Origin of the sequence: Microcoleus sp. AR_TQ3_B6 (assembly GCF_036702785.1) — a bacterium.
GTDB lineage: Bacteria > Cyanobacteriota > Cyanobacteriia > Cyanobacteriales > Microcoleaceae > Microcoleus.
In genome coordinates this window covers 1-57,671 of sequence record NZ_JAUBVJ010000033.1, presented here as the reverse complement: position 1 = coordinate 57,671, position 57,671 = coordinate 1, and the positions used below count along the sequence as shown (strand labels likewise).

42 protein-coding genes and 2 pseudogenes (1 of these 44 running past the window's edge) are annotated in these 57,671 nt (G+C 46.6%); 30 read left to right on the top strand and 14 right to left on the bottom strand.

The features are described from left to right. The 3 genes from topA to QUB56_RS17245 form a co-directional block, all read left to right on the top strand. A protein-coding gene (gene topA / locus QUB56_RS17255; protein ID WP_332956751.1) for a type I DNA topoisomerase crosses the window boundary here: on the top strand, positions 1-412 show its 3' end. 2,321 nt of this gene lie to the left of the window's left edge; 412 of the gene's 2,733 nt are visible here — the last part of the coding sequence; its start codon lies off the left edge, out of view; the stop codon is at positions 410-412. Positions 413-606: 194 nt separating this feature from the next. Further along, complete coding sequence (locus QUB56_RS17250) at positions 607-852, top strand: hypothetical protein (protein WP_332956749.1); 246 nt, start codon at positions 607-609, stop codon at positions 850-852. Continuing rightward, entirely contained in the window at positions 843-1,142 is a 300-nt protein-coding gene (locus tag QUB56_RS17245) for an HNH endonuclease signature motif containing protein (protein WP_332956746.1), read from the top strand. The genes QUB56_RS17250 and QUB56_RS17245 overlap by 10 nt, the downstream gene beginning before the upstream one ends. 448 nt (positions 1,143-1,590) lie before the next feature. On the opposite strand, the gene QUB56_RS17240 is transcribed toward QUB56_RS17245, so the two are convergent. The 4 genes and pseudogenes from QUB56_RS17240 to QUB56_RS17225 form a co-directional block, all read right to left on the bottom strand. Then, positions 1,591-2,235, bottom strand: a complete 645-nt coding sequence (locus QUB56_RS17240) for a hypothetical protein (RefSeq protein ID WP_332956745.1) — start codon at positions 2,233-2,235, stop codon at positions 1,591-1,593. A 161-nt stretch (positions 2,236-2,396) separates the two neighbouring features. Beyond that, the gene (locus QUB56_RS17235; protein ID WP_332956744.1) at positions 2,397-3,203 is read right to left on the bottom strand and encodes a DUF1838 domain-containing protein; all 807 of its coding nucleotides are present in this window, start codon (positions 3,201-3,203) and stop codon (positions 2,397-2,399) included. A gap of 147 nt (positions 3,204-3,350) precedes the next feature. After that, a complete protein-coding gene (locus tag QUB56_RS17230) occupies positions 3,351-3,638 on the bottom strand; it encodes an RNA-binding protein (RefSeq protein ID WP_332956742.1) in 288 nt (95 codons plus the stop codon). Between the two features lie 246 nt (positions 3,639-3,884). Further along, positions 3,885-4,141: pseudogene (locus tag QUB56_RS17225) on the bottom strand (hypothetical protein); the annotation flags it as partial. A gap of 950 nt (positions 4,142-5,091) precedes the next feature. On the opposite strand from QUB56_RS17225, the gene QUB56_RS37275 reads away from it, so the two are divergent. After that, the gene (locus QUB56_RS37275; protein WP_445243363.1) at positions 5,092-5,424 is read left to right on the top strand and encodes a helix-turn-helix domain-containing protein; all 333 of its coding nucleotides are present in this window, start codon (positions 5,092-5,094) and stop codon (positions 5,422-5,424) included. A gap of 64 nt (positions 5,425-5,488) precedes the next feature. After that, the gene (locus QUB56_RS37270; RefSeq protein ID WP_445243362.1) at positions 5,489-5,719 is read left to right on the top strand and encodes a hypothetical protein; all 231 of its coding nucleotides are present in this window, start codon (positions 5,489-5,491) and stop codon (positions 5,717-5,719) included. Positions 5,720-6,571: 852 nt separating this feature from the next. Here the strand turns inward: QUB56_RS37270 and QUB56_RS17215 are convergent. Then, complete coding sequence (locus QUB56_RS17215; RefSeq protein WP_332956738.1) at positions 6,572-8,194, bottom strand: methyl-accepting chemotaxis protein; 1,623 nt, start codon at positions 8,192-8,194, stop codon at positions 6,572-6,574. Between the two features lie 330 nt (positions 8,195-8,524). Between QUB56_RS17215 and QUB56_RS17210 the strand changes: the two genes are divergently transcribed. Beyond that, positions 8,525-8,827 carry a hypothetical protein gene (locus tag QUB56_RS17210; protein WP_332956737.1) on the top strand — a complete coding sequence of 101 codons (303 nt, stop codon included), beginning with the start codon at positions 8,525-8,527 and terminating at the stop codon, positions 8,825-8,827. A 502-nt stretch (positions 8,828-9,329) separates the two neighbouring features. Beyond that, positions 9,330-9,620, top strand: a complete 291-nt coding sequence (locus QUB56_RS17205) for a transposase (RefSeq protein ID WP_332956735.1) — start codon at positions 9,330-9,332, stop codon at positions 9,618-9,620. 144 nt (positions 9,621-9,764) lie between these two features. Here the strand turns inward: QUB56_RS17205 and QUB56_RS17200 are convergent, their stop codons facing one another. Then, positions 9,765-9,983 carry a hypothetical protein gene (locus tag QUB56_RS17200; RefSeq protein ID WP_332956733.1) on the bottom strand — a complete coding sequence of 73 codons (219 nt, stop codon included), beginning with the start codon at positions 9,981-9,983 and terminating at the stop codon, positions 9,765-9,767. 161 nt (positions 9,984-10,144) lie between these two features. Between QUB56_RS17200 and egtC the strand changes: the two genes are divergently transcribed. The 3 genes from egtC to egtD all read left to right on the top strand — a co-directional run bounded on the left by egtC (position 10,145) and on the right by egtD (position 13,637). Beyond that, positions 10,145-10,933, top strand: a complete 789-nt coding sequence (gene egtC / locus QUB56_RS17195) for an ergothioneine biosynthesis protein EgtC (RefSeq protein WP_332956732.1) — start codon at positions 10,145-10,147, stop codon at positions 10,931-10,933. Then, positions 10,905-12,197, top strand: a complete 1,293-nt coding sequence (gene egtB / locus QUB56_RS17190) for an ergothioneine biosynthesis protein EgtB (protein ID WP_332956731.1) — start codon at positions 10,905-10,907, stop codon at positions 12,195-12,197. The genes egtC and egtB overlap by 29 nt, the downstream gene beginning before the upstream one ends. A gap of 393 nt (positions 12,198-12,590) precedes the next feature. Next, on the top strand, positions 12,591-13,637 hold the full coding sequence (gene egtD, locus QUB56_RS17185; protein WP_332956730.1) for an L-histidine N(alpha)-methyltransferase: 1,047 nt from the start codon (positions 12,591-12,593) through the stop codon (positions 13,635-13,637). A gap of 439 nt (positions 13,638-14,076) precedes the next feature. Here the strand turns inward: egtD and QUB56_RS17180 are convergent, their stop codons facing one another. From QUB56_RS17180 to QUB56_RS17160, 5 genes are all read right to left on the bottom strand, one after another. Beyond that, positions 14,077-14,685 carry a hypothetical protein gene (locus QUB56_RS17180; RefSeq protein WP_332956729.1) on the bottom strand — a complete coding sequence of 203 codons (609 nt, stop codon included), beginning with the start codon at positions 14,683-14,685 and terminating at the stop codon, positions 14,077-14,079. Between the two features lie 9 nt (positions 14,686-14,694). Next, positions 14,695-15,264 carry an SGNH/GDSL hydrolase family protein gene (locus tag QUB56_RS17175; protein WP_332956728.1) on the bottom strand — a complete coding sequence of 190 codons (570 nt, stop codon included), beginning with the start codon at positions 15,262-15,264 and terminating at the stop codon, positions 14,695-14,697. Between the two features lie 313 nt (positions 15,265-15,577). After that, entirely contained in the window at positions 15,578-16,189 is a 612-nt protein-coding gene (locus tag QUB56_RS17170) for a hypothetical protein (RefSeq protein WP_332956727.1), read from the bottom strand. A gap of 409 nt (positions 16,190-16,598) precedes the next feature. Next, on the bottom strand, positions 16,599-16,913 hold the full coding sequence (locus QUB56_RS17165; protein WP_332956726.1) for an RNA-binding protein: 315 nt from the start codon (positions 16,911-16,913) through the stop codon (positions 16,599-16,601). 861 nt (positions 16,914-17,774) lie between these two features. Then, positions 17,775-19,457, bottom strand: coding sequence for a tetratricopeptide repeat protein (locus tag QUB56_RS17160; RefSeq protein WP_332956725.1), 1,683 nt, complete (start codon positions 19,455-19,457; stop codon positions 17,775-17,777). A 388-nt stretch (positions 19,458-19,845) separates the two neighbouring features. Here QUB56_RS17160 and QUB56_RS17155 point away from each other — a divergent pair, with 388 nt between their 5' ends. The 3 genes from QUB56_RS17155 to QUB56_RS17145 all read left to right on the top strand — a co-directional run bounded on the left by QUB56_RS17155 (position 19,846) and on the right by QUB56_RS17145 (position 23,906). Next, positions 19,846-21,453 carry a pseudouridine synthase gene (locus QUB56_RS17155; RefSeq protein ID WP_332956722.1) on the top strand — a complete coding sequence of 536 codons (1,608 nt, stop codon included), beginning with the start codon at positions 19,846-19,848 and terminating at the stop codon, positions 21,451-21,453. 138 nt (positions 21,454-21,591) lie between these two features. Beyond that, the gene (locus QUB56_RS17150; RefSeq protein ID WP_332956719.1) at positions 21,592-22,710 is read left to right on the top strand and encodes an alkene reductase; all 1,119 of its coding nucleotides are present in this window, start codon (positions 21,592-21,594) and stop codon (positions 22,708-22,710) included. A gap of 77 nt (positions 22,711-22,787) precedes the next feature. After that, a complete protein-coding gene (locus QUB56_RS17145) occupies positions 22,788-23,906 on the top strand; it encodes an alkene reductase (RefSeq protein WP_332956718.1) in 1,119 nt (372 codons plus the stop codon). A gap of 71 nt (positions 23,907-23,977) precedes the next feature. Here the strand turns inward: QUB56_RS17145 and QUB56_RS17140 are convergent, their stop codons facing one another. Then, positions 23,978-24,157, bottom strand: a complete 180-nt coding sequence (locus QUB56_RS17140) for a hypothetical protein (RefSeq protein WP_332956717.1) — start codon at positions 24,155-24,157, stop codon at positions 23,978-23,980. A 618-nt stretch (positions 24,158-24,775) separates the two neighbouring features. Beyond that, positions 24,776-24,946: a hypothetical protein gene (locus tag QUB56_RS17135; protein WP_332956716.1), complete on the bottom strand. Its 171-nt coding sequence runs from the start codon at positions 24,944-24,946 to the stop codon at positions 24,776-24,778. A gap of 372 nt (positions 24,947-25,318) precedes the next feature. On the opposite strand from QUB56_RS17135, the gene QUB56_RS17130 reads away from it, so the two are divergent. The 17 genes and pseudogenes from QUB56_RS17130 (at position 25,319) to cruG (ending at position 56,462) form a co-directional block, all read left to right on the top strand. Then, positions 25,319-26,326 carry a protochlorophyllide reductase gene (locus QUB56_RS17130; protein ID WP_332956715.1) on the top strand — a complete coding sequence of 336 codons (1,008 nt, stop codon included), beginning with the start codon at positions 25,319-25,321 and terminating at the stop codon, positions 26,324-26,326. Positions 26,327-26,441: 115 nt separating this feature from the next. Next, positions 26,442-27,767: a transposase gene (locus QUB56_RS17125; protein ID WP_332956713.1), complete on the top strand. Its 1,326-nt coding sequence runs from the start codon at positions 26,442-26,444 to the stop codon at positions 27,765-27,767. 542 nt (positions 27,768-28,309) lie between these two features. Next, complete coding sequence (locus QUB56_RS17120) at positions 28,310-30,370, top strand: ShlB/FhaC/HecB family hemolysin secretion/activation protein (protein ID WP_332956711.1); 2,061 nt, start codon at positions 28,310-28,312, stop codon at positions 30,368-30,370. Between the two features lie 313 nt (positions 30,371-30,683). Continuing rightward, the gene (locus tag QUB56_RS17115) at positions 30,684-33,554 is read left to right on the top strand and encodes a two-partner secretion domain-containing protein (protein WP_332956709.1); all 2,871 of its coding nucleotides are present in this window, start codon (positions 30,684-30,686) and stop codon (positions 33,552-33,554) included. A gap of 59 nt (positions 33,555-33,613) precedes the next feature. Then, the gene (locus QUB56_RS17110; RefSeq protein ID WP_332956707.1) at positions 33,614-36,853 is read left to right on the top strand and encodes a two-partner secretion domain-containing protein; all 3,240 of its coding nucleotides are present in this window, start codon (positions 33,614-33,616) and stop codon (positions 36,851-36,853) included. A 464-nt stretch (positions 36,854-37,317) separates the two neighbouring features. Then, positions 37,318-40,188: an S-layer family protein gene (locus tag QUB56_RS17105; RefSeq protein ID WP_332956705.1), complete on the top strand. Its 2,871-nt coding sequence runs from the start codon at positions 37,318-37,320 to the stop codon at positions 40,186-40,188. 463 nt (positions 40,189-40,651) lie between these two features. Further along, the gene (locus QUB56_RS17100) at positions 40,652-42,265 is read left to right on the top strand and encodes a hypothetical protein (protein ID WP_332956703.1); all 1,614 of its coding nucleotides are present in this window, start codon (positions 40,652-40,654) and stop codon (positions 42,263-42,265) included. Between the two features lie 129 nt (positions 42,266-42,394). Continuing rightward, positions 42,395-43,744, top strand: coding sequence for an ATP-grasp domain-containing protein (locus QUB56_RS17095; protein ID WP_332956701.1), 1,350 nt, complete (start codon positions 42,395-42,397; stop codon positions 43,742-43,744). Between the two features lie 10 nt (positions 43,745-43,754). Continuing rightward, positions 43,755-44,774 carry a sulfotransferase domain-containing protein gene (locus tag QUB56_RS17090; protein ID WP_332956700.1) on the top strand — a complete coding sequence of 340 codons (1,020 nt, stop codon included), beginning with the start codon at positions 43,755-43,757 and terminating at the stop codon, positions 44,772-44,774. Between the two features lie 298 nt (positions 44,775-45,072). Next, complete coding sequence (locus QUB56_RS17085) at positions 45,073-46,443, top strand: flippase (protein ID WP_332956698.1); 1,371 nt, start codon at positions 45,073-45,075, stop codon at positions 46,441-46,443. A gap of 112 nt (positions 46,444-46,555) precedes the next feature. Then, positions 46,556-47,395, top strand: coding sequence for a sulfite exporter TauE/SafE family protein (locus tag QUB56_RS17080; protein ID WP_332956697.1), 840 nt, complete (start codon positions 46,556-46,558; stop codon positions 47,393-47,395). A gap of 47 nt (positions 47,396-47,442) precedes the next feature. Continuing rightward, positions 47,443-47,685: pseudogene (locus tag QUB56_RS17075) on the top strand (transposase); the annotation flags it as partial. Between the two features lie 21 nt (positions 47,686-47,706). Next, positions 47,707-47,862 (top strand): hypothetical protein, encoded by a 156-nt coding sequence (locus QUB56_RS17070; RefSeq protein ID WP_332956695.1) that lies wholly within the window; start codon positions 47,707-47,709, stop codon positions 47,860-47,862. 65 nt (positions 47,863-47,927) lie between these two features. Further along, the gene (locus QUB56_RS17065; protein WP_332956693.1) at positions 47,928-50,816 is read left to right on the top strand and encodes a two-partner secretion domain-containing protein; all 2,889 of its coding nucleotides are present in this window, start codon (positions 47,928-47,930) and stop codon (positions 50,814-50,816) included. Between the two features lie 126 nt (positions 50,817-50,942). After that, on the top strand, positions 50,943-53,558 hold the full coding sequence (locus QUB56_RS17060; protein ID WP_332956691.1) for a CHAT domain-containing protein: 2,616 nt from the start codon (positions 50,943-50,945) through the stop codon (positions 53,556-53,558). A 416-nt stretch (positions 53,559-53,974) separates the two neighbouring features. Beyond that, the gene (gene cruF / locus QUB56_RS17055; protein ID WP_332956689.1) at positions 53,975-54,916 is read left to right on the top strand and encodes a gamma-carotene 1'-hydroxylase CruF; all 942 of its coding nucleotides are present in this window, start codon (positions 53,975-53,977) and stop codon (positions 54,914-54,916) included. 334 nt (positions 54,917-55,250) lie between these two features. Continuing rightward, entirely contained in the window at positions 55,251-56,462 is a 1,212-nt protein-coding gene (gene cruG, locus QUB56_RS17050) for a 2'-O-glycosyltransferase CruG (protein WP_332956686.1), read from the top strand. Between the two features lie 216 nt (positions 56,463-56,678). On the opposite strand, the gene QUB56_RS17045 is transcribed toward cruG, so the two are convergent. Beyond that, positions 56,679-57,671 (bottom strand): calcium-binding protein (locus QUB56_RS17045; RefSeq protein WP_332956685.1); only part of this gene is annotated, 993 nt, incomplete at its 5' end.

Sequence of the window (57,671 nt, the reverse complement as noted above, 5' to 3'; positions counted from 1 at the left end):
ATTATCGCAGCCGAAAGCCGCCCGCGGCCGCAGCAAAACAGCGACACCTTTAAAGGAATTGGGCGCCCATCCAGAGTCGGGAGAACCGATCAATGTTTACGACGGCCGCTACGGTCCCTACGTGAAACACGGCGATATCAATGCTTCTTTGTCGAAGGATGAATCTGTGGAGAATTTCACCTTGCAAAGAGCACTGGAATTGTTAGCAACGAAGGAAGCAGCGGGAGGCAGTAAATCTAGCAGCAAATCCAAGAAGTCAACTAAGACAACTGCGGAGAAATCGGAAACTGCAACGAAGAAGACTGCAGCGAAGAAAACTACTGCTAAAAAGACGACAACTGCAGCGAAGACAACCACTGCTAAAAAGACGGCGACTGCGACAAAGACTAAGAAAGAAACTAAGTCAAGTTAGCAGAATTTACCCACTGTAGGGTCAGAAACCGGGTTTTTGGCGAAAATAATTTGTTTTAGCAGACAGATTCGGTAAAAAACTCGGTTTCTTCGATCGCGCCGTGCGTAAGTAGGTCGGCTCTTTCTAAAGTAATCCTTTCCTTCTCATGAGACAATCAAAACTATCCATGTAGTAATTGGAGTAATTGAATCACCATGAGAACTCAACTTATGGTACAACCTTCCTACTGGATCGATGGTGAGATTTCGATTCAGAAAGTCAGAAATCTTTACTTATTCAAATTGACCGAAAACCTGCAAGCCAGATTAGAAGAACTAGCCGACAGAAAAAAGGCTAATCTTTTAACTTCAGAAGAGGTTGTAGAATTAGCAAGCTTACTAGAACTATATCGGATTTTTACCTTAATTAACGCTAAAGTTATAGCAGCCTCATGTCCGTAAACCGCCCTACTATAAATTTAGTAGGAAGTAGAGCTAATTTTCTTTGTGAATATTGCCATTCAGCGGAAGAAAGTAGCTATACTCTATTTACGATAGATCTTATTTTACCTCGATCGATTGGTAGTAGCGATGAACTTGAAAACTTAGCTTTAGCTTGTCATCGCTGTAATAATAATCGCTATAATTTTGTCACTGGTACTGACCCAGAAACAGAACAAGAAGTAACCTTGTTTAACCCCCGTCAACAGCAATGGTCTGAGCATTTTAACTGGTCTGCAGATAGTTTATAAATAATGGGTATTACTCCAACAGGTAGGGGAACCTGCGATCGATTAGACCTTAACGATCAATATCATAATGAAGGAGCGATTATCAGAGCTCGTCGTTTATGGATTAGGCCAGGGTGGCATCCTCCCTCTGGCGATCCTCGCCAAAATTCATAATAATGTAGTATTATAATATCGTCAGTTCAAATTATTACTGAATTTCCCTCCTCATGAATAATGCCCCAGCCACTACCCTTCAAGCTGCATTACAAAGCCTTCCTCAAGGCGCTTCAGAAGCTATTGTCAGTGCTCACTTTTTACCTCAGTTTTTGTAAGCATTGGGATTTGAATCTGATGAGGTTCCGAATATGATACTAATGGTGGTGGAATAGCTGATAAAGCAGCTAGAAAAACTATTGAAAATGATGATATATTTTTACCCACAAAATCTAATCCCTATCTCCTTTTAGAGCTAAAAGGAAAAGACATCAATCTTACGGAAGGTACACCCGGGTACTTCTGACGGGGCGACATTTCGCCCCGTCAGAAAAATTTCTCCTTCTTCAATATATCGCCCCTTTTGTATTCTTAAAACAAACCTTACATTCTTTTCGCTTAACCATTGGGCAAGTTTGATGCTCCCAAATTCGCGGTCTCCTATGAGTACGAATTTATATTTGTTTAGCAGCGGCAAAATAGGGATAATTATTTTGTTTTGCTCTGCGATCTTACTGCACCATTTTTTGGGTAAAATTTGCCAGTACAAGGGTAAAGCTCTTTGCCGCCACATTAGGCCGATGAAAAATATATTTCGGTCACGCCACTGCGTCCTATCAATAGCAACTATTAAGTCTTTATGTTTGTTGAATTGAGTTCTTAAGATGTATTTTATCAGAGGAAACCACAAATTTTTAATAGTGAGAGTCGGTAATTTCAAAAATCTTTGAATGGCGCGTCTTCTACTCTCAAATGCGATCGGGTATGGCATGACTGTTGCCAGCGATTCAATGCTTACTTGTTTATGTGCTTGCAGCAAAAAAAATAAAATTTGCAGAGTTAAGTATTCCGCTTTTTTTAGTTGTCCTTGGAAACAATTTTGGTAAAATGGAGGCAACATTGTATATAGATGGGGTTGCTTATAAAAATTGGCCCCATCTTTTTTACCATAAATCGGTCTAACCTTTGTTAGTTATGGGTCAACACGGGGTTGTCACCCCCTGAACTGATTTTCAGGCCGCGCGATCGCGAAGTCATTGAGGGCATTCATCTATTATCAGCTTATGCTTCCGGTGCTAGCAGAGGGAATCTTTCTCCCGCGAGATAAGCATCAAAGTTCTGTTGAAAATAAATCCAAGAACTCATATCTTCCACATCTAATTGCGATTTCGGCGCATCTTTATACAAAGGAATGCGAGTTTGAATTTCATCTTGCAGCAATTGAGGTAATTCTCTCCAACTCTTGACTTTGAAACCCGTAGCACTGTAAATCATGTTACCGGGTCGATTTCCCATTTTCATCCATGGCAGCCACGGCCCGATTCTATCCCAACTCAGAATTACTTGAGAAACCGAGACCAGTTCGGGATTTAATAATTCTGCTGTGGGCACTGTCAGCTTAAATAATTCCGCTGCTTGATAGATGGGATTTGGACTGTAATCAACAAATCTGGCATCCTCAGCTAAAGGATTAGGATAGTTGGGAAATAAGTCAAAGACAAAAGTCGTAAGTTCAGGCTCTACTTTAGCCGGGAAAATTCCTTTAAAATTACCTTGGACGGGGTTGTTAGCAACGTGAGCAACCGTTAGGGTTTCTCCTGTCCAAGGGTTCTCCCATTTGTGGATAATTTTTCCGCTGCTGGGGTCGAGATAGTAAGTTAGTTCTCGCGAGGTGAATTTCCAGGCGCCCTCGCCGTCAGCAATACACCTGCTTGTACTCATGCCAAGTATTTTGAACAAGCGCTTTTTCGGTTCGTTGGGGACAAAAGAGTAAATATAACCGTTCCAGGTGAGAAATGTTGCTTCACCGTCTAGGGAACTGCGCGTTTTTACCCATTCTTTGGCATCCAATTCTTGTAATAAAACCATACCACAGGCTCCTGTAAAAAATCGATGTTTTTATGCAGCGGATTTGACATTGCATCCCCAAAATCAACTGCTGCTAGCAATTCGGCGCTACTTGCGCACTTGCGCATCAGGTGGGTTCCGAGAGGATGTCAACCGCCGCATCGGGGACTAATATCCGTCGTTTCTCTTAATACCTGTGCCTCGACTTCCCTCTTCTTTGGGTTTAGCTTTGTTCACTCGCAAGGGGCGCCCCATCCACTCTGCACCGTCTAATTCGGCAATTGCAGCGTCTTCTTGGGCATCCTCCATCATCTCAACAAATGCAAAACCGCGCATCCGACCAGTTTCCCTGTCGGTAGGCAAGACAACTCGCTTGACAGTACCGTACTCTGCAAATACTGCTTTCAGGTCTTCTTCGGTGGCGCGGTAAGAAAGATTTCCAATATAGATAGTCATGTCGATCGAACTGAAATTGTTGTGCTATACATAATAACCTGTTAATTTAACTTTCAAGTGGTATCTAGGATTCGACTGGGCAATCGAATCTGACTAAAAGGGTTAGCCCGCACTGACCCTTTGTACTGGCTGCAATAGTTAGTTTGAGCAAAAAGAAGCTCTCACTCACCGTTCGGGTGAGGGATGAGATGAATTTGGTGGCGGTGAGGAATCCCACCCCTGAACAATATTTGATTTTAACAGCACTTAAACAAATTTTAAGCCCAAACAGAGTATCGAACTTGCTTTATAAGCAGAGAATACGCCCCAATGTTGCTTCAGCCACAACACACAAACCGAAAATATATTGCTGTCCCAAACGCTTCGACCGCATCAGTAAAGGTGTTTAAAGGTTTGTGGGTTGACCTGCGTCTTAATCCTCCCGTTAAGCTATGCCATAGAAAAAAAGTGTAAGCACAAAATACCAGAACTAAATGCCTCTCACGGCTGCGTTTATCTCTAATAGCATTTCCCTAAAATCATGCTACAATGATAATGATAATTTAAGGATTCTTGCCAGAAAGTAGATTACCATGAAAGAATTGATTTAACAGCGAGAAAGTTAAAAATATTTTTTTAGGAGCGCCGTAAATCATAACTGACCCCCAAAACAGGCACTTTATGGGTTAAAAGGTGGAGCGAGTAAAAGCATTACGGATGTAGCTGAACCTTTAGGATTACATAGAATTACTGTACATAGATGGTTGAAAAAGTATAGTATTTGCGGTCTCCCATAACTCCTAAAAATAGGGGAATTAACGGGTAGGTTCCGAGTAATTACCAGAACAGTAATAGCGGTAATAGCAGGCAAAATAAGTGAGAAAGCCTGTAAAAGTAAAAGTTATAAATAAATTGTGGCATGGGTAGAATAGAACTATCAAGTATCAGTCAAGAAGCAAACATGACACAAGCAAGTACACTATCGAATTAAAGCTAAATTCAAAGCACCAAGACCTTCGAGTATCAAAAAAGATAAGGCGGCAGGTATAGAGTTTAAAAAAAATAAAAAAATTACTTAAAGTCGCTTTGTGGTTGTCTATGACCCCACATCCCGCCCAAACAGGGCTGAAATATGGGTGCGTAGATGAAAATATAATTGGTTTAAAAACGATTGAATGAAAAAAAATACACCTTTGGGAGTTAAACCAATAGGTAAAGTTCCAGGGAATTTTAAAGCCTACTATAGCCATCCCAAACCAAATGTGAGAAAGTAGAGAGGTAATAAATCTTAGTCAGACCCAACTTATGCTAAATCCATTAAATGAGTTGCTCCAGTTCAATCCCGATACTCGTGAGTTGAAACGAGCGGTTGCTGTTAAGATGTTTCTGCAATGTTATAAACACGCCTGAGATTCAAGGAATTATCGGTGTAAGTTCTGGATTTATTAGCAAATGGACACACCGTTATCAACAGATGGGAGTATCCGCGCTACTCTTTTCATATTCAGGGTCAGTTGGTTATTTAGAACCCGAGCAACGTCAGGCAGCCATTACTTGGTTGAAAACCAAAAATTATTGGAATCTGGCAGAACTGCAACATTACATCGAAGATGAGTACGGTGTCGTGTTTGACTCAAAGGAAAGTTATTATAGGCTGCTTGAACAAGCTGGTATTAGCTGGAAAAAGACGCAAAAACACAACCCTAAAGAATATCCGGCTTTGGTTCAAAAAAAAACAGGAGATTGGCGATTGGTTAGAAGCCCGTCGTGGCGAGATTATCTTTGGTCAGTTCGTCGTCTTCTTTGAGGATGAAGGTCATTTGTTATGGGGAGACGTTTGCAGCTATATCTGGGGAAGAACAGACGAACGCATGGATGTTCCTGTTGTAAATCAACGAAGTAAACAGACTTATTACGGTGCAGTGAAATTGGCTACTGGGCAATGTCTGATTCAAGCTTATAAAGCTGGCAATTCTGAGAACACTATTGGCTTTCTCAACTACTTGCTGAGCCAGTGTCTTGAGAGTCGTATCGCTTTGTGGCAGGGATGGAGCCAGTTACCATCGGTCGAAGGAGATGAAAGCGTATTTAGAATCTGTTAATCAAGGACTAGATGAAGGCAACTAGAAGATTACTTGTATTCGATTTGCCCCTAATGCTCCGCAACAGAATCCGAGCGAGGATATTTGGTTATAAGCTAAGCGCTTTGTGCGAGAGTATTATTATCTTTGCAAGTCTTTTGGTGTAGTTAAATGTTTATTTACAGTAGTCACTCATCTCCAAATATTTGACTTTCCCAAGCTTTTTAGCTATGGTTTTTTCTCACAAATCATTTAGGATTGCTATATATCTTACAGTTTTTTTTTGTTACAATAAAACAGGGACGTATTTGTTTTATCTAAAGCCAGTTCGATGCTCTGTTTGGACTTAAAATTTGTTTAAGTCCCGTTTATCAGAGGAGTAATATCGTTTCCGGTTGGATGGAAAGGATAAAGTCAAGGTCAATAATTCCCCCTTCCCCCACGGACTACTCCCGGCTCCCCATCATTCCGGTGTAACCGGAATTGATATGAGGGGTGGGCGACGAATTGCCAAGCATCTTCGGAAACTAAGCGACTAACAAGGTCTAATATATTGGGTTGCTGCGCGCCACAATCATTGATATAGCGGTTCTCAACTTTCGTGAGGTACTTGCCAGTTAATTACCAATTCCCCACTTCTTCAATTCTTTAATCTAAAATCTAAATTTGTACCTCACTCACTTGAGAATTGCTATACACATCTAGACAGCCCTTGGAGGAAACCTACGTGACATATCCCCAGTCCTTTCTGAGACGGGGATATGTCACCTTCAATCCTTTGACAAAATGGGAAATGCGAAATGCGAAATGGGGAATTGGGAAAATTTTATCCCCATCTCCTTAATCCCCAGTTTAGGATATTACTTTTCTGAATTAAAGTACATATCTGAGATTTAAAGCCGCTTGGTTAAGTTTTTGAGTGCCAATTCGACTTTGGGTAATACCGATGGCTGTTTCCCCTGCTCCTTTATTCAGAGCATTCATCGCATCTACCACTTGCTCAATAGCTAGCGCCTGCTGTTTGGTATTCAGATAAATTTGCTGACTGCTGACAACAACACTGTTAATAGCATTAGCCACATGGTTAAAAGTTTCCGCCGTACCCTCAGTCAATTTCAGGCTATTATCTAAAGTTGTATTCCCCTCATCTGTTACCATCACTGTCTTATTAATGGCATTCTGTATATCGTTTATCAAATCATTAATCTCAGCCGCCGATTTCTTGCTTTGATCTGCCAGTCTGCGAATTTCCTTGGCCACCACCCCAAACCCCTTTCCTTGTTCTCCGGCGCGTACTGCTTCCACTGTGGCGTTAATTGCCAGCATATTAGTTTGATTAGCCAAATCGCTGACTAAAGTGGTAATATTAGCAATCTGATTGGTTTGCTGGCTCAAATATAAAACTTGCTCGGCGATCGCTCCAACTTTTTCCGTCAAAGTCAACATTCCCTGCTGGGTTTTCTGCACTACTTTACTGCCTTCTGCTGCCATGTTTAAGACATGACTGGCCTTCTCAAGGGCTGATTCGGCTTGCATAGCTGATTGCCTCGATGATGCCCCCAATTCATCCATTGTGGTAGTTGTTTGATTAACAGAAGCAGCTTGTTGTACAGCAATACGTTCCTGTTGCTCAATTGTAGCAGCGATCTCGGTGGAAGAACTAACAATCATATTAATAATACCTTTCAGGGCCTTATCTAAAGGTTTGGCGATCGCTATACTTAAAGCTATTCCTAAAATAATCGCGGTTAGCGGTCCAACTGTCATCCCGAGTAAGACGGATACTTGAGTCTTACTAATATCATTTTGTGCGGTTTGATAAGCGTTATCTGCTTGTTCTCTGTTATAAGCAGCAACTGCTAAGGTTGATTTTTCAGACCTCATAAATTTAACGCGAATTACCTTAGCTTGCTGACTAAGTTTATTTAAGAGGTTACTAGCTATCTTGGCTCTTTCCATTTCTGGCGAATTACTTTTACCCTGATTAATTAGTTCTATCTGCAAAGCCAAAGGATTCAAAATTCCCACTTTTTCAAATTCTTGATTAATTTGCAGGAGTTCTTGATCTGCCTGCTTCCAATCCTCCCAATACTTAAGCATCTCTTGATATAGTGCCTCTTCCTCTGAGGTACGTGTACTGGCTTCGTATGCTTTAAACCCATCTTGAATCTGCTGCCAAGCCTTATCCATTCTGTTTAAGGCATCTTGCCTTTCTGCTAGAGTGAGTTCCGGATTAATTAACGCTCTCTCTGATGACTCAATTTGGGTTTGTCCCTCGTTAATTTTCAATAATGCTTCTATACGCGGTAAGTTATTTTTACCGATAGTCTCTATGTGTTGACTGAGATTAGATGTTGAAACCCCTCCTACCCAGGCTACTAAAAATACTAAAAGTCCCATCATCAGAAATGCGCCGATCAGTCTGGTTTGTAAATTCAGGTTTTTCAACATAATATTTTTCCTTCCTTCTACTACAGCGCTCCTCGCTGGAGTCATAAACACATATTGTATAGTATAGCCTTGGTCAGGTAGATGAGGTACCGATTTTGATTTTACCTAAACCCGCGGCGTCAAAAAGGAGACGCACTCCAACCAATTTTAAGGGCTGTAGAAAGAGGGCGGGGTGCAGATCTTTTTTGACAATTTCTGTAGACACCCAACTAGCCCATGATTTATACTTAAGTCAATGATTTGAGTGTAAAGATGTTGGTATTGGAAGCAAAACTGGAAGGAACGAAAGAGCAGTAGGGAAATCTGAATGAAGCTATTCGCACTGCTCGTTTTGTTCGGAACATTTGCCTGAAATACGGGCTGGACAATAAGGGCATGGGTAAATACGAGTTAAGTTCATATTGGGCTGTACTGGCAAGTCAATTGGATTTGGCTAAAAACCTCAATTTTCTGGCAGGTAAAGCTAGGGTAGAAAGAGCAGGTTCTGTCATTTCTCGCTTTTATGACAACTGCAAGAAGCGCAAGCCAAGAAAAAAGGGGTATCCTCGGTTCAAAAAAGAACAAACTCACTGTTCTGTTGAGTACGAAACCAATGGATGGAAGCTTTCGGAAGAGCGGCGATATATAGCCTTTCTCAGTAACATGAGGTGTTCTCGCGGGCATAGGGCATGGGCATAGGACTTGCCCCCATACCTCACCACGCGATCGAACCGCTATATCACTTTTTCTGACTGTTTTAAAGCGGGAAATTTTAAAATGTGGGGAACCTGCGATTGGCATTTCTATTAATTGAAGCAGATTAAGCGTGTCCGCGTTGTCTGTCGTGCAGACGGATACTAGGCTTGATTTTGTCTTGACCAAGAACGGTTGGATAAAGGTGAACAAACTGCCGATCGGGTCGGTATTGATGTGGGATTGAATCACTTTTACACCGATTCCGACGGGCAAACAGTAGGGACTCGGGGTCATATTCGTAAATCTCAAAAGTCTTTGAGGCGACTTTAATGTCGTATGTCTAAGGCCAAAAAAGGTTCCAATAATAGAGCTAAGTTTAGAAATAAACTGGCTAGAAAATACCTCCAGGTAAGTCGCCATTTCCTTAAGACTTTGCTGTCAAAACGCCAAGGTGCGTAGTGATGTCCAACGACATAGTGACCTAGGAGGAATTGAAGGTCGAAATATGGTGAAAAATCGACATCTTTCTACATCCATTTCTGACGCAGGGTGGACTCAGTTCCGTAGTTGGTTTGAGTATTTTGGGAAAGTGTTCGGCGTGGTAACAGTTGCTGTACTACCCCACTACACTTCACAAAATGGCTTGAATTGTGGGGAGGCCGTCAAAAAGTCTTTAAGCACCAGATTACATACTTGCTATCATTGTGGACATTCTCAGGACAGAGATTGGAACGCTGCACGAAACATTTTAGAAAAAGCATTAATTACGGTGGGTCCCATGGGAATTAATGCCTAGGCGTGAGGCTGACCAATACTTGGAGGAGGAAACTCGTTCAAGCAAGTCAACTCGTAGAAAGAGGAAGCCCACAGAAAGATCTTTGGCATCCCCCGCTATATTCGGTATCCCGAATTAGCGGCGGGAGAATGTCAATGCTTTTCCTTAGTCGATCGAGATTGACTGAGGCCCCGTGCTTTTACCGTTGGTGGGTTCGGCTGGGGGAGTAGTGTATGAAGTTGAACCGGCTTGCGAGTCGATCCAGCTTTTAACGGGCTCTTCGTGAAGGTTGAGTCGAAGCAGGCCCGAAAAAAATCCGCCAGTGAAGGCGATGGGCTGTTGGATCAATTCTTTGACCATTGGCGTGAGTTCGTCGAGGAACATTCAAGAGTCTCCTTGTGCTGCTGGGGTTCTACCTTAACTGTAGCGTTTGTACTGCGATGCTGGCAGCAACCTACAAAAAACCTTCTAGCGCTGAAGATGGGCGATCGGCTAAGAAGCCGACTAATGGCCTACAATGCTAATCAAATTGCTGCAAAAATTTTATGTGCCGTTTGCTTGGCTACCTCGGGGAGCCGATTTTACTCGATTCTATTTTGTACAAGCCGGAACATTCCCTAATTGTGCAGAGTTACGATCCCCACGAAATGACTTCTGGTCTACTCAATGCTGACGGTTTTGGTATTGGTTGGTATCACCCGCATCTAGATACTGACCCGTTTACTTATAAAAATGTACAGCCAATTTGGAGCGACGTTAACCTTCCGAGTATCAGTCGATACGTTGAATCCGGATGCGCGATCGGATATGTTCGCAGTGCAACTTCAGGACAAGCTGTAGATTTGAGCAACTGTCAGCCGTTTCAGAACGATCGCCTGCTGTTCGTACACAATGGCTTTGTGGAGAATTTTCGGCGAACTCTTTACAGACCAATTCGCGATCGCCTCAGCGATACGCTTTATCAATCAATTAACGGCACTACAGATTCAGAGCATATCTTCGGCTTGTTTGTCAATGAATTGACAGCCGCCAATCTGACTCTAGAAGCTGCTTTGCAAAACACGCTGAAAACTTTGGCAGAGTTAGCAAGCTTTCACCAAGTAGAATTTTCAGCTAATATAATTATCAGCGACGGACACCAGCTCGTTGCCTCTCGCTTTGCTTCCCAAAAAACCCCTCCTTCCCTCTATTGGCTGCGAGACGATTTAAATTTCCCGGATTCTGTCATCATTGCTTCTGAACCTTTATTTGCTGGCAATTGGCACGAGTGTCCAGTCCAGAGCATTATCAGTACCGGAGTAGACCGTGATATCCAATTCTATCCAATCTTGTAGAGAGGCAATTTATCGGGATTTGCAGCAGTGTCGCAGCGGCACTTTCAAGCTATTTACAGACATCGACTACGATACTTTCTGCCGCCAAGCTCATCCTGATTTCAGTCCGGTTGGCTGGCACTTAGGTCACATTGCTTATACTGAGGATTTGTGGCTGCTGCAGCGGTGTGCGGGGTTGAAGCCAGTCTTTCCTGAGTATCACCAACTGTTTGCTGCTGATATTTTGCCAAAAAAACAACGGGTTTTTCTGCCGACGTTACCTGAAGTTGAATGCTATCTGAACGCGGTGAGAAAAAAGGTGTTAGATTATTTGGAAGTAGCGCCGATCGACGAGCAAGAACGTCTCTGGCGGTTTATTATTCAGCACGAAAGCCAGCACTGCGAAACTGTTGCTTTCGTGTTGCAAATGCAAAGGAAGAAGGAAGAAGAAAGAGGGAAGAACGAAGAAGGAAGAGGGAAGAACGAAGAAGGAAGAACGAAGAAGAATGCCCAATTCCCGATGCCCCATGCCCCATGCCCAATTCCCAATTTAGCGATTGAAATTCCGGGCGGGGAATTTTACATGGGAAGCGATGCTGCTGAGGCTTTGGATAACGAGCGATCGCGCCACCTATGTTATTTAGAAGCATACTCGATCGATCGCTATCCCGTCACTTGCCGTCAATACCGAGATTTCATGGAATCCGGCGGCTATCAAAATCCTGATTGGTGGTCAGCGGACGGCTGGAAATGGCTGCAATCTGCTCAAGTCGATCGACCGCTTTACTGGTCAGAAAATCCAGCTTTCAACAACCATCCAGTCTGCGGCGTGAGTTGGTACGAAGCTGAAGCTTACTGCAACTTCACGGGCAAGCGTTTGCCATCGGAAGCCGAATGGGAAAAAGCTGCGAGTTGGGATGCCACAAATCAAACATATCACCTCTATCCTTGGGGAAAAGAACAGCCAAACGGCACTTTGTGCAATCACGGCAATAATATTGCAAGTACCTCGCCAGTTGATGCCTATCCCAAAGGAGCAAGTGCGGCTGGTTGCTGCGATATGTTGGGCAATGTTTGGGAATGGACTGCTTCAACTTTTGATGCCTATCCGGGATTTGAAAGTTATCCTTACAGGGGATATTCTCAAGTTTATTTTGATGGAGAACACCGGGTTTTGAAAGGCGGGAGTTGGGCGACTTTTCCGCAGGCACTGCGATCGACTTTTCGGAATTGGTACTATCCGGGTGTGCGGCAAATTATTGGTGGTTTTCGCTGTGCTAAGTAGTTCGCTATTTCATTAGAATTATCGAGTGCACGGCTCCGTGCGCTCCTTGGTTCTTAGTGAAGACTAAAGTCCTCAATACACTCGCTCCGACTAAAGTCCTCCCTACTAATTTATAACGGTTCTTTTACGGATACCATATAAAATGATTGATGGGGAATCAGAAGAGTGTTTGCTAAATGCCAAAGTTTTGACCAGGTAAAAATATTAAATAAAAAAAACTTTTGTGAATTATTTGATAATTTTAGTTGCTAATTTTTAAGTTTTAAGACTGGACGCGATCGCCATCCGGTGAGACAATAGAGAACCGAGATCGGCATGGAAAATCTCTTTTGAGCGCGATCTTTGGCAACGCGACTGCGTGCTAGGCCCATATGTGCATCTAAAAATTACTTTATGAAATCCCCAAGACTGTCCGACACGGCTTCCTCAGGCTCAACCAAAGAAAAGCGACTGCACTTAGAGCGACTTGTGAGCGCTGCAGCACCGACACCCGCAGAAATCAATGCTGGCAGCGATGCAGTTAGCGGGTTGACTCAAAACCCCAAATCCCTGCCTCCAAAGTATTTCTACGACGATCGCGGCTCAAACTTGTTCGAGTTGATTTGCCAGTTGCCAGAATACTACCTGACACGCACTGAGACGGCGATTTTGCAGGAGTGCGCGGGGGCGATCGCAAGTATAACGGGCCCCTGCGAAATTGTGGAACTTGGCAGCGGCAGTTCCACCAAAACTCGGATTCTCCTCGATGCTTACAGTCAACTGGAATATCCCCTGCACTATTTGCCGATCGACATCAGTCCTACTATCCTAGAAAGCAGCGCTTGTCAACTGTTGGCCGATTATCCGTCGCTCCACATTCACGGACTTGTCAGCACTTACGAATTAGCCTTAGCTAAAATTTCACCGTCGCCGTTGCCAACCCGAATGATTTGCTTTCTAGGCAGTACCCTGGGCAATCTCAACGCTCAAGAATGCGATGTATTTTTCTCGCAAATTGTCGGTGCATTGCAGCCAGGAGAGTATTTTTTGCTGGGAATTGACTTAGACAAATCTAAGGATATTTTAGAGCCTGCCTACGATGACAGTCAAGGAGTGACGGCGGCATTTAACTTGAATATGCTGCGGCATTTAAATCGGAGGTATGAGGGAAATTTTGATTTGGCGCTGTTCGAGCATTGGGCTTTTTACAATCAAGAGGAATGTCAAATTGAAATGCACTTGAAAAGTAAAAAAGCGCAAACAGTGCAGTTGCGCGCTCTGAATTTAACGGTTGAATTTGCAGCGGGAGAAACTATCCGCAGCGAAATATCGCGCAAGTTTAATCTCAATACTGTAAAAAAAGAACTTTCCCAGCGTGGTTTAATGCCGATGCAAGTTTGGACAGATCCAAATCAGTGGTTTGGCTTGATGCTTTGTCAAATTCCTGATGTTAATAAATGAGAGCTTCAAATATTACCCACAGTCAGGACACGGGACCGTGTTCATTGGTGTCAACTTAACACTAAAACCCTTGATAAATATCGGTTTTATGTGAGTCTATATCCCCCTAAATCCCCCTTAAGAAGCTATGCTTTATAAACATCTTTCTTAACATTTGGATAGCGAGCGCTCTTACGCTATCAAACCCCCATTCCTCGATGACTACTTCTCAATAAACTTGATTTTTTATCAACAAACATAAGTGTCAAATTGTCAAGGCTGGTGGGAAAATGAATCAGGAAAGCCTTGTTGCACAAAGCTTTCCTGATTGTTAATAAAGATGTGGGTAACGCATAGCTTAAGAAGGGGGCGCCGGGGGGATCGAACCCTAATAGTCAAACAGCAGACCGATATTACGTTTGACGTTAAGTTGACACGAATGGGAAGAATTATATTAATGTTATTTCACTAGGGCGTTATTTTTTGTGGAACCCGAAGGCTCTGCTTTGAACTTATCGCATAAGTGTTGTGCCATAAGTTGAGCAACTTGCTCATGGCCTTGACTATTCCAATGGCCTTCACAGGGTAGAGCATTGGGAAAGCCATGTACGCAAGTTTTATTTTTTTCTGCATACTCTCGCAATCGCGGGACTGTATCCAATGTCGTAATATTGAGGGAATCGCCAAGAGATTTGATTCTGTGATTAGGATAATACAAGTCCTTAATGCCAGATTGTTTCATATAGCCTTGACGAGCTATAGGATCGGGATGGACTTGAGCTCCCGTACTGACAATCAAAACCATAAAATCTGCCTTTTTTGCCTTAACTTCCTGATTCATTAGTGTAATTAATCCTTCTGTCACCTGCCAAGCCTCTTTCCATACTGGCTCAATAGGTTCTTGAAAGTTCTTAGAAAATTCTTCTTTTTCTGTGGCATCAAGCAGACGTTTCTTATTATCTAAATCCACTTGTCTGACTAACCGCAAAATGCGTGAATTATTGACCAACCAAGTGGGAAGATTATCAACCAGGGAAAATTTCAAATAATCATGTTCTTTCGGCGACATTTTTAACCATCACATATCTGGGACTAATTCACCATTTTTATAGACGAAATAGGGCCGACGTTTATAAAACTCAAGTTTTTTTGAATTGTTAATAAGATCGTTGCCCGGGAAAAAAGCTAAGATCACTAAATCGGGAGAATATTTCCAGACTTTATGGCGCAAAGTCATTAGTTCTTGAGCAGTCCCATAACCCTGAACCCCAAAATTAATTACCTCAACTTTGCGATCGCTTAAAGCAGTACATTTTTTATTGAGTTGCTTTCTCATTTTCCACCAAAAAGTCTTTTCCATCGGCACTTGTAAAGCTTCGGCAAAGGAATCTCCCACCACCGCGATCCGAAAAGTTTTTGGTGGTTTCTCCTTCGTATGTTCACGCTCGCGTAAACCATCTTTATTCGCGTGGATGAATGAGCGCTCCCCTTCACCCTGCCACTCGAAAGACGCGCCCGGATTCAATGACCAAGCTCCAGCGGGATCGTCTAATCTGTAAATCTCAAAAGAGACAGGCTCACTGGGCTTTTTCAGACCTTTAATTCCTCCGAGATGAAGAGCTAATTCTCCCAGGAAAACACCCGCCATAATTCCCCCCAAGATTAGGCTGAGTTGTTGCACCCATAAACTTAGTTTTCTCATGTTAGTTTTATCATGGATAGAAATGGGGTCTAAATCACGGCAAATATCTCACAAAGACAATCCCTACAATAATAATTGGTGTTTGGATCGCGCTCATAAAAAGCCCAAACCGCTTCCAACCATACTAAATCGGATTCAGGGCTCAGGGCGCGATCGTGTCTCTGTTCAAAAACTGTCGGAAGTATTGCTATGAGTCTGTTTACCCAAGTATTTGGCGATTTAGTTTGACTTTTAGCAATTACCCATTCCCCATTACGAATTAACAAATTGGCCGCTGTCCGGGTTTTACGGCGTGAATGTACTCGCTGCCCGAGGTGGGCCATCCCCGCTTGTAATAGGCTTCCTCCGGCTTCCCCCAGCCCAACTGCAACAAAATTTCTAGAAAATCCAACTTTTCCCAGTTCGAGAGACTGGCCCATTCTGTGCGCTGTGCTATAGCCTCTACATCAACCGGCTCGATCGATCGAAAATCCTTGCCGCTGTTAATGCTTAAATACAAATCCATCCCCGCAGTTACCTGCTGCCAGAATTCCAACATAGAAATCTTAGCTGCCTTCAGCGTTATCAAATCAATCGGTAGAGCTATTAATTCCTCATCCACTGCGGGATAGCGTAGAGTATTGCCTTTAACCGCAATTTCCCGCCAGACAATCCCAGAAACTTGATGTTCCCGCTGGTATTCGTGCACGGCAGCCTTAAAATTTTGATAGGCAGTGAACTTCTGAACGCCCTCTGATTTGAGAAAGCGGTCAATCACGGGGTTGCCTGTAGCAGGAGTTTGAGTCAAGTTGAGGCGCCGCCCATGCAAGCAGGCTTGGCGCTCTTCTTCGAGGATTTTAATGAGTTCCGCCGTGCTGTAGACCTTGGACATCTTTATTCAGGCAAAATCAAGATACTGGCTGATATTCGGCTGGTTTTCTCAACTAATCTTCGGTAAAGATAGTTTGGTGGTTCTGGGCAATATTGAGTTTTGTCGTTATTCTAACTTTTCTTTGTGCTTAATTCTAGTTTGATAGTTTACAGGAGTCGATCCCAGAAATCCCGACAGCCTCTTAAAAAAAGAAGTTAAGAGGATACCGAATCACGAACTAGACTAATAACTGCACCGCAGAGGTACCTCGCGGGATTTTTTGCCAAAAACAAAGCCCCCTCGAAGGAGGGGGCAAAACTGACTTAGAGGTTTGCGAGTTTTATTTGGCGGGTCGATAGAACAACCTGAAAAAGAAGCAGCATTCCCACCTGCCCTCAACTACCAAAACTCTAATTTTCTGTCTCAAAGCTTAGTAGCGTCGTGAAGAGCGATCGTTGTCGCCCCAGCCACCGCCACCGCCCGAGGGGCGTCTGTTGTTGTTTTCGCGAGGTTTTGCTTTGTTGACTTTCAAGTCGCGGCCCATCCATTCAGCACCGTCTAGAGCTGCGATGGCTGCTGCTTCTTCTGCCTCGCTTGCCATTTCCACAAAAGCAAAACCCCGCATCTTCCCTGTTTCCCGATCCATTGGCACTTGGACGCGGCTGACAGTACCGTACTCGGCAAATACTTCGTTGAGGTCCTCTGATGTTACCTCATATGAAAGATTACCCACGTAAATCGACATAAAATCTCCAGAATCATTAGGGTGCAGAGATTTAGATTCGGAGAGACGCTTGTAAATAAACACCAACAAACTACGCAACCGAATTTAATTCTTGAAAAACTACTATAACATGAAGCCAGCAAAATCAGCAATTGGCTATCATAATTTTCAATTTTGGGTGCTGAGCGGGCCATCGGCAACAGAAAGTATTCGTGATAACTGACATCTGACAATCTTGGCGTCATCCGCTTGGTTTCTTGCTGCTGGATCGAGCCCAGAGCAGAGATTTTTTGTCGCTGTTACCGGGTTGATTGGGTCTTATTGAGAACAGTGCCTGAGCTCAGTTATAACTGACATCAGGCATTTTTATGGAACAGGCAGGCCTCCTGCGTGTTCCACCAGATATCAGTGTTTTGAGTCGCCGATTCATCTTCTGATTAGTTAATGTTTGCCGACCATTCATATTATTTCCTATCGAAAAACCTCCCTACCAACCTGCTCAGGGTTTTTTTACTGGACACGATATTATTACTTCCTTGAGCGAATTTTACCGACCTAAGCTAATCCGCATTTAAATTGCATGGTAAAATAAATTTTCATTCTTGTGGGGTGGGCAGGAACTCCCGCCCGCAACATACAATTTAAATGCACAACAGCTTATAGCAATACTATTTAATTTATGAATTAGATTTTTTTATGCACCGCAGAGGGCGCAGAGCACGCAGAGGAAGAGAAAAGAGGGAATGTTTTAGGAGTGTTGGCCCTCAGAACACTGCACAGCTTATATCTGACAGCGAGCCTCCTGCTAGGGAGCAAGATGTATCTCGCTTCGTTATCTGAGAGCGAACACTACGAAAGAAAGCTATCCTTGGGATGCTCCTATTACCACTTTCCTGACATCACGCCCTTGAGTCTCAATTCTTCTCGATTGACTAGAGCTTCGTAGTAATCTGGTTTGATTTCCAGGGCTATTCCGTAAGAGGTAATGGCATCTTGAGTCCGCTGCAATTTTTGCAAAACGTCGCCCCGCTGCGCCCAAGCTTCCCAGTTGTCGGGCTTGAGTTGAATCACTTGGTCAAAAGCGACGAGTGCTTCTGAATAGCGCTGCATTTTATCGAGGATTAAAGCTCGCTGCACCCAGCCTTGGTAGCTGTCGGGCCAGATAGTAATTGCTCGATCGTATGATGCTAGAGCTTGTTCGTACTGCTGCAAATTTGAGAGAGCGTTGCCGCGTTTCAACCACGCTTCAAAATTGTCTGGCACGATTTTAATTACCCGGTTGTAAGCTGCGACGGCGTCTTCGTAACGCTGCAATTTTTCCAGCGCCGCGCCTTGCTGCAAACCTACTTTTGATGTAATTTCTGCTTCCGAACTCAGAGAGATTACTTTATCAAAACAGGCGATCGCTTCTTCGTATTGCTGCAATTTTTCCAGAGCTTCGCCTCGCAAATTCCAAGCTTCTAGAAAATTACCTTCAATTTGTAGGGCATTGCTGTAAGCGATAATAGCCTCTTTGTAGCGTTCCAATCCTGCCAGGGCGATGCCTCTACCCAGCCAAGCTTCCGGGAAATTCGGATTAATTTGAATGGCTTTGTCAAAAGCAGCGATCGCCCCTTCAAAATCTCTCGTTTCTGACAGTGTTTGACCGCGCCCGATCCATGCTTCGGCATAAAAAGAATTAATTTTAATTGCCCGATCGAAACAACCAATTGCTGCATCGGGCCACTGGTATTGGAGGGCCATTCCTTTATAGAACCAAGCTTCGCAGTCGTTGGGCTGCATTTGCAGTACGCGATCGTAAGCTGTGACCGCTTCTGCATATTTGTGCAATTTTGCTGAAGCAATGCCCCGATTGAACCAAGCTAGACTATTTTGCGGTTGCAGTTGAATGGCCCGATCGTAAGAAGTTACAGCTTCAGCGTAGCGTTCCGCCTTCATCAAAGCCAAACCTCGGTTCAGCCAAGCTTCCCCATTAGTCGAGACGAGTTTCAGCGCGCGCTCGTAAGCGGCCACGGCATCAGGGTAGCGCTCGGCTTGCAGCAAGGCGTTGCCTTGCCGGCACCACATCGCGGGCAAATTCGGATGAATTTGGGTCGCTCTTTTGTAACAGCTTGCTGCTGTCTCCCACTGCTGCAATTCCTCTGATACTCTGCCCCGCTGATACCAAGCTTCGTGCTTTTCTCGATTGATTTGAATTGCTTTGTCTAAAGCTACGATCGCTTCTGAGTGATTCTGCAAACTTAACATTGCACTCCCCCGCAGCATCCAAGCCCAATATTCTTCGGGATTAATTGCAATCGCTCGATCGCAGCAGGCCACCGTTTCTGCCCAGGAGTGCAGTTGCTTGTAAGCTTTGCCCAGATTCAGCCACGCCCGGGCCCAGTCCGGCTTAATTTGAACCGCTTTTCCGTAGCAAAGGATTGCCGCTTCGTACCTTCCCGATGCGTACAATCTATTGCCCCGATCGTAATCTGGAAATGCTGCAAAAATTCTAAAAATCGGCGGCAGCAGAGCTGGTTGGGGGTTTGAGGAGTTTTCTGTGGCAGAAGTCGAGAGGTCTGGCATACGCCTTGCACATAAAAAATTTAGTGGGATAACAAGCTTGCAGTCTTATATATTAACTTATGCTTTTCTTAACTTGCTGCTGTTAATGAAACCAACTTAGCATATCAGGTTTGCTGCGACCAATGATTTTTACCTAATTGTAGTAGGTATAAAATTATCCACCGTTCCTACGGATCGTATACCGCTGTAAAATACGGTCAGGACACCAACAAATACAGAGCGCTCCAGATTTCAAACCAAATTTAAGATGCTACTGGTACACAAGCTTTTAGATTTTGCGGACTGCTTTACCGATTGTGATGCGGGGTCGATCGACTCACGCCCCAATTATTGGTACCAAGGCCGTTGTCCTGAAAGCGGCCAGCTGCTGAGACTGCCGCGCACTCGAATGTCCGAGGATCTCGCCCGAGGTTTGATGCAGTACCTGGCTGCTGACGGTTCCTACGATCGCGAGGGCAAGATGTATGGCATATTGCTGGTGGAGATGCCTTCGGGGGAGCAGGGTATACTCAAAGCATTTTCCGGGCTGCTGAATGGTTGCAGCATTGTTGAAGGCTGGGTGCCGCCGATTCCGGGACGAGAGCGAGTTGCTTTCGAGGAAGCTCGCACGTTAACTCAATTGGAGGCGATGAAACAGGAACTTATTGCACTGAAGCAACTCCCGCAGCGACAACAGTATGAAGCCTTATTTAGCGAGTTTGAATTGCAATTGCAAGTTTTGAGCGATCGCCACCGCAATAGCAAGCAGCACCGAGACGAAAAACGTAAGTTAGTGTGTCAAACTCTCGCAGCAGAGACACTAGAAATTGCCCTCGAACAACTCAATCAAGAAAGCCGTTTGGAGGGAATTGAACGCAGGCAATTGAAACGGCAGCGGGATGAAACATTGCAGCCGCTAAAACAATTAATTGAAGCTGCCGAGGGGCGGATGCGGGCGCTGAAACAGCGGCGAAAAGAACTTTCCCGGGAACTTCAGGGGCAAATGCACGCAGCTTACACTCTGGTAAATTTTTTGGGGAATTCGCGATCGATCTCCTCATTGATGCCCGCTAATTCTATTCCCACTGGCACCGGCGACTGCTGCGCGCCAAAATTGCTCCACTGCGCCGCAGTACACAATCTGAAACCCCTGGCAATGGCTGAGTTTTGGTGGGGGCCGCCATCCGGGGATAAGGTTCAGGGAGAATTTTACGGCGCTTGTGGCGATCGGTGTGGGCCGTTGATGGGTTTTTTGCTGTCAGGATTGGGTCAAAATCCGATGGTTTCTAATAGGGATGAGGGTTTTACGGGCGGGCAAGAAGCCCAATCCCTACTCCCCACAAGCAATAATTTTTCTTGTGGAACGGGCATCTTGCCCGTTACGCAAATGTTACCGATTATTTATGAAGACAAATGGTTGATTGCAGTCAATAAACCCTCGGGGTTGCTGTCAGTTCCCGGTCGTTATCTGGAAAATCAAGATAGTGTTTTAAGTCGTTTGCGTAACTTGTTACCGGATAGTTGGGATTTGACGGCGGTGCATCGTTTAGATTGGGAAACATCGGGTATTTTGCTATTGGCGCGGGACAAAGAAACCAGCAGTCAACTCAGGCAGCAATTTGAAAAAAAGCAGGTTCACAAAGTTTATGAAGCGGTGCTTTCCGGTACTGTAAATGTTGACACGGGGACGATCGAGCTCCCACTTTGGGGCGATCCAGAAAATCGCCCTTACCAGCAAGTCAATGGGGAGTGGGGAAAACCCAGCGTTACTCGCTTTCAGGTAATGGCGAGGGAGGGAAATAATACTCGCATCGAATTTTGGCCGCTGACGGGACGCACGCATCAATTGAGGGTTCATGCAGCGGATGTTCGAGGGTTGGGGATACCGATTTTGGGCGATCGGCTTTACGGATGTCGGGTTGCTGCGAACCGCCTACACTTGCACGCCCGGGAACTTTCCTTTGAGCATCCGCAGTTGGGAGAAAGGCTGCACTTACAGGCGGCGACACCATTTTGAACTCAGGCCGATCGCGCAACGAGCGATAATCGATCGTGAATATGTGATGCCGTTAGCATGGCGGGCGATTCAAGTTATCGTCATTCGCGATCGAACGCTTAATTTACCTCATGTTTCAGTTGACAAAACACCAAAATCATGAATACCAAAACAACTTCTCCACTTCTACTGAGTCCATTCAAACTCGGAGATTTACCCTTAAAAAACCGAGTAGTCATGGCACCCCTGACCAGATGCAGAGCCGGTGAAACGCGGATGCCCAACGCCTTGATGACAGAGTATTACACTCAGCGGGCATCCGCTGGTTTAATCATTACAGAAGCCACAGTGATTTCTACTCAAGCTAATGGTTGGCTCAATACGCCCGGTATTTATTCAGACGAGCAAGGCGAAGCTTGGAAACAACTTGTTTCTGCGGTTCATGCCCGCGAAACGCCGATTTTCATGCAGCTTTGGCACTGCGGGCGGGCTTCCCACAGCAGTTTTCAGGAAAACAATCAATTGCCAGTTGCCCCCTCTGCCATCAAAATCAACGGAGAAGGCATTCATACCCCTCTAGGCAAACAACCCTACGAAACTCCCCGCCCTCTAGAAACCGATGAAATCTCGCTGGTTGTAGAAGATTATCGCCAGGCGGCTGAACGGGCAAAAATGGCAGGTTTTGACGGTGTAGAAATTCACGCGGCTGGCGGCTATCTTATTGACACATTCCTGCAAACCAAAACCAATCACCGCACTGATTCCTATGGCGGATCCGTTGAAAATCGCTACCGTTTTCTTAAGGAAATTGTCGAGGCGATTATCGCAGTATTCCCACCAAACCGAGTGGGAGTTAGACTTTCTCCCGATAGTGTTTACAATGATATGGGATCTCCGAGTTATCGCGAAGATTTTCTGTATATCGCGGGGCAGTTAAATGCCTATGGTTTAGCTTACCTTCACTTGGTGGACAATGTGGCTTATGGCTTTCACGAATTGGGAAAGCCGATGACGATAGGTGAGTTTCGCGATGCGTTTGCAGGTGTGCTCGTCGGCAACGGCGGATATACTCAAGAACAGGCTGAAACGGCCCTGAGTACCAAAGTTGCGGATTTAATTGCTTTTGGTCGGGATTTTATCAGCAATCCTGACTTGGTAGAGCGTTTTACCAATAATTGGCCGCTCAATCCGCCTGCTGAAATCGGCGTCTGGTATTCTTTTGGGCCTGAAGGTTATATCGATTTCCCTACCTATCAGGAATCGGCAGCTATTTCCTGAGCCTCAGATTACATGGATGACACCCGCGATCGAACTCTGAACTAGCCTCATTTTTTAGTTGACAAAATACCAAAATCATGAATACCAAAAGAACTTCTCCACTTCTACTGAGTCCATTCAAACTCGGAGATTTACCCTTAAAAAACCGAGTAGTCATGGCACCCCTGACGAGAGCCCGAGCCGGTGAAGCGCGGATGCCCAACGCCTTGATGGCAGAGTATTACACTCAGCGGGCATCCGCTGGTTTAATCATTACAGAAGCCACAGTGATTTCTACCCAAGCTATTGGTTGGCTCAATACGCCCGGTATTTATTCAGACGAGCAAGGCGAAGCTTGGAAACAACTTGTGACTGCGGTTCATGCCCGCGAAACGCCGATTTTCATGCAGCTTTGGCACAGCGGGCGGGCTTCCCACAGCAGTTTTCATGAAAACAATCAATTGCCAGTTGCACCCTCTGCCATCAAAATCAATGGAGACAGCATTCATACTCCTCTCGGCAAACAACCCTACGAAACTCCCCGCCCTCTAGAAACCGATGAAATCTCCCTGGTTGTAGAAGATTTTCGCCAGGCGGCTGAACGAGCAAAAATTGCAGGTTTTGACGGTGTAGAAATTCACGCAGCTAACGGCTATCTCATTGACACATTCTTGCAAACCAAAACCAATCACCGCACTGATGCCTATGGCGGACCCGTTGAAAATCGCTACCGTTTTCTTAAGGAAATTGTCGAGGCGATTATCGCAGTATTTCCGGCAAACCGAGTGGGAGTTAGACTTTCTCCCAACGGTGTTTACAATGATATGGGTTCTCCCAGTTATCGCGAAGATTTTCTGTATATCGCGGGGCAGTTAAATGCCTATGGTTTAGCTTACCTTCACTTGATGGACGGTCTGGCTTTTGGCTTTCACGAATTGGGAAAGCCGATGATGATAGGTGAGTTTCGCGATGTGTTTGCAGGACCGCTCGTCGGCAACTGCGGATATACTCAAGAACAGGCTGAAACGGCCCTGAGCAGCCAAGTTGCGGATTTAATTGCTTTTGGTCGGGATTTTATCAGCAATCCGGATTTGGTAGAGCGTTTTACTAATAATTGGCCGCTCAATCCGCCTGCTGAAATGGGCGTCTGGTATTCTTTTGGGCCTGAAGGTTATATCGATTTCCCTACCTATCAGGAATCTCAAGCTATTTCCTGAGCATCAGATGACATGGATGACACCTGCTGTTAGATCCCAGACTTCTTTAAGATGTCTGGAATCTGGCCAATCTAAAATTGATTGAGTGCTTCGTAATCTTCCCAAGCTGCTTTGGCACCAAATTCGACGATCGCACTCAAATCACAAGCATATTCTCCAGCACAACTAAAAGAACCAAGTTCCAAGACATAAAGCTCTCCCTCTGACTCGCAGATATCGATCGTGTAGACAGATTCTGGGTACCAACTCACTTGGACAGAAAACTTCGCTAAGATAGTTTTCTAAATATCCTCCCCTGATTGTTTCATCAACTCTTTCTGCTCCAACTAAATACAGAGAACCAGTAATAATTTGATTTTTACAAACAAAAAATATCCATTATTTTGTAATTGCTCGCTTACCACTGACTAATACCAATGTTGTTTCGTCTCTTTTTATAGCGGTTCTCAAGCGTGCTGAGGTATGCCCTATGCCCTAGGCCAGATAGTACCTCATGTTACTGAGAAAGGCTATAATTTAGTTCCTAGAGACTGCATGGTATTTAAAATATTCAGGTTAAAAACCCTACTCGAAATGACTTCATATTGCTGGCAGGTCGGACAAACAAATCTCCATCGGACTTGAAGTATTCCATAATTTCGGTTTTTCTTCGGAGCAATTAGCCCAAAGAAAGAATGAAATATTTATAGCTTTTCTCAATAAAGTGAGGTATGCCCTATGCCCGCGCAGGCCGATGCCCTATATCAACCGTGCACCTCATGTTACTGAGAAAAGCTATATTATATCAAATCCGTTAGCATTGGAATAGTAAATTCGAGTTCACTGTTGACGGTTGACGCCGTGAACAGTCAACCGTCAACAGTGAACAGTCAACCGTCAACCGTCAACCTCATTCCGGTGTAACCAGAAATGATATTATTTAACAAGTATTGAGCGAAATAAGTGTAGTAACTGGAACAGCGGAGATTCTTTTCGTCCATATAACCTCCAGGAATCCCCGAAGTTCTTAAGATATCCCGACCCAAATTCAGGGTTCCCATGAATAAAACACAATCATCAGGGGGGAACTATTGATAAGCTGCTTCTGGACGAAAATAGAGATATTTGGTTTCTTGGTAAATGTATCCTTGTTTCTGTAGTTCTGGCAAAAATTCGGATTCGCGATCGTAAATATTTTGTTCAATCAACCAATTTACTTTTTTCTTGACAGTCTTATCTTCGATCTGTGTTTGAGGGGCAACTCCCGCAAAGAGAGGGAAAAAGAGTCGATCTAGCCCTTGGGCAAAAAGGCAGTTGAGATCGAGAACGTTTCCTCATATCCTAATAAGCGTAGGACATTTCAAAACATCCGAGCTGCTAGCTCAGCTTTTGAGTACCTGAAAATAATCAATAGCGGAAGCGCTTTTAACAAGATGGCACAAAATCACAAATCCACGGTTATCATTACCGGCGCTTCCTCCGGCGTCGGTTTGTACGGCGCGAAAGCTCTCGCAGACAAAGGATGGCACGTAGTCATGGCCTGTCGGGACGTGGGGAAAGCCGGAAATGCCGCCCAAGAGTTGGGCATACCTGAAGGCAGTTTCTCCATCATGCAGATTGACTTGGGCGATTTGGAGAGCGTGCGCAGGTTTGCTCGCGCATTTAAGGCAAGCGGCAGGCCTCTGGACGCTTTGGTGTGTAACGCGGCCATTTATATGCCTTTGATTAAGGAACCGCTGCGGAGCCCGGAGGGTTATGAGTTGACGATGACTACCAATCACCTGGGTCATTTCCTGCTGTGCAACCTGATGATGGAAAATCTGAAGCCTTCCTATTATTCCGATGCGAGAATCGTGATTTTGGGAACTGTGACTCACAATCCAGACGAGTTGGGCGGGAAGATTCCGCCGCGCCCGGATTTGGGCAATTTTGAGGGTTTTGAAGCGGGTTTCAAAGACCCGATTTCAATGGTTGATGGCAAAAAGTTTGAACCGGTCAAGGCTTACAAAGATAGCAAAGTTTGCAATGTGCTGACGATGCGGGAATTGCACCGCCGCTTTCACGAATCCACGGGGATTACTTTCACTTCGCTTTATCCGGGATGCGTGGCGGATACGCCGCTCTTCCGCAATCACTATCCCCTTTTTCAGAAGCTGTTCCCGCTGTTTCAGAAGAATATCACGGGGGGTTACGTGTCGCAGGAGTTGGCGGGGGAAAGGCTGGCGATGGTGGTTGCAGATCCAGAATACAAGCAATCTGGGGCTTATTGGAGTTGGGGAAATCGCCAGAAAAAAGATGGCAAGTCTTTTGTGCAGAAGGTTTCTCCCCAGGCCCGCGATGATGAAAAAGGCGAGCGGATGTGGGAGTTGAGCGCTAAGTTGGTGGGATTGGCTGACGGGGCTCAAATGGGTGCGGCGGCTGGTGCGGGTCGCTCTGCATAATTCATAGAAAATCCTCGTTGGACACCCTGCGTCTTTAGACCGGGGAGGAAAACGGATAGGCAGGATTCATCCTGCCATTTCGCTGTATACTTATAACACTAGCGAAAAGATGCTTATGTACCTGACCCAGAAGAACCAAGTGCGAGAACTCAATAAGTCCGAGTTTTTGGCTCTCAAGGAATTGTGCCGACTGAGTAAGAACCTCTACAACGTAGGGCTTTACACAGTTCGACAATACTTCTTTCAGGAGCGCAAGCACCTGCGCTACGAGTCGAACTACCACGAGTGTAAGGTTAACGAGAACTACCAGTTGCTGAACACTGATATTGCTCAACAGACACTCAAGGTAGTAGACCGAACATTCAAAAGCTTCTACGGATTGATTAGTGCACTTAGGGAGGGAAGCTACCAACAGCGAGTTAAGCTTCCTCACTACTTGCCAAAAGACGGCTACTTCTTGCTGATAATACCTTGCGGGTTGTCTACCCGTAAGGACAAAACAAAAGTACCGAGACTGGTCATCAAAGACGGCAAGTTTCGGATACCCATGTCCAATCAATTCAAGAAACAGTTTGGGGAAGTCTGGATCAACTTTCCCAACCGCATTAACTACGAATTCCTCAAAGAGATTCGCATTCACCCCAAATACAACGGTCGATACTTCGAGGTTGAATTTATCAACGAAGTAGAACCAGAACCAGTAGAAGTTAATCCCAGTAGTGCGATTAGCATTGATTTGGGAGTAGACAACCTTGCTGCTTGTGTTGATACCAATGGGGCATCCTTCCTGGTGGATGGCAAACCAATTAAATCGATTAACCAGTGGTACAACAAACGCAATGCTTGTCTGCAATCTATCAAGGATAAGCAGGGAATTAAAGGTATTACCAACCAGCAAGTAAAGCTGGTGGTAAGGCGCAATAATCAGGTGAGAGATTACCTGAACAAGGCAGCACGGTTTATAGTCAACCACTGCATCGAGCACCAGATTGCACAACTGATTGTTGGTTATAATCCTGGAATCAAACAGGAAATCAACATCGGAAAGTGCAACAACCAGAACTTTGTAGAAATCCCGTTTTATTCTTTGCGTTCTAAGTTGAGATCGCTGTGTGGGCGATACGGATTGGTTTACACCGAACAGGAAGAGTCGTATACCAGTAAGGCAAGTGCTATCGATGGCGATGAACTACCTGTTTACAATGCCGACAATCCTAAGAATTACCAGTTCTCTGGTAAACGAATTAAGCGAGGATTGTATCGGACAAAAGAGGAACATCTGGTTAACAGTGACTTGAATGGTTCAGTAAATATCGGAAGGAAAAGTAAGCACAATGGCTTTGCCGGAGTGTCTAGGGGGTCATTGACTGCCCCAAGAAGGATTAATCTTCTGAAACTAGAGAGAAAATGTGAAGAAGCGCGGATAAATCCGGTTTCGTAACATCCTCTTAGAATCCCCTCGGCTTTAGCCAGGGGAGAGTCAAAGTTAGAAACCCCCTTTATAAGACTTGGCGGTTTCAACCGCCTCTGGACACACCAGGTATGGCCACGCGGACTCAAGAATAAAGGGGGTATTAAAGTCGGATTTGGGATGATGCACCCAAATCAAAGAAACCGGGTTTTTTACAGCATCTGCAGGCTGTAACTAAGTATTTGCGCAAAAAATCCGGTTTCTTGCTACTGGTGCATCCAAAACTATTCTGGTCGCGGAATCAGACTAAAAGCGTAGGTTTTTCGACCAAATAAACCGGGTTTTATACAGTTGCAGATCGACTTACAGGATATTTGTTCTGATAATAACCGGGGTGGTGGTTAAGCGTTGGGAAATGAACGGGGGTCGATCGACCTTTTGATATTTACCGCCTACGAAACTCTTAGCTGCAACGGCTGTTACGTTTTTTTGCTGTTAAAATTGATTTTTACTTGAGGGTGCTCACTTCCTGAAAAAATTTTCCCACTTAAGCGAGATAATAATTAAATCTTATGGCTTGTCGATCGCAACAACTATTTTTACTCGCTGGAATTTTTGGGTTTGCTTTGTTGGGAAAACCAGCGAAAACATCCGCTAGCACCGTTGAAATTTTGACCTCCAATGTTGAGGATTTGGCAGCAGTTAGCAGCGGAGGCGATCGACCTTTGCTTCCCGACCCTAATCTTGACAGTCGCGAAGGCTTACGGACCGCTTACGAGTTTCCGCAGTTAACCCCTGAATCAGAACTTGCGCCACTGTCGCCCACTCTACCCTTATCGGCACCTGCGGAAACTCCCGACCCGTCGCCGGAAGCGGCAAATTCTGCCAATACCACATTAAGCCCAAAAACTCAAGAAACCGAGCTTTTTAACCGAGGTCAAAAGCTAGAAGAAAATATTGACCGAAAAAAAACCGATTTGGGTATCGATCGAGACTCGCACCTGGCCCAACTGCCCAACCCCATTCTGCCCCGAGAGCCGGAATTACCTGCACCAACAGCACCGCAACCTCCCCCCTCGTCTCCCCTCCCACCAACCCCGCTCACACCTGCTCCCGGCAATGCTAAACCGAGAATTCCGGGTACAATTAGGGTCTCGGGCTTTGAATTTGAGGGCAACACGGCTTTTAGCGATCGCGAACTCGCAGAAGTTATTAAAGAGTTTGCGGGGCGCGACATCACCTTTGCCGAACTGATTGCAGCAGAAGCAGCCATTACTCAAAAATATGTAGCGGCCGGATACATCAATTCCGGCGCTCTAATTCCCGCCAACCAAACCTTTCCCAGATCGGGAGGTGTGGTGAAAATTCGGATTATAGAAGGCGGATTAGATGAAATTGAGATTACTGGAAACAGGCGCTTAAATTCAAATTACGTGCGATCGCGCCTAGAGCGCGCCACCAGACGGCCCCTCAACCGAGATCGGTTGCTGGAAGCCTTGCAACTGCTGCAACTCGACCCCTTAATTGGCACTATTTCCGCCGAACTCCAAGCCGGAAGCCGCCCGGAAAACAGTCGCTTAGAAGTGCGGGTAAAAGAAGCAGAAACCTTTAACGGTGATGTGTTCGCAGACAACAACCGATCGCCCAGCGTCGGCAGTTTTCGCCGCGGTATTCGCCTCAATCAAGCAAATTTGCTCGGTTTGGGCGACGGATTAGAGATATCTTATGCTAACACCAACGGCAGCAATGAATTCAACGGCAGCTACACCGTCCCCGTCAACGCGCGCAACGGCACAATTCGGTTCGCTGCGAGTGCTGCTAACACTAACATTATCGAGGAACCGTTCGAGCGTGTAGAAATCGAGGGGAAATCGCGGACTTACGAGTTAAGTTACCGCCAACCGATTGTCGAAAAGCCCGATCGCAGTTTGGCTTTGGGACTGAGTTTTTCGCGGCAAGAAAGCGACACATTCCTGATGGGGGAGAGATTTGCGCTTTCGGCGGGAGCAAACGAGCGCGGCGAAACCCGGGTTTCGGCTGTGCGCTTTTTTCAAGAATATGTGCAGCGGAGTTCCAACCAAGTGTTCGCGGCGCGATCGCAGTTTTCCCTCGGTACCAAGTTTCTGGGCGCTACTGCTAACGACAGCGGTCCTGACAGTCGCTTTCTGGCGTGGCGCGGACAAGCCCAATACGTGCGGCTGCTAGCCCCAGAAACCTTGCTGATTGTGCGTTCTGACATTCAGTTAGCCGATCGCCCCCTGCTTTCCCTCGAACAAATGGGGATCGGCGGCGTTCAAAGCGTGCGCGGATACCGCCAAGATTTGCTGTTAACTGATAGCGGTGCGATCGCATCTGCAGAGGTGCGCATTCCGGTTTGGCGTGTCCCGGAAGTCCAAGGATTGTTGCAAATCGCTCCGTTTATCGATTTTGGGGTAGGGTGGAACCATTCGGGAGAAAAGCCGAATCCTGAATCGGACAAACTGCTGGGTGCAGGTTTGGGCCTAGTTTGGCAGATGGGCGATAGGTTGAATGTGCGTCTAGACTATGGTATTCCTTTGATAAATGCTCAATCTGGCGATCGAACTTTGCAGGAAAAAGGCCTCTACTTTAGAGTCAATTATTTTCCCTTCTAAAAACCAGGCATTTAATGACTAAATTAAGGTGCATCTTCAAAAATAGAATACCCAGTACCCCGCAGGCTTTAAGAAATCGGGGCTCTCATTGAATAATAGCGAGGCAGCCGGAAAAAATCTGGATGTTGTAAATTGTGGGCGCCAGCCAAATGGAAAAACTTTACATAAATTTTCCGGGCCGCAGAATCTAGCATGGATATTAGGTTAATACATATCTCCATAACAGCTAGTCAAGGGCAGGCTTTCGGGCTATTGGTGTCAACTTCAAACTGATGAACCGTTTCCTTTCCCCTGTTCAAACAAAGGTTATTTTATGGCTAGCACCAATTTTTACTTACTATTTTGCGCCTTACTGCTGTTGCCATCTGGGGCGATCGCCCAAATTATCCCAGATAATACCCTGGGTGCGGAAAGTTCGCGAACAGTTCCCGATACAGTTAATAATTTGCCGAGCGATCGCATTTCCGGCGGAGCCGCACGCGGTTCAACTTTGTTTCACAGTTGGCGCGAATTTAACATAGGTGAAGGGCGGGGAGCATATTTTGACAATCCCCGCGGAATTACTAATATTTTTACCCGCGTAACAGGCGGGAATCAGTCAAATATTTTAGGAACTTTGGGAGTGTTAGGAAACGCAAATTTATTCTTAATTAACCCGAAAGGAATTGTCTTCGGACCGAATGCTAGATTAGATGTGCGCGGTTCGTTCCTGGCTGCAACGGCAGACAGTATTCTGTTTGATAACGGGGTAGAATTCAGCAGCACCAACCCGCAAGCGGTGCCGCTATTGACGGTAAATATTCCGGTGGGTTTGAGCTTTCGAGAGAATCCGGGTGCAATTGTCAACGCTTCGAGTGTCACCGAAGTTATTGAAGGCACAACCATCCCCGTAGGTTTAGCAGTGCCTCCAGGTCAAACCATAGCAATGGTAGGAGGAAATGTAATCTTTAATAATGGTTTTGCCAGCGCTTTTAGTGGGAACATTCAATTAGGAAGCGTGGCAAGTCCAGGTTTTGTAAGCTTCAACATCACGCCGCTAGGATTAGGTTTAGACTACACAAATGTTGCCAATTTTGGCAAGATAGAATTATCAGGTTTATCGGCGGTGACAGCCAGCGGGCCGGGGGGAGGCGCGATCGCACTGCGAGGAGGAAACGTGACATTGCGCGATCGCTCGAGCCTAGTATCCGATACCCTCGGAAGCCTGGACGGCCGCGGCATCAAGATCGAAGCAGCACGGTTTAGCCTTTTAGATCGAGCCTTTGTCGGCTCCATCACTAGCGGCAGCGGAGCCGGAGGCCCGATATCGATCCGAACCTCCGAGAATATAGAACTCAAGGGAACAGGATTTGAAGACTTTCGGCGACAGATTCTCGATCCTGGTGCAGCACAACAGCCGGGAGATATCGCCGAGCGCCAAAGCAGCATCAGTACCGGAACCCTAGGTGCCGGCAAGGGCGGGGAGATCGCCCTCGACACCAAACGATTAACTATCCGAGACGGAGCGGCAATACTCAACCCTACACTCGGTACAGGAAACGGCCGGAGCGTGACAATAAGAGCCTCTGAATCGGTAGAAATCAACGGCTCCGGGCTGTTAACCCCAACTTTTAACAGCGGAAACGCAGGCAGTATCGCTATCGAAACCGGTCAACTGAGTGTCACCGACGGGGCCGTCGTCTCGCCCTCGACTTTTGGTGCCGGCAACAGCGGAAATCTAATCGTGACAGCTTCTGACTCGGTAATAGTAGCTCGAGAGCGATCGGATAGCCCCGTGAGTACGGGTTTAGCCACTAACAGTATTGGCGGCACGGGAAGGGCAGGAAACATCGAAATTAACACCCGCTCCCTGCGCGTAGAAGCAGGGGCTAGCATCTCTTCTTCCAGCGGGCTCAGGACAAGAGAAAGGCTGATTCCGGAGGGGGGGGCCGGCGGAAACATCACCGTCAACGCACAAGACTCGGTGTTCGCCATCGGCACCGCAGCGGGCTCCATTCCTTCCCGAAGTCTAATCGCTGCGGGAACGGTTGGGAGCGGCAAAGGCGGGGATGTGACGTTGAAGGCCAGACGGTTGATTGTCCGAGACGGAGGAGCTATCGGAGCCTCAACTCTGGGTGCGGGACTTGGGGGAAATCTGAATGTCACCGCTTCGGAATCTGTGGAAATAGTCGGCACTACCACAGACGGCTTTGCCAGCACCATCAGCACAGCTTCGGGAGATTTGCTGTACCAGACTTTGTTCGGGCTGCAACCTGCATCTGGTGCGGCGGGAAGCTTGAGCATTGCGGCGGGCCGGTTGAGTGTCCGAGACGGCGCAACGGTTAGCGTCCAGAGTTATGGAACGGGGGCGGCTGGCAGCATTAATGTTGTCGCCAATTCGATCGCCCTCAACACCAGAGGCACCATTAACGGTACGACTGAATCGGGTATCGGGGGTAATATTAACTTGCGATCGCGAGACATCCAATTGCGCCGCAACAGCCGAATTACCACCGATGCGGGTGCTGCCGAAGGCGGCAACATCACCCTCAACAGCGATATCCTAGTGGGGCGAGACAATAGCGACATCACGGCCAACGCCAAGAGCGCTGCGGGCGGCCGCGTTAATGTCAATGTCCCGAATATCTTGGGCTTTGCAGCAGCGAGCCGCGAACAGGTCAAAAACAGGTTGGGGCTAAGCGACGATCAATTTGCAGCTTTGCTAATAACTCCTACATCTGAGCTTGCCAGCAGCGACATCGCCGCTATTTCCCAAACTAGCGGCCCGGCTTTGCAAGGTACTGTGACATTTAGTGCTTCCGGCGTCAATCCCGCTCAAGGTTTAGTGCAACTGCCACAAAATATTGTCGATCCGGCTGCTTTAATTGCAGCAAATCCCTGCACGAAAGGGACCGAGAGCGCATTTACCGTCACTGGCAAAGGAGGAGTGCCACCAAGTCCTAAGGATGTTCTCAGCAGCGCTGGAACGCCGTGGACGTGGTTGGAAGAGGCAGGAAATTCGGCCACGAACAATGTACCGGATGTAACGGATCGATCTCCGAGGGAAATCCGGGATCGGGAAGTTGTTCCGGCTCGCGGTTGGGTGGTGAACGCTCGAGGAGAAGTTATGCTGGTGGCGAATCAAGTTGCGGGTCAATTGGACGATCGCACCAGGAATCCTGTATCGCTTTGTGTGCCCCGATGACCAGAAAATAGCAAATGCTTTAGAATGGGTCGCTGTTGTCAGCTAATAAAAGGTTAATTATGGTTTTCCAAGATATCTACTTCTGGCTCGGCAAAATTAACGAACTAAAAGACCGAGACAAATACTCTACACCATTTTTCAATAATCGGAAATACAGTAGGGACAAGGCACTGCCAAAGTGTGACAACTTAACCTCAAACCAACCGTCTCTGTTGTGTGTATCGAAGTCTCGCTCCCCCCTGAATAAAGAGGGGACAAGAAATCTTCTCAACCTCCCCCGAATTCCTGAGGATTTAAAGGGAGATAGACTCGAAAACCAGCGACATTCATTAGGGGTTATAGCCTTACGCGGTCACGGCTTGACACGGCCGTTATCAGACCCAAGCTCTGTACGTCACTCAACAGAAAATCGATCGATTTCAGTCGGAATTTACCTTTTTGTTTTAAGTTGTTATTTGTGCCTTTTTCCCGGAGGTGCGATCGCCCAAATTATCCCAGATAATACCCTGGGTGCGGAAAATTCCCGAACAGTTCCCGATACAATTAATAATTTGCCCAGCGATCGCATAGAGGGCGGCGCCACACGCGGTTCAAGCTTGTTTCACAGCTTGCGCGAATTTAACATAGGTGAAGGACGGGGAGCTTATTTTGACAATCCCAGCGGAATTACTAATATTTTTACCCGCGTAACAGGCGGGAATCAGTCAAACATTTTAGGAACTTTGGGAGTTTTGGGAAACGCAAATTTATTCTTAATTAACCCAAAAGGGATTGTCTTCGGACCGAATGCGAGGTTAGATGTGCGCGGTTCGTTCCTGGCTACAACGGCAGACAGTATTGTGTTTGATAGCGGGATGGAATTCAGCAGCGCTAACCCGCAAGGGGTACCGCTATTGACGGTAAATATTCCGGTGGGTTTGAGCTTTCGAGAGCAGCCGGGTGCAATTGTCAACGCTTCGAGTGTCACCGAAGAAATTGAAGGCACAACCCTCCCCGTGGGTTTAGCAGTTCCTCCAGGTCAAACCTTAGCAATGGTAGGAGGAGATGTAATCTTTGATAATGGTTTTGCCAGCGCTTTTAGTGGGAACATTCAATTAGGAAGCGTGGCAAGTCCAGGTTTTGTAAGCTTCAACATCACGCCTATAGGATTAGGTTTAGACTATACAAATGTTGCCAATTTTGGCAATATAGAATTATCAGGTTTATCGGCGGTAACAGCCAGCGGACCGGGGGGAGGCGCGATCGCGCTCCGCGGAGGAAACGTGACATTGCGCGATGGCTCGAGCCTAGTATCCGATACCCTAGGAAGCATCGACGGCTACGGCATAAATATCGAAGCAGCACGATTTAGCCTTTTAGATCGAGCCTTTGTCGCCTCTGGCACGATCGGCAGCGGAGCCGGAGGCCCGATATCGATCCGAACCGCCGAGAATATAGAACTCAAGGGAATAGGATTTGAAGACTTTCGGCAACGGGTTCTCGATCCTGGTGCAGCACAACAGCCGGAAAATATCGTCGATCGCCAAAGCAGCATCACTACCGGAACCGTAGGTGCCGGCAGAGCTGGGGATATTACCCTCGACACCAAACGATTAACTATCCAAGACGGAGCGGCAATATTCAACCCTACACTCGGTACTGGAGACGGCGGGAACGTGACAATAAGAGCCTCTGAATCGGTAGAAATCAACGGCTCCGGACTGTTAACCCCAACATTTAACAGCGGAAATGCAGGCAGTATCGCTATCGAAACCGGTCAACTGAGTGTCAGCGCCGGAGCCCTCGTCTCGCCCTCGACTTTTGGTGCCGGTAACAGCGGAAATCTGATCGTGACAGCTTCTGACTCGGTAATAGTAGCTCGAGAGCGATCGGATAGCCCCCTGGGTACCGGTCTAAGCACTAACAGTATTGGCGGCACGGGAAGGGCAGGAAACATCGAAATTAACACCCGCTCCCTGCGCGTAGAAGCAGGGGCTACCATCTCTTCTTCGAGCGGGCTCACCGTAACACAAAACCTGATTCCTACGGGGGGACCCGGCGGAAACATCACCATCAACGCAACAGAGTCGGTGGAAGTGCTCGGCGGCGGAGCAGGCTCAGTTATTCCTTCCGGAAGTCTGATCGATGCGGGAACGGTTGGGAGCGGCAAAGGCGGGGATGTGACGTTGAACGCCAGACGGTTGATCCTGCGAGACGGAGGATCTATCCTAGCCTCAACTCTGGGTACGGGAGCTGGGGGAAATGTGACTATCACCGCGGACGAATCCGTCGAAATAGCCGGCACTTCCACAGGCGGCTTTCCCAGCACCATCGGCACAGCTTCAGTAGGTTTGTCTACGATTTTCTTGGGGCTGCCGCCTGCATCTGGTGCGGCGGGAAACTTGAGTATTGCGGCGGGCCGGTTGACTATCCGAGACGGCGCACGGCTTGGCGTCCAGAGTGATGGAACGGGAGCAGCTGGCAGCATTCATGTTGTCGCCGATTCGATCGCCCTCAAGACCAAAGGCATCATTGACGCCACCAATATATTGGGTATCGGGGGTAATATTAACTTGCGAGCGCGAGACATCCAATTGCTCAACAACAGCCGAATTACCACCGATTCGGGTGGTGCCGATGGCGGCAACATCACCCTCAACAGCGAGATTTTAGTGGGGCGAAACAATAGCGACATCACTGCCAACGCCAAGAGCGCTGCGGGCGGCCGCGTCAATGTCAAGGTCCCGAATATCTTGGGCTTTGCAGCAGCAAGTCGCGAACAGGTCCAAAGCAGGTTGGGGCTGACGGACGATCAATTTGCAAATTTGAATGTACCTCCTACATCTCTGCTTAACAGCAGCGACATCGCCGCTATTTCCCAAAGTAGCGGCCCGGCTTTGCAAGGTACTGTTACATTTAGTGCTTCGGGCGTCAATCCCGCTCAAGGTTTAGTGGAACTCCCGCAAAATATTGTCGCTCCGGCTGCTTTAATTGCGGCAAATCCCTGCACGAAAGGGGCCGAGAGCGCATTTACCATCACTGGGAAAGGAGGACTGCCATTAAGTCCTAATGATACCCTCAGCAGCTCTGGAACGCCGTGGACGTGGGTGGAAGAGACAGGAAGTTCGGCAACGGATAATGTACGGAATGTAACGGATCGAGATCCGAGGGAATTCAAGGAAATCCGGGATCGGGAAGTTGTTCCGGCTCGCGGTTGGGTGGTAAATGCTCAAGGAGAAGTTATGCTGGTGGCGAATCAAGTGGCGGGTCAATTGGACGATCGCACCAGGAATCCTTTATCGCTTTGTGTACCCCGATGACCAGAAAATAGCAAATGCTTTAAAATAGGTCGCTTTTGTCAGCTAACAAAAGGTTAATTATGGTTTTCCAAAATATCTACTTCTGGCTGGGCAAAATTAACGAACTAAAAGAGCGATCCCAATACTCTACACCAGTTTTCAATAATCTGAAATACCGTAGGGACAAGGCAGTGCCAAGGCGTGACAACTTAACCTCAAACCCACCGTCTTTGTTGTTTGTATCAAAGTCTCGCTCCCCCCTAACCCCGCTGAATAAGCGAGGGGGAAGAAATCTTCTCAAACTCCCCCGAATTGATGGGAATTTAGGGGGAGATAGACTCGACTACAAGCGACACTTATTAGGGGTTAGGCTCTTAAGTTATCACGGCTGGACACGACCGTTATCCGACTCGATATCTGTACCTCACTCAACAGAAAATCGCTCGATTTCAGTCAGGATTTACCTTTTTGTTTTAAGTTGTTATTTGTGCCTTTTTCCCGGAGGTGCGATCGCCCAAATTATCCCAGACAGCAGCTTGGGTGCAGAAAGTTCGCGAACAGTTCCCGATACGATCAACAACTTACCCTCAGATAGAATTACTGGCGGCGCACTTCGCGGCGTTAACCTTTTTCACAGCTTGCGCGAATTTAACATCCGTGAAGGGCGGGGAGCTTATTTTGACAATCCCCGCGGAATTACCAATATCTTCACCCGCGTTACGGGAGGAAAATCCTCAAATATTTTAGGAACTCTGGGAGTTTTAGGCAACGGCAACTTATTTTTAATTAACCCAAAAGGGATTGTCTTCGGACCGAATGCTAGGTTAGATTTGCGCGGTTCGTTTATCGGTTCAACGGCTGACAGTATTGTGTTTAATAACGGCGTTGAATTCAGCAGCACAAACCTGCAAACATCCCCGCTGTTAACCGTTAATATTCCCGCTGGTTTAAGATTTCGGGAGAATCCGGGTGCAATTGTCAATCAATCTACGGCTTTAGGAAAACTAAATCTCCCAGCCTCTGCTGTGCCAATTCCGATTAGCGATCGAGTCGGTTTAGCAGTAGACCCAGGGCAAACTTTAGCATTGATTGGCGGCGACATCCAACTCCCAGGCGGCAATATAACGGCCAGCAGCGGACAAATTTTACTCGGTAGCACGGCCAGTCCCGGTTTAGTTAATTTTGCACTAACCTCTCCGGTTGATTGGCAGGGGAATTTAACTTTAAATTATGACAATATTCAGAATTTCGGCAATATTCAAATATCCGATGGCACACTTATCAACACCAGCGGAATCGGTGGCGGCAAAGTAGAGTTAAAAGGTGGAAATGTCACCATCAGCGGTGCGCGGATTTATGCCCTGACACTGGGAAATATTGGTGGTAGAGGTATCGATATCACCGCCCAACAGTTGCGAGTGGAAAACGGAGCGCAATTTTCTACCCTGACTCTAGGAGAGGGTGCAGGAGGCAATATCAACTTCCGCGCTGCTGATTCAGTAGAAATGAGCGGGCTGGGAGTTGAGGGCTATCAACAGGTTGCAATTAAATATTTGGTATCGGGAACTATAGACCCGTTTGAGCCGCTAATTATGCTGTTTAATGCTAGTGCTGGTGCTGGTTCAGGGGGGAATATGACGATCGACACCGGACGGCTGCTCTTCAAAAATGGGGTAGTAGGTACCGGCATTACTTTTGGCGGTGGAAGGGGCGGAAATTTAATCATTCGCGCTAATAATTTTGAGATAGTGGGTTCTGGAATTAACAACGGGACAGCTAAAGAAAGTAGCGGTGCGGGAGGAAGTATTAGTGTTGATGTCGCTAGATTAATAATGCGCGACGGTTCTCTTCTGGGTACGACGAGCTACAGCAGCGGCCCGTCGGGGAATATCAACATTAAAGCTGCTGAATCAGTAGAATTGTCTAACAGCGGCCCGAGAACAGTTGTGTCAACGGGAATTAGCACCCTGAGTATCGGCTCAAACGGAAGGGCGGGGAATATTAATGTTGATACCAAGCGGTTGGCTCTCTCTGGAGGTTCTGCGTTTACATTAGGAACGGGTGTGTTAATTGGCAGGTTTTTGTTTTCTCAGCAAGGGGGGCCGGCTGGAAATTTAACAGTTAGGGCTACTGAATCAGTAGAAATTTCAGGTATTTCTCAACTTTTGACCAGCGGAATTCAGAATGCTAGTGCGCTAACTTCTGGAACTTTGAGCTCTAGTCGGGGTGGGGATATTCGCATTGATACGCCAAGCCTAACCGTGCGGGATGGGGGGATAGTTTCTACGAGTTCTTTGGGGGTGGGAGATGGGGGGAATATTACTGTTAATGCCGATCGCATCGAGGTCAGCGGTAGCGCAAATAATGGTCTGTTTGTCAGTACAATTGATGCTTCGGTGGGCAAAACATTTGGTACTAATCCCAATGCTAGGGCAAATGCCGGTTCGTTGAATCTAAATGCCTCACGATTAATTGTCAGAGATGGAGCTACAGTGACAGTGCAGGCTACGGGAACCGGACGCGCTGGTAATATCAATATTGTCGCAAATTCGATCGGGCTTGACACCAAAGGTAGTATTGACGGCACAACTGTATCGGGTAGAGGAGCAAATATTAACCTGCAAGCGCGAGACATCCAATTGCGCCGCAACAGCCGAATTACCACCGATGCAGGCAGTTCTGACGGCGGCAACATCAACATCAACAGCAACATTCTTGTCGCCCTCCCGCAAGAAAACAGCGACATCACAGCCAACGCCCGCACAGCAGGCGGCGGCCGCGTGAATATCAATGTCCCCAGTGTCTTCGGCTTTACAGCAGTCGGCCGCGAACAAGTCAGAACCAGGTTGGGGCTCAGTGACGCCCAATTTGCAGCGTTGCAAGTAAGTCCTACATCTGAGCTTCCCAGCAGCGACATCGCCGCGATTTCCCAAAGTAGCGGTGCGGCTTTGCAAGGGGCGGTAACATTTAGTTCTTCTGGGGTGAATCCCGCTCAAGGTTTAGTGGAACTGCCGCAAAATGTGGCGAATCCGGCTGCGTTAATTGCTGCAAATCCCTGCATCCAAGGGGCCAAGAACGAGTTTACTGTGACTGGGCGTGGGGGATTACCACCGAGTCCTAACGATGTTCTCATCAGCGCAGAAGAACCGTTGCCTTGGGTGGAACCAGCGGTAGGTGGAAGTCAGCAAGTAGAAAACCAAAGAGCATCCATAGAAGAAACTCCCCCCAAAGAAATTATTCCCGCTCAAGGTTGGGTAATGGACGATCGAGGACAAGTAAGACTGGTAGCCTATAATTCAGGTGTTGGTGCATCTATTCGCAGTCCGAAACCAACGGGTGTTTGCGTACCTCAATAGGTACTCTTCAGTTACTGTCTTGAAGTAATGTCACCCTAAAACCACTAAGCTTTTCTGCATTTAGATTTAACTTTACTTTATGAGCATCCGCATTAGTAGCAGTGTGGGGAATCGATGAGCATCGTCTGGAATTAAAGCCAATAATCCGGCGAGTTTGGGTTGGCTATATGTGGATTTTAGGGAAGCGGAAGCGTAGGAGCGTCAAAGCACGATGCCGATGAATAGATTATCGAGTACAACTGCGATCGCCCTCAGACAGGAAAATATTAATTTTAATTACGAGAACTAAATAACAAATTGACAACACGATCCAAAAGGTCTAGAGCCAGGAAAATATTAATTTTTATTACGAGAAGTAAATAACAAGTTGACAACAAGATCCCAAAGTTCTAGAGTATTGCCAAAAATATACTTGCGTCAAGCCATGACAACACAACACTCAACTAGTGTATTAATCAAAGCAGTGACTGATCAACTTCCTCAAGAGTTGCTTGTTGCTTATCGAGGTATGACTCAAAGCACGTCTCTCTTGTATGGAGTCCCAAATATTTCAAGCGATCCCGAAATTGTGTACGATCGGGATCGAGCTGTTCCCGACCCTGTCAGACGTTATAACACTCCTGACAAAAAGCGTACACAAGAGATTGCTACTGCTATTTATAGTATCTGTCAGCAATTCGCTGCGATGCCACAAGTATCGATTCATGATGAAGGCGGTGAATTTTTGATTCAGGGATTTCTGTACTTGCAGATCCTCACAAAATCAGTCACTGCCACTGACTTCATTATAGGAATGAATGGAAAAGCAATTGTTGAACGTGGAGCGGAGCGCTCCGAACGAAAAGGCGAACTGACTGCTATTTTGCAAAAAGTGCAAGTTAGCGAATCGTGTCTGGACTGGTCAGATATCAGCGATGATGAACGTTTTTTGATTGCAGCCCTTTCGGTTTTTGCGCTCAAAGGCAGTGACAAAACTATAGAAGAAATTAACCGGACGGTTGATGCATCGGATCTGCCACTGGAATTGGCAAAACGCTTGTCAATTATCGAAACTAACCTGAAGCAGGAGCGTTGTTTTTTTGGTTATGGAAGCCAACTTCTGGAGAGTATTACTCATTACCCAGAACATCAGGCTCGGATGCAGCGGATTTACCGTCTGACACCTATTCATATCTCGCAAGGAATGCGTAAGGAACTATTTCTGCCTGAGGAAATGATGCACCCCGATCCTTCAACGGTTCGGATCGCAGCAGACATCCTCGGTATCAGTCCCAGCAATAACCTGTGCACGATGGATGAAGAAAACAAACGGAATATTTTTGCTGACGTTCTTCAACGGTTTGGCAGTCTCGATCGGGCAGTTGCAGTTGTCATGAAGCTTGCTACAAACGAGTTCTGTGATGATTGTACCATCCTGGCACGGACGAAGAACCGTCCATGGCAGCAAGGCGATACGATTCTAGGTTTTGCTTGTATCTTAGGTGTACCCTGGCGCGTTGACTCTTATTGCGCTGCTGTCGATCCTGTCAAAATCAAGCCCAGTAATTTGATAATGATTCCGGTGGAGGCAAATAAAGCTCCACAGTATATTTGGCAGCGCCGACCTGAAGATTTAGAAGATGCACTGCATGATGGTGATTCCCACCGTTTAGCGGTCTTACGCGAACGCCAAGCCAGTATTCGGATTGAGCAGAAAATCAAGTTAGAGGGTGTAGCTCCTGCTTCACTGGATACTGAAGAACTTAGTTTGCTCCAATCAGCGGCAAAGCGTTATCAAAGTCGCTTGTGGGTTTATAATCAAGGTGCTGTTTCTGCTGGAAAGCAGACTTCCATCAACGGACTCAACCTAATTTTCAATGCTGCTTTCGATGCCGATAGTACGATCAACAATCAGCCTCACGCCATCTCAGGGGTACAAAGCGGTATCCGAATGCCCTTTGGCTATTTGGGGAATATCCGCTTCTGGAATGAGGCTCGCCGTCCTGAATGCGAAATGGGCTTGCGACATATACCTGTGGCAAAGGCATACACAATGATTATCCACGAACTTTATCAAGCTGCCGGAATACCCGCCTAGTTTTTGCGAGATAAGTAGGTGGAGAAAATTAAACGTAGGCTGATCCATTTGATGCCGTTTACCTGTGGTCTGCCATGACAATAACTGAATTTGTCAGTAAAAATTAATTATCAATCTCCAAAAATAATAATGACTCAAAAGTACATTCTGTACGTTGGAACACGCTCTCTTGTCCTTGAAAGGGATGCAGAGATCAATGCTGCACGCAAGAACGCTTTTGATATTGTTCTGGCAGATACGTCTGTTGCAGAATATGCTTCTTATGAGCTAACACATCTTATCCAAACATCACTCATTGAGGAGAATAAAGCTTTTGACGATATTTTGTCATATATTAAACAGCATGATTTGCAAATCAAAGGTGTGATCGGATGGACGGACCCATCTGTCGCTCTTGTATCAAGATTGTCCAATGCATTGGGTTTACCTGGAACATCCCCAGAGGTTGTACATAACGTTCGCAATAAAGCAAATACCCGCCGGATTCTTGAGCAGCATCTGCCTCAGGCAAATCCAGTTTTTGTGATTGTGAATCGAGAAAACAGCATTTGGGATGCTATTGAAAAAGTTGGCTTTCCCTGTGTTTTGAAGCCTGCTGGTTCTTCTTTTGGACGTGGTATTTTTAAAATCCGCTCTTCTCAAGAAGCCGAACAACAAGTGGCTAACTTTTATCAAACTGTTCGACCAGAGAACGATCCTACTTATGGCTTTTATCAACATGAGTTTATTGTTGAGCAAGAACTTATAGGTAGTGAACATTCTGTTGCTGGTATAGTTGCAGACGGTAAACCGATCGTCATGGCTATTATTGACAAGGAGAATGACTTTGCCATTCCAATTCAGTACCAAAATATTACTCCATCTTTACTGCCCGTTGAAACTCAACGCAGTATACTCGAGATGGCGAAACAAGCGGTTCACTTGATGGGGATTAATTGGTGTGGATTCCATGTCGATTTGATGGTCGTTGACGGTCAGCCTAAAATTCTTGAGATTGGCGGTAGGTTGGGAGGTGAATGTATTAATTCCCATCTCATTCCGCTCTCAAATCCTGCCTTGAACCCATATGATTGCATCATGCAGGTAATCCAAGGACAAAACCCATTTACTAAAGACGAATATCTTCAGGAGGCGGTTTTTAATGCTGGGACGAGGTCTTTGCTTCCACCAAAAGCTGGTTATCTCTCTGTCGTAAAGGGAGTTGATACTATTAGTAGACATCCATCTGTGCGAGGATTTGCTCAATTGTATCAAGTTGGCGATCGGGTTTATTTGCCTTCTGAGAAGTTTAACAGCTATGCAGTTGCATATGTTGTTACGCAATGCGATCGAGACCAACCAATTGGAACTGTTCTCGATGAGGTGGCATCTTTTCTGCACGTTGAAGTAGTCTCATCCCCTACAGAGGATTTAGCTGAGATTTCCCACACAGAAACTGGAAAATTGCTAAACAAGTTTGAACGCTTATCTCAGGAGTAAATGCAGGGAAATGGAGCAACTTGTTGGCTTAACACCCACTCTAATTCATTTAAAGACACCTCATCCATTAGTACAATGGTGCGATCTGAGTAATATAGTTTTCTCCGATCCGTTTTTTAATCAAACGATAGCGCGTTGTCTTCGTGAAAACCCTAGCCGTTTACGGTTTCAAACACAGCTAGATGCACTTGCCGATTTACATGAAATCAGTCCTGGCTTGGAACCAACAGGATTCATTTTTCATATGTCAAAGTGTGGCTCGACCTTAGTATCTAAAAGCCTGTCCGCGTTACCTCAGAATCTTGTAATCTCGGAACCCGCTCCCATGAATTCAGTTCTGGCAGCAGATGTGCTGGGAATGTCCGAAGCAGAAATCATCAAGTGGTTACGACTGCTGATTAGTGCTTTAGGGCAAAAACGCCGTGAGTCGGAAACGAACTACTTTATCAAATTCAAAAGTTGGAATATCCGTAAACTTTACCTAATCAAAAAGGCCTTCCCAAATGTCAAGTGGGTGTTCGTTTATCGCGACCCCATTGAAGTCATGGTTTCGGTGCTTAAAGCTCCTGCGGAGTGGATGGATCTCAAGAGCAAGAGCATCACAGACGATCCTATATGGACAGAGCTTAAAAGCACTCCTCGGATATCTGAAAGCATAACGGGTTTTGGTGCAGAAGAAATCGAACAGATGAGTTCTGAGGAATACTGTGCGAGGGTTCTGGCAAGTTTTTGCCAAACCGCGCTCCAAATGGCAGATCGCAATGCTTTGATGTTGAATTATAAACAGCTACCAGAAGCAGCATGGTCTTCCCTGTTAGATTTTTTTCAACTCAGCTTGTCCTCGAATGAAAAAAACCGTATGCGTGACCAGTCGCAGCTTTACTCAAAAGACCAAACTAACAAGAGAGTTTTTGTCAATGATAGTGACGCAAAGCAAAAACAAAGTTCCGAGGCAGTTAGAGAGATGGCAAGCAAGTGGTTAGCTGAACTGTACGAAAGCCTGGAGTTACATAGAGTTTCAGGTAAATAGACTACAGTAATTGAACCAATCAAAGGCATCGTCTTCAGTAAAATAACTCCCCATATGACCATTTTTACAAAAGTTAGAAAAAAGCCTACTTAGTGGGTCAAAAACTCGCCTCTGGTAAGCGAAGCTAGTAGTCTATTAACCTTAAATTGACGGGTTGAGAAGAGGACAAGGGAAGGGATAATTCTCTTACGATTCACCCCTCACATTTACCTTGACGCTTTACTAGGACTCAATATTTTTGATTATTAAAACTCTATCTCTTGATGGGTAGAGTATTCTGCATTCTGAATCCTTTTTTATGATTCAACCGTCGCTCTCTAAAATCCAAAACAGCAGTCAAGACACTCCTATACAAGACCATATAGATGTCCTAGCTAAGGATGCTTTAACCGCTCTAACAATACAAGGCGTTGGGTTAGTTCTAATGTACCTGGTTCAAGTCTTCCTTGCCCAATGGATGGGCATAAGGGAGTACGGCATCTATGAATATGTCATCTCTTGGTCATTACTTCTGGGGATTCCAGCAGGTTTAGGATTGCCGAACACGGTGTTGCGCTTGCTTTCAGAATACCGTGTGAAAGAAGACTGGGGACATTTACGCGGCATTGTGCGCGGGAGCCAACTGTTAACGGTATTAGCCGGTGTCTTATTAAGTTGGTTTGCAGCAGCTTTTATCTGCGTGCTGAATTCTTTTTACAGCTTTACCTATGCAACACCGTTGCTAATTGGGATGGTGTTAGTACCGCTCCAGGCTTTAATGGAGTTGCAGTTGGAAACAGCTAGAGCTATGGGTGATATTACATTAGCTTACGCTCCATCCAAAATTATCTGGCCTATCTTACTTCTTTGCGGTGGGTTTCTATTGTTTGATGCGAATCATTCTCTCAGCAGCTTGCCAATGATTGAGGTTGCAACAATACTGCTGGCTTCTGTTTGTCTGCTTCAGTTGTGGTTGCTTTGGGAGAAGATTGACAGAGAGATTGAACTTACTACCCCAGTTTACGCCTATAAGCAGTGGTTGGGAATTAGCTTGGTTTTGATTCTCCAGCAGTCGTTCTTCATTCTTTTGAACCGTCTGGATATCCTCATGGTTGGTTCTCTGATCGGGCCGGATGCCTCTGGGATGTACAGTGCGGCTGTGAGAACTGCCATGTGGGTGAGTTCTAGCTTACAGGTGGTGAATATGGTCGCATCTCCCGTATTTGCTACCCTATATGCTAAAGGAGATATGCAGGGTTTACAGAAAGTTGTCTCCCGCGTAACGCTTTGGATTTTTTGGCCTTCGATTCTTCTGGCATTAGGTTTGACTGTCTTTTCCAAGCCGGTGCTGAGTATTTTCGGCCCTGGCTTTACTGCTGCGAGTTGGTCGCTGAAGATTCTCATTTTTGGTCAGTTGGTTAACGCCTTGTCTGGATCTGTTGGTAACTTGATGGTAATGACGGGGCATCAGAACAAATCAGTTGTCGTTTTTGGCTGTAGTGCGTTGCTCAATTTACTCATAAACGTGGTTGCTATTCCTATATTCGGAATAGTTGGAGCTGCGATTGCAACTAGTTTTACCATGTGCGTGTATAATGTTTGGCTGAGTATTCTCGTAGTCAAATATGTTGATGTACACCCTTCTATTTTTTACAGCCTCTTTAACCGGAGAATTGAGCTAGAGTCCTAGTTATTGCCCATAATGCGAGCAAAGTAGAGAGCGTTAACTAAGATTTGGTATCATTATTGACGGCAAAAAAATAGTTTTGTTGTCATCGGATAATAATAACTAAATTCTTATTGTGCAAGGAACACGGTATGTCCCTGAAACCAAAGCAGCCAGTATAGCTTTCAAGCGAGGAAAAAAATTGGTAGATGTAACTTTTATGCAAGCGGTCTTTCTCTTATTCATGGGTGGGATTGCTGGGGTTTTGAATTCAATTGCTGGTGGTGGTGGTATATTAATCTTTCCCTCACTCATGCTGGCAGGTTTACCTTCCATTAATGCAAACGCCACGGGCACAATTGTTTCTTTTCCCGGATGGATTGCTGGTACTGTTGCCTGTCGCCAAAATCTACTGACTCAGCAGCGATTATCTTGGACTCTTGGTGGCTCTAGCGTTTTGGGAGGAGCTTTGGGAGCAATACTATTGCTACATATCCCCACACCTATATTCGATCGGCTTGTACCCTATATACTGTTAATTGCCACTCTTATTTTTGCTTTCGGCGATCTAATTTATCCTCAAGATGAAATTACTCCTGTGGCATTGACACAAGATTTGTGGCAGTTCTGGTTTCGACTAGCAATTATTCAGTTTGTTATTGCTATTTATGGAGGATTTTCGGGACTAGGTATCACTTTTGTATTATTAGCAACGTTAAGGCTGATTGGTATTCAAAATGTTCACAAAATCAACGCTTTGAAAATGCTACTGATGACTTGTATCTACAGTTTTGCAGCGATTACTTTTGTATTTGCGGGAGTGGTAGCTTGGCCTCAAGCTCTCCCTGTGATCGTAGGAAACATTGCTGGTAGCTACCTAGGTTCTCTCTATGCTCAAAAGTTACCGCCCAAGTGGGTAAAGTCCTTCGTGACAATTGTGGGCTTGGGAATGAGTTGCTATTTTTTCCTCAGATAAGGGAGTGACCGCTTCCCGACACAAACGGAAAATTACAAGCTGCTTAAAAGTTTGGGCAAGGCAAACGCAGATTTAGTCTCGATCGCATTATGGCACAACTTGATAATACTTCACAAACAGCTATTGCTATCACTTTTTTAGTCATAAACCTTTCCACCTGGTTGCGCCTGGTTTTTTGTGTGTTTTTATCTCGATCGGGGAAAGCAACACCTGTTTTTGAGTTGACAATAGTCTCCGGTTATATGTGGAGGAGGTTAACGAAAGAAAAACTTATATTTAATCGAGCTTGAATATATTGCTCGCTCCTGTTATTGGGAAAGCGATCGATTATTCAGCAAGCCCTAATTATTCCCGCTCTAGGCTGGGTAATGGACGATCGAGGACAAGTAACGCTGGTAGTGTATAATTCAGGTGTTGGTGCATATATTCGCAGTCCGAAAGCGACGGGTGTTTGCGTACCTCAATAGGTACTCTTCAGGTTTTAGCTAATCCCGGGCTCTTTTACTAATAATAAATTAACCAAACTTAAAAAATGCCCCGCCAATCTGCGGCCATATTTTTTGCCTTCTTACTGCTGTTTCCTTTCCCGGCCATCGGTCAAATTATCCCAGATAATAGCTTAGGCGCGGAAAGTTCGCGAACAGTTGCCGATACTATCAACAACTTACCCTCAGATAGAATCACTGGCGGCGCAATTCGCGGCGTTAACCTCTTTCACAGTTTTGGCGAATTCAACATCAAGGGCGGGCGCGGAGCCTATTTTGAAAATCCCAGCGGAATTGCCAACATCTTCGCCCGAGTTACGGGTGGCAACCCTTCTAATATTTTAGGAATTCTGGGAGTTTTGGGAAACAGTAACTTGTTTTTAATTAACCCAAAAGGGATTATATTTTGGCCGAACGCACAGTTAGATTTGCGCGGTTCATTTGTCGGTTCCAGTGCATCGGGGGTTGTCTTTAATAATGGCTTTGAATTTAGCAGCGCCAACCCGCAAACAGTACCATTGTTAGCGATTAATATTCCTGTGGGGTTAATGTTTAGAGAAACTCCCGGCGCCATTGTCAACGCTTCCAGTATCAGCCAAGTTATTGAACGCACAACAACTCCCGTGGGTTTAGCAGTTACTCCAGGTCAAACCTTAGCACTGGTAGGAGGAGATGTAATCTTTAATAATGGTTTTGCTAGCGCTTTTAGTGGGAACATTCAATTAGGAAGTGTGGCGAGTCCGGGTTTTGTAAGCTTCAAAATCACGCCCATAGGATTAGGTTTAGACTATACAAATGTTGCCAATTTTGGCAAGATAGAATTATCAGGTTTATCCACCGTGATAGCTAGCGGACCGGGGGGAGGCGCGATCGCACTGCGGTCCGGAAACGTGACATTGCGCGATGGCTCGAGGCTAGTATCCGATACCTTCGGAAGCCTGGACGGCCGCGGCATAAATATTGAAGCAGCACGGTTTAGCCTTTTAGATCGAGCCTTTGTCGCCTCCGGCACTAGCGGCACCGGAGCCGGAGGCCCGATATCGATCCGAACCGCCGAGAATATAGAACTCAAGGGAACAGGATTTGAAGACTTTCGGCGACGGATTCTCGATCCTGGTGCAGCACTAACGCCGCCAGATGTAGCCGAGCGCCAAAGCGGCATCTCTACCGGAACCGTAGGGGCCGGCAAGGGCGGGGAGATCGCCCTCGACACCAAACGATTAACTATCCGAGACGGAGGGGCAATACTCAACCCCACCTACGGTACGGGAGGGGGCGGCGGCGTGACAATAAGAGCCTCTGAATCGGTAGAAATCAACGGCTCCGGGCTGTTCACCACAACTTTTAACACCGCAAATGCAGGCAGTATCGCTATCGAAACCGGTCAACTGAGTGTCACCGACGGATCCGTCGTCTCGCCCTCGACTTTTGGTGCCGGGAACAGCGGAAATCTGCTCGTGACAGCTTCTGAGTCGGTAATAGTGGCGAGACAACGATCGGATAGCCCCCTGAATACGACTCTAGTCACTAACAGTATTGGCGGCACGGGAAGGGCAGGAAACATCGAAATTAACACCCGCTCCCTGCGCCTAGAAGCAGGGGGTAGGATCTATTCTTCGAGCGGGCTGTACCTAGCAGGAAGGCTGATTGGGGGGGGACCCGGCGGAAATATCACCATCAATGCAAAAGACTCGGTGTTCGCGATCAGCCCTGCAGGGGGATCGAGTGCTTCCCCAAGTGCGATCGCTGCGGGAACGGTTGGGAGCGGCAAAGGCGGGGATGTGACGTTGAACACCAGACGGTTGATTGTCCGAGACGGAGGAGCTATCCTAGCCTCAACTCTGGGTCCGGAAGCTGGGGGAAATGTGACTGTCACGGCTTCGGAATCTGTGGAAATAGCCGGAACTACCAGAGACGGTATGTATCCCACAGCCATTGTCACAGGTTCCGGAGGTTTGCCTACCCAGACTTTTGTCGGGCTAGAACCTGCATCTGGTGCGGCGGGAAGCTTGAGCATTACGACGGGCCGATTGATTGTCCGAGACGGCGCACTGGTTAGCGTCAAGAGTTATGGAACCGGGGCGGCTGGCAGCGTCAATGTTGTCGCCAATTCGATCGCCCTTAACAGCCGAGGCATCATTGACGGCACGAGTGTATCGGGTATCGGGGGTAATATTAACTTGCGATCGCGAGAAATCCAATTGCGCGACAACAGCCGAATTACCACCGATGCGGGTGCTGCCGAAGGGGGCAATATCACCCTCAACAGCGATATCCTAGTGGGGCGAAACAATAGCGACATCACGGCCAACGCCAAGAGCGCTGCGGGCGGCCGCGTTAATGTCAATGTCCCGAATATCTTGGGCTTTGCAGCAGCGAGCCGCGAACAGGTCAAAAACAGGTTGGGGCTGACGGACGATCAATTTGCAACTTTACAAGTAAGTCCTACATCTGAGCTTCCCAGCAGCGACATCGCCGCTATTTCCCAAACTAGGGGCCCAGCTTTGCAAGGTACTGTTACATTTAGTGCTTCCGGCGTCAATCCCGCTCAAGGTTTAGTGGAACTGCCGCAAAATATTGTCGCTCCGGCTGCTTTAATTGCGGCAAATCCCTGCACGAAAGGGACCGAGAGCGCATTTACCGTCACTGGCAAAGGAGGAGTGCCACCACGTCCTGATGATACCCTCAGCAACGCTGGAACGCCGTGGACGTGGGTGGAAGAGGCAGGAAGTTCGGCAACAAACAATGTACGGGATGTAAGGGATGTCAGCGAGAGAGGGAATAAGGAAGAAGGGGAAATTCGGGATCGGGAATTTGTTGCTGCTCGCGGTTGGCTGGTGAATGCTCAAGGGGAAGTTACGCTTGTTGCATACAATCCGGGTAATACTGCTGACGATCGCCATCCTCGACCGAGTTCTCTTTGTGTGCCACGCTAACAAGAAATTTTTTAATCGCTGATTAACGTGGATAAACGGCGATAAATATGGGTGCTCCGACGCGCTCCCACACGCGTCGATCGGGGGTGCTCAATCAGATATAAATTACAAGTGCTTGAATTCTATATGAAATTTACCCGATCGCTCCGACAAATAATTTTGTTATTTGTGATTTCCTGTCTGCTATCGGTTGCGATTCCTCCCGGAGTTGCTCAGGTTAATCCAGCACCAGAGGTGCAGCTTGTCCGACAAGCTCGAACTCTTTACCAAGAGGAACGTTTTTCCGAAGCTGTACCGCTGTTGCAGCAAGCGGCGGCGGCGTTTGAGGCAAAAGGCGAAAATCTCGCTCGCGCCACAGCTTTGAGCAATTTAGCTGCAACCTACGGGCAATTGGCACTTTGGGAAGAAGCAGAAAAAGCTGTAAATTCGAGTTTGTCGGCTGTGCGAACACAAGCCAAAACTCCCGAACAGCAGCGGATTTTGGCTGAAACTCTCAACATTCAAGGACGCTTGCAACTCGAACGGGGGCAGACTCAAGATGCGATCGATAACTTTCACTTAAGCGCTAAAATTTTAGAGCAAATCGATCGCAAAACCCAACTTTTTCAAGTTCAAATTAATCAAAGTCGGGCTTGGGAAGCTCTCGGACTTTACCCCAGAGCTTGCAAAATTCTGTTAGCTTCTTTCAAGCTGGAAAACCAAACTTGCGAAGTTTCGACAGCGGGTTTGGAAACTTTGAAAAATGGGCTGATTTCCCTCGAACAAATCCAGGCAATTCATGCTTTAGGGCGGGTGCTGCGGGTTTTGGGACAGCTGGAACGATCCGAGGAGTTGCTATCAGCGGGACTGGCAGCCGCTCAAAAATTAGGTCTGCGGCAAGAGGAGGCTGCAATTTATCTCAATCTGGGCAATACGGTACGGGCTCAAAGTAATAAACCGGGTTTGACACCCAAACAGCGGGCTACTTTGGAACGCTCGGCCCTAGACTATTATGCTCGATCTGCCCAGGGGATACCGGATCGATCGCTCCTACAAATTCAGGCGAAGTTAAACCAATTGAGTTTGTTGATCGATCGCAAAGATTGGTCGGAGGCAACGGTTTTTTGGCGTTCCCTCAAACCTCAAGCCGCTCAATTTGGGTCGAATCGCGTCGGACTTTACGCTCAAATTAATTTAGCTCAAAGCTTGATGAAATTAGCTCAGTCGCCTGCGAAAACATTGAGTTTAAGCGAGATTGAGACAATGCTCGATCGCTCTCTGGAACAAGCAAACAGTTTGGGCGACAAACGAATACAAGCTTATATTCTGGCAGCTAAAGGCAAACTATCGGAAATTCAAAAGCAGTATCAGAAAGCGGAAACAGTCACACTTCAGGCTTTGAGTTTAGCACCGGCTTTTCAATCTCCCGATATTGCTTACCAATTGCTGTGGCAACTTGGACGGATTGTCCAAGCTCAGGGGAATACAGAAGAGGCGATCGCTCAATATACTCAAGCTGTGAATGTACTGTCTTCTCTGCGGGGCGATTTAGTGACAGTCAATCCCGAAGTGCAATTTTCGTTTCGGGAAAGTGCCGAACCGGTTTATCGCGAATTAGTCGGGCTGCTTTTGCAAGAGGAATCTCCCAGTCAAGCTAAGTTGAAACTGGCGCGCCAAACGGTGGAATCTTTGCAGTTGGCGGAATTGGACAACTTTTTTCGGGATGCTTGCGCTGATGCTAAACCCACGTCGATAGAGGACATCGATCCTACAGCGGCGGTGATTTATCCGATCATTTTGAGCGATCGTTTGGAGGTAATTTTGTCAATTCCCGGCAAACCCCTGCGCCGCTACACTACTGTGAAGCCTCAAGCCGAGTTGGAAACTGCCTTCAGACGCGCCAAAAATGTCATCAGACCTGCTGCTTTCCCTCGCGACAGGAGGCAACCCGTCGAACAGGTTTATGACTGGTTAATCCGCCCTGCAGAGGCGGATTTGACCGCCAGCGGGATTAAAACTCTGGTATTTGTGCTCGACGGTTACTTGCGCAATCTGCCGATGGCGGTGCTGCACGACGGTGAAAAGTTTTTGGTAGAAAAATACAGTCTTGCTTTGGCGCCGGGATTGCAATTGCTGGCACCGAAACCGCTGAGCAAAGTCAAGTTAAGAGTGCTCACCGCTGCCCTGTCGGAAGCGCGTCAAGGCTTCTCGGCTTTGCCGGGGGTGAAGCAGGAAGTTGAACAAATAGCAGCCGAGATGCCGGGGAGTTCGCTGCTGAATGAAGAGTTTGTCAGCGGGCGGTTGCACGAGCTAATTAAAGCGGTGTCTTACCCGATCGTCCATTTGGCAACTCACGGTCAGTTTAGCTCGAATGCGGCCGATACTTTTATTGTGACTTGGGACCAGAAAGTCAATGTTAAGGAGTTCGATCAACTGCTGCGATCCCGCAGTGGTGAGAGACAACAGGCGATCGAACTTTTGGTTTTGAGTGCTTGCGAAACTGCTTCGGGCGATAACCGCGCGGCGTTGGGTTTGGCCGGGGCCGCCATTCGATCCGGTGCCCGCAGCACCGCCGCCACCCTTTGGCAAGTCAACGACGAATCTACAGCTATCTTTATGGCTGAGTTTTACAAGCAGCTTGCTTCTTCTCAAACCAGCAAAGCTGAAGCCCTCCGCAACGCTCAATTAACGCTGCTGAAAAAGCGAGAGTATCAGAATCCGTATTTTTGGGCACCTTTCGTGCTAGTGGGCAATTGGCAGTAATTGATTTGAAGGCACAAGGCAGAAGGATTTAGTTATCTAGCAGAGGTAACGGAGGCGTGTAACGGATATCACGGATAGAAGTCATATCAAATCCGAGTTGACGGTTGACGGTTGACTGTTCACGGCGTCAACCGTCAACCGTCAAAATCACGGACGGTGTAACCGTCCATGATATCAGGCGTGAAAAATGGGATTCGCCATTCGGCACGCCAGGGAACAAATCCCTCGCCAAAAAACCGGGTTTCTTAGAAAAATCAGCGGTTTAGCAACGAGGTAGTAAGTCAGAAACCGGGTTTCTCGGGCCTGGGTGTAAGTTTGGGAAAAATGCCGATCGCGAGTTCGTGTTCGTTTTTTGTTAAAGATTTGTAAACTGTTAGGGAGTGCTTTCTGCATCTAATATTTTTTCGAGGAGTCCCATGAAGCAACTTTTGATTGCTGAGCGCTTTTGCCTAATTGCCCACGTCTTGTCAATGGCTTTTGGATTGGCAGGGTTGCTGCTGATTTTACCCCGTCCCGAATTGGTGATGAGTTTGCCACCTGCAGGGCAAACTCTATTCCAGTGGGGGATGGCTGGGGGTGGAGTAGTTTATATCATCTTTGGTGCTGCAGCGGTTGGTCTCTATTCCTTGCGGACGTTGGGTTTAGGTGCAACTCTGGGTTTTTTACTGCCTTCTGTGTTTTTGTCCTTGAGTAGCGAGTTGTTGGGAACGAGTACGGGTTTTCCCTTCGGCAACTACCACTATTTGAGCGGTTTGGGTTACAAAATTGCAGGGCTGGTGCCGTTTACAATTCCCCTCTCGTGGTTTTATCTGGGACTGGTTTCCTATGTAATTGCGCGCGCGGGAGTAGCTGGCGGTAAAGGTGAACTCAACTGGGTCCGCCAAATAGCGGCGATTGCCCTTGGTGCTTTGCTGCTAACAGCTTGGGATTTTGTATTAGATCCGGCGATGAGTCAAACTTCTGTGCCTTTTTGGGAGTTTGAGGAACTTGGGGCTTTCTTTGGGATGCCTTACCGCAATTTGGCTGGGTGGATGGGTACGGGGGCGCTATTTATGTCCTCCGCAGCTTTCCTCTGGAGAAAAAGGCCGATTCGATTAGAGCGATCGGAATTGGCTTTGCCCTTAATTGTTTATTTGGTAAACTTTGCTTTCGGAGCAATTATCACTGTAACTTCCTTGGATTCTCGGTTCTGGTTCCCGACATCGCTAGCTGTGCTTCTGGGTGTAGTTCCGGCGATCGCGTTAAGCTGGATCGCTAAACCCCCTGCAGGTTACGTAACAGAAACAATGCCGTCTTTGGAGACATCTGCTGTCACGGCCCAAATACCACCTCAGCCCGTGGGCGTTTTGCGCAAGTAAGTCGCGATCGAGCAACCCCGGCTGATTTAGCAAAAATTTACACTAAATTTTGAGCTAGTTTAACAACCCGGTTTCTTGTAGAAACCGGGTTTTTCAGCGCCGATTTTTTCATGCCCAATTCCTGTAATATGTTTGAGGTCAAAATTTTATTAAATTTTTTAAATTGATACCAGTTACAAAAAATGAACTGTAAATAAGCTCCCAACCCATATCCAGTAAGTCATATCAAATCCGTTAGCATCGCAATAGTAAATTCGAGTTCACGGTTGACTGTTCACTCACTGTTAACAGTCAACAGTCAACAGTCAACAGTCAACCGTAATTATTCAATAGTATGGTTTTCCCGATTGCCCCTCACCTGTTCTCCCAACCCCTGACAAGTATCATCCCTGTCGCACTCCTGCTGCTGCAATTCCCCGCCGCCGCAATTCTGATGTCGCGTTTGATTAAAGGCCCATCGCGCATCCCGCCCCTAGAACCGGATTCGCCGACGCTGGATATGTTGGGTGCTTGTACTGCGGTAGTACCGACTTTGAACGAAGCCGATCGAATTTCGCCTTGTTTGGAAGGATTGAGCCGCCAAAGTTACGAACTCCGAGAAGCAATCGTGGTTGACAGCTATTCGGTAGACGGAACCGGAGATTTAGTCAAAGCAGCAGCACAAAAAGACCCCAGGTTTCGCTTGATTAACGACGATCCGCTGCCGGCGGGTTGGGTAGGGCGTCCCTGGGCTTTGCACACGGGTTTTTTGGCAAGTTCCCAGAAGTGCGAGTGGATTGTGGGGATAGATGCGGATACTGTGCCGCATCCGGGTTTGATTGCGAGTTTGCTGAAGACGGCGGCGGCTGGAAATTACGATTTGATTTCGCTGTCGCCGCAGTTTATCCTCAAGTATCCGGGGGAGTTGTGGCTGCAACCTGCTTTGTTAATGACTTTGGTTTATCGCTTCGGGCCCACGGGCACAGGCGGGGATGTACCGGAACGGGTGATGGCGAACGGTCAGTGTTTTTTGTGCAGGCGCGAGGTTTTGGTGGCATTGGGGGGCTATGAGGTCGCGAGGGGTTCGTTTTGCGATGATGTGACTTTGGCTCGCTATGCGGCTGCTAAAGGCTTTAAGGTGGCATTTTTGGATGGGGCTAAGGTGTTGCAGGTGCGGATGTATGAGGGGGCGATCGAGACTTGGAATGAATGGGGTCGATCGCTCGATTTGAAAGATGCTGCTTCTAGCGCTCAAATCTGGGGCGATTTGTGGCTGTTGCTGGCGGTTCAAGGTTTGCCCGTACCGATTGTATTGTGCTATTTGCTGTTTGGTTCGCTGCCGTCTGTTGGTGTATTCCCACACTTTTGGCTGTTGGGATTGAATGTATTTTTGGTGGCGGTGCGTGAGGCTTTGTGTTTGGCGATCGCACCTTCCTACGATACAACTGGGGCATCGGGTAAATGGCTGTTTTGGCTGTCACCTTTAGCCGATCCGTTAGCGTTTTTGCGAATTCTCATTTCTGCTTTCAATCAGCCTACGCAGTGGCGCGGCCGCAAGTATGAATAATATCGTGTCCGGTCGATTACCCTGATTCCTGTAGGGGGGGGTTCACCAATAATATTTGTCAAAAACGGACAATCTCAAAAACCCGCCCCGGCAATTGTATTATGGGCGATCGATCGGACATGATATAATCGTTAAATTTTTGCTAAACCTTTTAAAATTGGTTGAAGTACGATCGTCCTTTGGGAGCGTATGGGCGATCGTACTTTTGATTTTTCCCTAAATCAACAGAAAATTAGCCGAGGTAATCGCACTGGCACTCACTCCTATCATCAGACCTAACTCCTCACCTGTCAAGATATTCTTGATAATAGTTCCCTGAGTATTTTGAGTTATTTCTAACTGACCAAAGCTCAAACCCGAGCTTAATCCTATCAAATCTTGACCCAGGGTAAAATCTGCAATAACATCAAATCCTTGACCTGAATTTAAGACAAAGATATCATTACCGCTACCGCCAGTTAAAATATCATTGCCCAATTCTGGGTAAAGAATATCATCACCTTGACCACCAGTGAGACTATCGTTGTTTTCGCCTCCGTACAGAGTATCATTTCCTTCACACCCGCCCAGAATATCTGCTGCTTCCTCACCACTGATTAAATCATTACCTTCACCGCCGCAGATAGTATCCGAACCCTGGTTTCCATACAGGTAGTCGTCACCTTGACTACCAAGCATAATGTCGTCACCTTGGCCTCCTTTTAAGGTGTCATTATCCATGCCACCATCGATGAAGTCATTATTTCCCTCACCCAGAATCAGGTCATTACCTTCGCCACCACTTAGGGAGTCATTGCCTTTACCTCCCCAGATTAAATCCTCACCCAAGTTGCCCAGAATAATGTCATTATTTGCCTCTCCCAATAGGATGTCTTCACCGTTACCACCGCTGATAAAATCCTTGCCTTTGTTGCCGTTAAGGATGTCGCTAAGGTCTCCACCATATAAGTTGTCATCCCCCGCTCTACCATCGAATATGTTGCCGCTGTTGCTGCCTAGAAATTCATCGTTTTTGGCAGTGCCTCTTTGAATTGTCGAGGCACCGATTATGGTGTTTTCAACCGTATTCGGTTGGTTTAAGTTGGGATAGTCAATGTCATCGCAGATGCAGTCTGACTCGGTAATTGTCACTTCACCTGTTGTCGCAGTTCCCAGAACAATACCGCTAGAAGGATTCGAGATTGTGAATGTACCTGTTTCAGTTCCTTC

What these genes read in the sequence shown, in the direction of transcription:
- QUB56_RS17130 (WP_332956715.1), top strand. Translation starts at nt 25,319, where the DNA reads ATGGCACAAAATCACAAATCCACGGTTATCATTACCGGCGCTTCCTCC.
- QUB56_RS17215 (WP_332956738.1), bottom strand. Translation starts at nt 8,194, where the DNA reads ATGACTCCAGCGAGGAGCGCTGTAGTAGAAGGAAGGAAAAATATTATG.
- QUB56_RS17165 (WP_332956726.1), bottom strand. Translation starts at nt 16,913, where the DNA reads ATGTCGATTTACGTGGGTAATCTTTCATATGAGGTAACATCAGAGGAC.
- QUB56_RS17205 (WP_332956735.1), top strand. Translation starts at nt 9,330, where the DNA reads ATGGTGAAAAATCGACATCTTTCTACATCCATTTCTGACGCAGGGTGG.
- QUB56_RS17240 (WP_332956745.1), bottom strand. Translation starts at nt 2,235, where the DNA reads ATGTTGCCTCCATTTTACCAAAATTGTTTCCAAGGACAACTAAAAAAA.
- QUB56_RS17160 (WP_332956725.1), bottom strand. Translation starts at nt 19,457, where the DNA reads ATGCCAGACCTCTCGACTTCTGCCACAGAAAACTCCTCAAACCCCCAA.
- QUB56_RS17090 (WP_332956700.1), top strand. Translation starts at nt 43,755, where the DNA reads ATGGAGCAACTTGTTGGCTTAACACCCACTCTAATTCATTTAAAGACA.
- QUB56_RS17235 (WP_332956744.1), bottom strand. Translation starts at nt 3,203, where the DNA reads ATGGTTTTATTACAAGAATTGGATGCCAAAGAATGGGTAAAAACGCGC.
- QUB56_RS17155 (WP_332956722.1), top strand. Translation starts at nt 19,846, where the DNA reads ATGTCCGAGGATCTCGCCCGAGGTTTGATGCAGTACCTGGCTGCTGAC.
- QUB56_RS17120 (WP_332956711.1), top strand. Translation starts at nt 28,310, where the DNA reads ATGGCTTGTCGATCGCAACAACTATTTTTACTCGCTGGAATTTTTGGG.
- QUB56_RS17065 (WP_332956693.1), top strand. Translation starts at nt 47,928, where the DNA reads ATGCCCCGCCAATCTGCGGCCATATTTTTTGCCTTCTTACTGCTGTTT.
- QUB56_RS17175 (WP_332956728.1), bottom strand. Translation starts at nt 15,264, where the DNA reads ATGGCGGGTGTTTTCCTGGGAGAATTAGCTCTTCATCTCGGAGGAATT.
- egtD (WP_332956730.1), top strand. Translation starts at nt 12,591, where the DNA reads ATGAAATCCCCAAGACTGTCCGACACGGCTTCCTCAGGCTCAACCAAA.
- QUB56_RS17095 (WP_332956701.1), top strand. Translation starts at nt 42,395, where the DNA reads ATGACTCAAAAGTACATTCTGTACGTTGGAACACGCTCTCTTGTCCTT.
- QUB56_RS17110 (WP_332956707.1), top strand. Translation starts at nt 33,614, where the DNA reads ATGGTTTTCCAAGATATCTACTTCTGGCTCGGCAAAATTAACGAACTA.
- QUB56_RS17125 (WP_332956713.1), top strand. Translation starts at nt 26,442, where the DNA reads ATGTACCTGACCCAGAAGAACCAAGTGCGAGAACTCAATAAGTCCGAG.
- QUB56_RS17245 (WP_332956746.1), top strand. Translation starts at nt 843, where the DNA reads ATGTCCGTAAACCGCCCTACTATAAATTTAGTAGGAAGTAGAGCTAAT.
- QUB56_RS17145 (WP_332956718.1), top strand. Translation starts at nt 22,788, where the DNA reads ATGAATACCAAAAGAACTTCTCCACTTCTACTGAGTCCATTCAAACTC.
- QUB56_RS17200 (WP_332956733.1), bottom strand. Translation starts at nt 9,983, where the DNA reads ATGTTCCTCGACGAACTCACGCCAATGGTCAAAGAATTGATCCAACAG.
- cruG (WP_332956686.1), top strand. Translation starts at nt 55,251, where the DNA reads ATGGTTTTCCCGATTGCCCCTCACCTGTTCTCCCAACCCCTGACAAGT.
- QUB56_RS17230 (WP_332956742.1), bottom strand. Translation starts at nt 3,638, where the DNA reads ATGACTATCTATATTGGAAATCTTTCTTACCGCGCCACCGAAGAAGAC.
- QUB56_RS17170 (WP_332956727.1), bottom strand. Translation starts at nt 16,189, where the DNA reads ATGTCCAAGGTCTACAGCACGGCGGAACTCATTAAAATCCTCGAAGAA.
- QUB56_RS37275 (WP_445243363.1), top strand. Translation starts at nt 5,092, where the DNA reads ATGGGAGTATCCGCGCTACTCTTTTCATATTCAGGGTCAGTTGGTTAT.
- QUB56_RS17180 (WP_332956729.1), bottom strand. Translation starts at nt 14,685, where the DNA reads ATGTCGCCGAAAGAACATGATTATTTGAAATTTTCCCTGGTTGATAAT.
- QUB56_RS17060 (WP_332956691.1), top strand. Translation starts at nt 50,943, where the DNA reads ATGAAATTTACCCGATCGCTCCGACAAATAATTTTGTTATTTGTGATT.
- QUB56_RS17210 (WP_332956737.1), top strand. Translation starts at nt 8,525, where the DNA reads ATGGGTAAATACGAGTTAAGTTCATATTGGGCTGTACTGGCAAGTCAA.
- QUB56_RS17150 (WP_332956719.1), top strand. Translation starts at nt 21,592, where the DNA reads ATGAATACCAAAACAACTTCTCCACTTCTACTGAGTCCATTCAAACTC.
- QUB56_RS17135 (WP_332956716.1), bottom strand. Translation starts at nt 24,946, where the DNA reads ATGGGAACCCTGAATTTGGGTCGGGATATCTTAAGAACTTCGGGGATT.
- QUB56_RS17115 (WP_332956709.1), top strand. Translation starts at nt 30,684, where the DNA reads ATGGCTAGCACCAATTTTTACTTACTATTTTGCGCCTTACTGCTGTTG.
- cruF (WP_332956689.1), top strand. Translation starts at nt 53,975, where the DNA reads ATGAAGCAACTTTTGATTGCTGAGCGCTTTTGCCTAATTGCCCACGTC.
- QUB56_RS37270 (WP_445243362.1), top strand. Translation starts at nt 5,489, where the DNA reads ATGGATGTTCCTGTTGTAAATCAACGAAGTAAACAGACTTATTACGGT.
- QUB56_RS17085 (WP_332956698.1), top strand. Translation starts at nt 45,073, where the DNA reads ATGATTCAACCGTCGCTCTCTAAAATCCAAAACAGCAGTCAAGACACT.
- QUB56_RS17250 (WP_332956749.1), top strand. Translation starts at nt 607, where the DNA reads ATGAGAACTCAACTTATGGTACAACCTTCCTACTGGATCGATGGTGAG.
- egtC (WP_332956732.1), top strand. Translation starts at nt 10,145, where the DNA reads ATGTGCCGTTTGCTTGGCTACCTCGGGGAGCCGATTTTACTCGATTCT.